Annotated in this window: 68 protein-coding genes, 1 tRNA gene and 1 riboswitch (2 of these 70 running past the window's edge); of the genes, 23 read left to right on the forward strand and 46 right to left on the reverse strand. The window is 45.3% G+C overall.

The window, feature by feature from the left end:
- Both ahcY and metK read right to left on the reverse strand, forming a co-directional pair.
- On the reverse strand, positions 1-476 hold the start of the coding sequence (ahcY, locus tag AOC06_RS08370) for an adenosylhomocysteinase (protein WP_215380167.1). The gene continues 976 nt to the left of window position 1, outside the view; 476 of the gene's 1,452 nt are visible here — the first part of the coding sequence; it begins with the start codon at positions 474-476; the stop codon falls past the left edge of the window.
- Between the two features lie 61 nt (positions 477-537).
- Positions 538-645, reverse strand: a riboswitch (S-adenosyl-L-homocysteine riboswitch).
- A 45-nt stretch (positions 646-690) separates the two neighbouring features.
- Positions 691-1,857: a methionine adenosyltransferase gene (gene metK / locus AOC06_RS08375; RefSeq protein ID WP_215380169.1), complete on the reverse strand. Its 1,167-nt coding sequence runs from the start codon at positions 1,855-1,857 to the stop codon at positions 691-693.
- Positions 1,858-2,062: 205 nt separating this feature from the next.
- Between metK and AOC06_RS08380 the strand changes: the two genes are divergently transcribed.
- The 3 genes from AOC06_RS08380 to dapF are packed head-to-tail and all read left to right on the forward strand — an operon-like array spanning position 2,063 to position 4,755.
- Positions 2,063-2,923, forward strand: a complete 861-nt coding sequence (locus tag AOC06_RS08380) for a lysophospholipid acyltransferase family protein (protein WP_215380171.1) — start codon at positions 2,063-2,065, stop codon at positions 2,921-2,923.
- Between the two features lie 18 nt (positions 2,924-2,941).
- The gene (locus tag AOC06_RS08385) at positions 2,942-3,841 is read left to right on the forward strand and encodes an LpxL/LpxP family acyltransferase (RefSeq protein WP_215380173.1); all 900 of its coding nucleotides are present in this window, start codon (positions 2,942-2,944) and stop codon (positions 3,839-3,841) included.
- Positions 3,842-3,894: 53 nt separating this feature from the next.
- Positions 3,895-4,755: a diaminopimelate epimerase gene (gene dapF / locus AOC06_RS08390; protein WP_215381907.1), complete on the forward strand. Its 861-nt coding sequence runs from the start codon at positions 3,895-3,897 to the stop codon at positions 4,753-4,755.
- A gap of 3 nt (positions 4,756-4,758) precedes the next feature.
- Here dapF and pyrE read toward each other — a convergent pair whose 3' ends face one another.
- Positions 4,759-5,427, reverse strand: coding sequence for an orotate phosphoribosyltransferase (gene pyrE / locus AOC06_RS08395; RefSeq protein ID WP_215380174.1), 669 nt, complete (start codon positions 5,425-5,427; stop codon positions 4,759-4,761).
- 8 nt (positions 5,428-5,435) lie between these two features.
- Between pyrE and AOC06_RS08400 the strand changes: the two genes are divergently transcribed.
- Positions 5,436-6,218, forward strand: coding sequence for an exodeoxyribonuclease III (locus AOC06_RS08400; protein ID WP_215352109.1), 783 nt, complete (start codon positions 5,436-5,438; stop codon positions 6,216-6,218).
- Here the strand turns inward: AOC06_RS08400 and AOC06_RS08405 are convergent.
- The 12 genes from AOC06_RS08405 to gatC form a co-directional block, all read right to left on the reverse strand.
- Entirely contained in the window at positions 6,215-7,480 is a 1,266-nt protein-coding gene (locus AOC06_RS08405; RefSeq protein ID WP_215380176.1) for an AmpG family muropeptide MFS transporter, read from the reverse strand. The two genes, AOC06_RS08400 and AOC06_RS08405, sit on opposite strands and share 4 nt — an antisense overlap.
- Positions 7,481-7,495: 15 nt before the next feature.
- The gene (metW, locus tag AOC06_RS08410) at positions 7,496-8,077 is read right to left on the reverse strand and encodes a methionine biosynthesis protein MetW (protein WP_215380179.1); all 582 of its coding nucleotides are present in this window, start codon (positions 8,075-8,077) and stop codon (positions 7,496-7,498) included.
- Positions 8,074-9,213 (reverse strand): homoserine O-succinyltransferase MetX, encoded by a 1,140-nt coding sequence (metX, locus tag AOC06_RS08415; RefSeq protein ID WP_215380182.1) that lies wholly within the window; start codon positions 9,211-9,213, stop codon positions 8,074-8,076. The genes metW and metX overlap by 4 nt, the downstream gene beginning before the upstream one ends.
- On the reverse strand, positions 9,210-9,848 hold the full coding sequence (gene slmA, locus AOC06_RS08420) for a nucleoid occlusion factor SlmA (RefSeq protein ID WP_215380185.1): 639 nt from the start codon (positions 9,846-9,848) through the stop codon (positions 9,210-9,212). Before slmA ends, metX begins: the two co-directional genes overlap by 4 nt.
- Before the next feature lie 21 nt (positions 9,849-9,869).
- Positions 9,870-10,772 (reverse strand): acetylglutamate kinase, encoded by a 903-nt coding sequence (gene argB / locus AOC06_RS08425; protein ID WP_215336529.1) that lies wholly within the window; start codon positions 10,770-10,772, stop codon positions 9,870-9,872.
- Between the two features lie 12 nt (positions 10,773-10,784).
- Positions 10,785-11,168: an RNA polymerase-binding protein DksA gene (gene dksA / locus AOC06_RS08430; RefSeq protein ID WP_371818451.1), complete on the reverse strand. Its 384-nt coding sequence runs from the start codon at positions 11,166-11,168 to the stop codon at positions 10,785-10,787.
- Between the two features lie 189 nt (positions 11,169-11,357).
- Positions 11,358-12,416 carry a CobW family GTP-binding protein gene (locus AOC06_RS08435; RefSeq protein WP_371818424.1) on the reverse strand — a complete coding sequence of 353 codons (1,059 nt, stop codon included), beginning with the start codon at positions 12,414-12,416 and terminating at the stop codon, positions 11,358-11,360.
- 60 nt (positions 12,417-12,476) lie between these two features.
- Positions 12,477-13,469 (reverse strand): tyrosine recombinase XerC, encoded by a 993-nt coding sequence (locus AOC06_RS08440; protein ID WP_215380187.1) that lies wholly within the window; start codon positions 13,467-13,469, stop codon positions 12,477-12,479.
- Positions 13,450-14,124: a DUF484 family protein gene (locus AOC06_RS08445; protein ID WP_215380189.1), complete on the reverse strand. Its 675-nt coding sequence runs from the start codon at positions 14,122-14,124 to the stop codon at positions 13,450-13,452. Before AOC06_RS08445 ends, AOC06_RS08440 begins: the two co-directional genes overlap by 20 nt.
- 23 nt (positions 14,125-14,147) lie before the next feature.
- Positions 14,148-15,617: an Asp-tRNA(Asn)/Glu-tRNA(Gln) amidotransferase subunit GatB gene (gene gatB, locus AOC06_RS08450; RefSeq protein ID WP_215381910.1), complete on the reverse strand. Its 1,470-nt coding sequence runs from the start codon at positions 15,615-15,617 to the stop codon at positions 14,148-14,150.
- Positions 15,617-17,134 carry an Asp-tRNA(Asn)/Glu-tRNA(Gln) amidotransferase subunit GatA gene (gene gatA / locus AOC06_RS08455; RefSeq protein WP_215380191.1) on the reverse strand — a complete coding sequence of 506 codons (1,518 nt, stop codon included), beginning with the start codon at positions 17,132-17,134 and terminating at the stop codon, positions 15,617-15,619. The genes gatB and gatA overlap by 1 nt, the downstream gene beginning before the upstream one ends.
- The gene (gene gatC / locus AOC06_RS08460; RefSeq protein ID WP_215380193.1) at positions 17,131-17,424 is read right to left on the reverse strand and encodes an Asp-tRNA(Asn)/Glu-tRNA(Gln) amidotransferase subunit GatC; all 294 of its coding nucleotides are present in this window, start codon (positions 17,422-17,424) and stop codon (positions 17,131-17,133) included. Before gatC ends, gatA begins: the two co-directional genes overlap by 4 nt.
- 61 nt (positions 17,425-17,485) lie before the next feature.
- Here gatC and AOC06_RS08465 point away from each other — a divergent pair, with 61 nt between their 5' ends.
- The 5 genes from AOC06_RS08465 to rodA are packed head-to-tail and all read left to right on the forward strand — an operon-like array spanning position 17,486 to position 23,062.
- The gene (locus AOC06_RS08465; protein ID WP_215336541.1) at positions 17,486-18,529 is read left to right on the forward strand and encodes a rod shape-determining protein; all 1,044 of its coding nucleotides are present in this window, start codon (positions 17,486-17,488) and stop codon (positions 18,527-18,529) included.
- A gap of 24 nt (positions 18,530-18,553) precedes the next feature.
- A complete protein-coding gene (gene mreC, locus AOC06_RS08470; protein WP_215380194.1) occupies positions 18,554-19,492 on the forward strand; it encodes a rod shape-determining protein MreC in 939 nt (312 codons plus the stop codon).
- On the forward strand, positions 19,489-20,013 hold the full coding sequence (mreD, locus tag AOC06_RS08475; protein WP_215380196.1) for a rod shape-determining protein MreD: 525 nt from the start codon (positions 19,489-19,491) through the stop codon (positions 20,011-20,013). The genes mreC and mreD overlap by 4 nt, the downstream gene beginning before the upstream one ends.
- Positions 20,014-20,021: 8 nt before the next feature.
- Positions 20,022-21,929: a penicillin-binding protein 2 gene (gene mrdA / locus AOC06_RS08480; RefSeq protein WP_215380198.1), complete on the forward strand. Its 1,908-nt coding sequence runs from the start codon at positions 20,022-20,024 to the stop codon at positions 21,927-21,929.
- Positions 21,911-23,062 (forward strand): rod shape-determining protein RodA, encoded by a 1,152-nt coding sequence (gene rodA / locus AOC06_RS08485; RefSeq protein ID WP_215380201.1) that lies wholly within the window; start codon positions 21,911-21,913, stop codon positions 23,060-23,062. The genes mrdA and rodA overlap by 19 nt, the downstream gene beginning before the upstream one ends.
- A 66-nt stretch (positions 23,063-23,128) precedes the next feature.
- Here rodA and AOC06_RS08490 read toward each other — a convergent pair whose 3' ends face one another.
- Both AOC06_RS08490 and AOC06_RS08495 read right to left on the reverse strand, forming a co-directional pair.
- A complete protein-coding gene (locus AOC06_RS08490) occupies positions 23,129-23,413 on the reverse strand; it encodes an HU family DNA-binding protein (protein WP_161951824.1) in 285 nt (94 codons plus the stop codon).
- 96 nt (positions 23,414-23,509) lie between these two features.
- On the reverse strand, positions 23,510-23,875 hold the full coding sequence (locus tag AOC06_RS08495; RefSeq protein ID WP_215380203.1) for a DUF8785 domain-containing protein: 366 nt from the start codon (positions 23,873-23,875) through the stop codon (positions 23,510-23,512).
- A 121-nt stretch (positions 23,876-23,996) separates the two neighbouring features.
- On the opposite strand from AOC06_RS08495, the gene AOC06_RS08500 reads away from it, so the two are divergent.
- A complete protein-coding gene (locus tag AOC06_RS08500; RefSeq protein ID WP_215380205.1) occupies positions 23,997-24,899 on the forward strand; it encodes an aspartyl/asparaginyl beta-hydroxylase domain-containing protein in 903 nt (300 codons plus the stop codon).
- Positions 24,900-24,913: 14 nt separating this feature from the next.
- Here the strand turns inward: AOC06_RS08500 and AOC06_RS08505 are convergent, their stop codons facing one another.
- Positions 24,914-25,213: a DUF167 domain-containing protein gene (locus tag AOC06_RS08505; RefSeq protein WP_215380207.1), complete on the reverse strand. Its 300-nt coding sequence runs from the start codon at positions 25,211-25,213 to the stop codon at positions 24,914-24,916.
- 22 nt (positions 25,214-25,235) lie between these two features.
- On the opposite strand from AOC06_RS08505, the gene can reads away from it, so the two are divergent.
- Genes can through AOC06_RS08525 form a run of 4 tightly spaced genes read left to right on the forward strand, consistent with a single transcriptional unit; the run spans position 25,236 to position 29,027 of the window.
- The gene (gene can / locus AOC06_RS08510; protein WP_215336556.1) at positions 25,236-25,907 is read left to right on the forward strand and encodes a carbonate dehydratase; all 672 of its coding nucleotides are present in this window, start codon (positions 25,236-25,238) and stop codon (positions 25,905-25,907) included.
- Complete coding sequence (locus AOC06_RS08515; protein ID WP_215380209.1) at positions 25,908-26,795, forward strand: LpxL/LpxP family acyltransferase; 888 nt, start codon at positions 25,908-25,910, stop codon at positions 26,793-26,795.
- Between the two features lie 57 nt (positions 26,796-26,852).
- The gene (locus tag AOC06_RS08520) at positions 26,853-27,605 is read left to right on the forward strand and encodes a metallophosphoesterase family protein (RefSeq protein WP_215380211.1); all 753 of its coding nucleotides are present in this window, start codon (positions 26,853-26,855) and stop codon (positions 27,603-27,605) included.
- 3 nt (positions 27,606-27,608) lie between these two features.
- A complete protein-coding gene (locus AOC06_RS08525) occupies positions 27,609-29,027 on the forward strand; it encodes a serine/threonine protein kinase (RefSeq protein ID WP_215380213.1) in 1,419 nt (472 codons plus the stop codon).
- A gap of 31 nt (positions 29,028-29,058) precedes the next feature.
- Here the strand turns inward: AOC06_RS08525 and AOC06_RS08530 are convergent, their stop codons facing one another.
- A complete protein-coding gene (locus AOC06_RS08530; protein WP_255879950.1) occupies positions 29,059-30,387 on the reverse strand; it encodes a dicarboxylate/amino acid:cation symporter in 1,329 nt (442 codons plus the stop codon).
- 103 nt (positions 30,388-30,490) lie between these two features.
- Between AOC06_RS08530 and AOC06_RS08535 the strand changes: the two genes are divergently transcribed.
- Both AOC06_RS08535 and AOC06_RS08540 read left to right on the forward strand, forming a co-directional pair.
- Entirely contained in the window at positions 30,491-31,234 is a 744-nt protein-coding gene (locus AOC06_RS08535; RefSeq protein ID WP_215380219.1) for a pseudouridine synthase, read from the forward strand.
- Between the two features lie 54 nt (positions 31,235-31,288).
- Positions 31,289-32,917, forward strand: coding sequence for a peptide chain release factor 3 (locus tag AOC06_RS08540; RefSeq protein WP_215381912.1), 1,629 nt, complete (start codon positions 31,289-31,291; stop codon positions 32,915-32,917).
- Positions 32,918-32,920: 3 nt separating this feature from the next.
- Here AOC06_RS08540 and AOC06_RS08545 read toward each other — a convergent pair whose 3' ends face one another.
- Positions 32,921-33,157, reverse strand: coding sequence for a hypothetical protein (locus tag AOC06_RS08545; RefSeq protein WP_215380220.1), 237 nt, complete (start codon positions 33,155-33,157; stop codon positions 32,921-32,923).
- A 72-nt stretch (positions 33,158-33,229) separates the two neighbouring features.
- Between AOC06_RS08545 and AOC06_RS08550 the strand changes: the two genes are divergently transcribed.
- Together AOC06_RS08550 and AOC06_RS08555 are read left to right on the forward strand one after the other, a co-directional pair.
- Positions 33,230-33,442 (forward strand): hypothetical protein, encoded by a 213-nt coding sequence (locus tag AOC06_RS08550; protein WP_215380222.1) that lies wholly within the window; start codon positions 33,230-33,232, stop codon positions 33,440-33,442.
- A gap of 44 nt (positions 33,443-33,486) precedes the next feature.
- Complete coding sequence (locus AOC06_RS08555; RefSeq protein ID WP_215380223.1) at positions 33,487-34,245, forward strand: MipA/OmpV family protein; 759 nt, start codon at positions 33,487-33,489, stop codon at positions 34,243-34,245.
- Positions 34,246-34,251: 6 nt separating this feature from the next.
- On the opposite strand, the gene AOC06_RS08560 is transcribed toward AOC06_RS08555, so the two are convergent.
- Genes AOC06_RS08560 through AOC06_RS08570 form a run of 3 tightly spaced genes read right to left on the reverse strand, consistent with a single transcriptional unit; the run spans position 34,252 to position 36,541 of the window.
- Entirely contained in the window at positions 34,252-34,491 is a 240-nt protein-coding gene (locus AOC06_RS08560; protein WP_215380225.1) for a CDGSH iron-sulfur domain-containing protein, read from the reverse strand.
- A gap of 3 nt (positions 34,492-34,494) precedes the next feature.
- On the reverse strand, positions 34,495-35,769 hold the full coding sequence (locus tag AOC06_RS08565) for an MFS transporter (RefSeq protein ID WP_215380227.1): 1,275 nt from the start codon (positions 35,767-35,769) through the stop codon (positions 34,495-34,497).
- On the reverse strand, positions 35,753-36,541 hold the full coding sequence (locus tag AOC06_RS08570) for a YoaK family protein (protein ID WP_215380229.1): 789 nt from the start codon (positions 36,539-36,541) through the stop codon (positions 35,753-35,755). The genes AOC06_RS08565 and AOC06_RS08570 overlap by 17 nt, the downstream gene beginning before the upstream one ends.
- Before the next feature lie 57 nt (positions 36,542-36,598).
- On the opposite strand from AOC06_RS08570, the gene AOC06_RS08575 reads away from it, so the two are divergent.
- Positions 36,599-37,171, forward strand: a complete 573-nt coding sequence (locus tag AOC06_RS08575) for a hypothetical protein (RefSeq protein ID WP_255879951.1) — start codon at positions 36,599-36,601, stop codon at positions 37,169-37,171.
- A 9-nt stretch (positions 37,172-37,180) separates the two neighbouring features.
- On the opposite strand, the gene AOC06_RS08580 is transcribed toward AOC06_RS08575, so the two are convergent.
- The 7 genes from AOC06_RS08580 to AOC06_RS08610 all read right to left on the reverse strand — a co-directional run bounded on the left by AOC06_RS08580 (position 37,181) and on the right by AOC06_RS08610 (position 41,113).
- Entirely contained in the window at positions 37,181-37,432 is a 252-nt protein-coding gene (locus tag AOC06_RS08580) for a hypothetical protein (RefSeq protein ID WP_215380231.1), read from the reverse strand.
- 73 nt (positions 37,433-37,505) lie between these two features.
- Complete coding sequence (locus tag AOC06_RS08585; protein ID WP_112205669.1) at positions 37,506-37,787, reverse strand: HU family DNA-binding protein; 282 nt, start codon at positions 37,785-37,787, stop codon at positions 37,506-37,508.
- A 266-nt stretch (positions 37,788-38,053) separates the two neighbouring features.
- Positions 38,054-38,581: a TlpA disulfide reductase family protein gene (locus tag AOC06_RS08590; RefSeq protein WP_215380232.1), complete on the reverse strand. Its 528-nt coding sequence runs from the start codon at positions 38,579-38,581 to the stop codon at positions 38,054-38,056.
- A 3-nt stretch (positions 38,582-38,584) separates the two neighbouring features.
- Complete coding sequence (locus AOC06_RS08595; protein WP_215380234.1) at positions 38,585-39,682, reverse strand: transglutaminase-like domain-containing protein; 1,098 nt, start codon at positions 39,680-39,682, stop codon at positions 38,585-38,587.
- Positions 39,683-39,792: 110 nt separating this feature from the next.
- Positions 39,793-39,945 carry a hypothetical protein gene (locus AOC06_RS08600; RefSeq protein WP_215336577.1) on the reverse strand — a complete coding sequence of 51 codons (153 nt, stop codon included), beginning with the start codon at positions 39,943-39,945 and terminating at the stop codon, positions 39,793-39,795.
- 108 nt (positions 39,946-40,053) lie between these two features.
- On the reverse strand, positions 40,054-40,443 hold the full coding sequence (locus tag AOC06_RS08605; RefSeq protein ID WP_215380236.1) for a tautomerase family protein: 390 nt from the start codon (positions 40,441-40,443) through the stop codon (positions 40,054-40,056).
- A gap of 34 nt (positions 40,444-40,477) precedes the next feature.
- Positions 40,478-41,113: a CPBP family intramembrane glutamic endopeptidase gene (locus AOC06_RS08610; protein WP_215380237.1), complete on the reverse strand. Its 636-nt coding sequence runs from the start codon at positions 41,111-41,113 to the stop codon at positions 40,478-40,480.
- Positions 41,114-41,220: 107 nt separating this feature from the next.
- On the opposite strand from AOC06_RS08610, the gene AOC06_RS08615 reads away from it, so the two are divergent.
- A complete protein-coding gene (locus AOC06_RS08615) occupies positions 41,221-41,571 on the forward strand; it encodes a DUF3147 family protein (protein WP_215380239.1) in 351 nt (116 codons plus the stop codon).
- A 90-nt stretch (positions 41,572-41,661) separates the two neighbouring features.
- On the opposite strand, the gene AOC06_RS08620 is transcribed toward AOC06_RS08615, so the two are convergent.
- The 6 genes from AOC06_RS08620 to AOC06_RS08645 all read right to left on the reverse strand — a co-directional run bounded on the left by AOC06_RS08620 (position 41,662) and on the right by AOC06_RS08645 (position 45,657).
- Positions 41,662-42,474 carry a carotenoid biosynthesis protein gene (locus AOC06_RS08620; protein WP_215285600.1) on the reverse strand — a complete coding sequence of 271 codons (813 nt, stop codon included), beginning with the start codon at positions 42,472-42,474 and terminating at the stop codon, positions 41,662-41,664.
- 139 nt (positions 42,475-42,613) lie between these two features.
- The gene (locus AOC06_RS08625; protein WP_215278087.1) at positions 42,614-43,045 is read right to left on the reverse strand and encodes a DUF3106 domain-containing protein; all 432 of its coding nucleotides are present in this window, start codon (positions 43,043-43,045) and stop codon (positions 42,614-42,616) included.
- A 577-nt stretch (positions 43,046-43,622) separates the two neighbouring features.
- Positions 43,623-43,856, reverse strand: coding sequence for a DUF2789 family protein (locus AOC06_RS08630; RefSeq protein ID WP_112205697.1), 234 nt, complete (start codon positions 43,854-43,856; stop codon positions 43,623-43,625).
- 333 nt (positions 43,857-44,189) lie between these two features.
- Positions 44,190-44,711 (reverse strand): hypothetical protein, encoded by a 522-nt coding sequence (locus AOC06_RS08635; RefSeq protein ID WP_215380242.1) that lies wholly within the window; start codon positions 44,709-44,711, stop codon positions 44,190-44,192.
- A 17-nt stretch (positions 44,712-44,728) separates the two neighbouring features.
- Positions 44,729-45,220, reverse strand: coding sequence for a peptidoglycan-associated lipoprotein Pal (gene pal / locus AOC06_RS08640; RefSeq protein WP_215374476.1), 492 nt, complete (start codon positions 45,218-45,220; stop codon positions 44,729-44,731).
- An 83-nt stretch (positions 45,221-45,303) separates the two neighbouring features.
- Positions 45,304-45,657 carry a hypothetical protein gene (locus tag AOC06_RS08645; protein ID WP_215380244.1) on the reverse strand — a complete coding sequence of 118 codons (354 nt, stop codon included), beginning with the start codon at positions 45,655-45,657 and terminating at the stop codon, positions 45,304-45,306.
- 336 nt (positions 45,658-45,993) lie between these two features.
- Here AOC06_RS08645 and AOC06_RS08650 point away from each other — a divergent pair, with 336 nt between their 5' ends.
- On the forward strand, positions 45,994-46,344 hold the full coding sequence (locus tag AOC06_RS08650; protein WP_215380246.1) for a DUF3147 family protein: 351 nt from the start codon (positions 45,994-45,996) through the stop codon (positions 46,342-46,344).
- Positions 46,345-46,460: 116 nt separating this feature from the next.
- Here AOC06_RS08650 and AOC06_RS08655 read toward each other — a convergent pair whose 3' ends face one another.
- Together AOC06_RS08655 and AOC06_RS08660 are read right to left on the reverse strand one after the other, a co-directional pair.
- A complete protein-coding gene (locus AOC06_RS08655) occupies positions 46,461-46,820 on the reverse strand; it encodes a hypothetical protein (RefSeq protein ID WP_215380247.1) in 360 nt (119 codons plus the stop codon).
- Between the two features lie 22 nt (positions 46,821-46,842).
- A complete protein-coding gene (locus AOC06_RS08660; protein WP_096673119.1) occupies positions 46,843-47,121 on the reverse strand; it encodes a heavy-metal-associated domain-containing protein in 279 nt (92 codons plus the stop codon).
- A 65-nt stretch (positions 47,122-47,186) separates the two neighbouring features.
- On the opposite strand from AOC06_RS08660, the gene AOC06_RS08665 reads away from it, so the two are divergent.
- Entirely contained in the window at positions 47,187-47,792 is a 606-nt protein-coding gene (locus tag AOC06_RS08665) for a Crp/Fnr family transcriptional regulator (RefSeq protein WP_215307312.1), read from the forward strand.
- A 258-nt stretch (positions 47,793-48,050) separates the two neighbouring features.
- Here AOC06_RS08665 and AOC06_RS08670 read toward each other — a convergent pair whose 3' ends face one another.
- The 7 genes from AOC06_RS08670 to AOC06_RS08700 form a co-directional block, all read right to left on the reverse strand.
- Positions 48,051-48,449: a DUF1398 family protein gene (locus AOC06_RS08670; RefSeq protein WP_215380249.1), complete on the reverse strand. Its 399-nt coding sequence runs from the start codon at positions 48,447-48,449 to the stop codon at positions 48,051-48,053.
- Positions 48,450-48,584: 135 nt separating this feature from the next.
- Positions 48,585-48,794, reverse strand: a complete 210-nt coding sequence (locus AOC06_RS08675; RefSeq protein ID WP_215380250.1) for a BrnA antitoxin family protein — start codon at positions 48,792-48,794, stop codon at positions 48,585-48,587.
- Between the two features lie 11 nt (positions 48,795-48,805).
- A complete protein-coding gene (locus AOC06_RS08680) occupies positions 48,806-49,084 on the reverse strand; it encodes a BrnT family toxin (protein ID WP_068949842.1) in 279 nt (92 codons plus the stop codon).
- Positions 49,085-49,502: 418 nt separating this feature from the next.
- Positions 49,503-51,518, reverse strand: a complete 2,016-nt coding sequence (locus tag AOC06_RS08685; RefSeq protein ID WP_215380253.1) for a glycosyltransferase — start codon at positions 51,516-51,518, stop codon at positions 49,503-49,505.
- A gap of 557 nt (positions 51,519-52,075) precedes the next feature.
- Complete coding sequence (locus AOC06_RS08690) at positions 52,076-52,747, reverse strand: aquaporin (RefSeq protein ID WP_215380255.1); 672 nt, start codon at positions 52,745-52,747, stop codon at positions 52,076-52,078.
- On the reverse strand, positions 52,744-53,223 hold the full coding sequence (locus AOC06_RS08695) for an arsenate reductase ArsC (RefSeq protein WP_215284966.1): 480 nt from the start codon (positions 53,221-53,223) through the stop codon (positions 52,744-52,746). The genes AOC06_RS08690 and AOC06_RS08695 overlap by 4 nt, the downstream gene beginning before the upstream one ends.
- Positions 53,220-53,549, reverse strand: a complete 330-nt coding sequence (locus AOC06_RS08700) for an ArsR/SmtB family transcription factor (protein ID WP_215380258.1) — start codon at positions 53,547-53,549, stop codon at positions 53,220-53,222. The genes AOC06_RS08695 and AOC06_RS08700 overlap by 4 nt, the downstream gene beginning before the upstream one ends.
- A gap of 94 nt (positions 53,550-53,643) precedes the next feature.
- Between AOC06_RS08700 and arsH the strand changes: the two genes are divergently transcribed.
- Positions 53,644-54,354 (forward strand): arsenical resistance protein ArsH, encoded by a 711-nt coding sequence (gene arsH, locus AOC06_RS08705; RefSeq protein WP_215380260.1) that lies wholly within the window; start codon positions 53,644-53,646, stop codon positions 54,352-54,354.
- A 158-nt stretch (positions 54,355-54,512) separates the two neighbouring features.
- Here arsH and AOC06_RS08710 read toward each other — a convergent pair.
- A tRNA-Phe gene (locus AOC06_RS08710) sits at positions 54,513-54,522 on the reverse strand; it runs 66 nt beyond the window's last position.

A 54,522-nucleotide genomic window follows, 5' to 3' on the forward strand; every position in this document is an offset into this window, starting at 1 on the left:
TCTTTTTCAGCGCGTGCACCAAGGTGCAATAACAAAGTAGCATCACCACCATCATCCAAAATCATATTGGTGAATCCACCGTCGGCCCACTCAAAAATACGGTGTGTGAAATCCCAATACTGCTCGAGGGTCTCGCCTTTAATCGCAAACACAGGTGTACCGTTTGCTGCAATCGCTGCAGCAGCATGATCTTGAGTCGAGAAAATATTACAAGAGGCCCACTGTACTTCGGCACCAAGCGCCTCTAGGGTTTCAATCAACACGGCTGTTTGAATGGTCATATGCAAAGAGCCAGTAATACGGGCTCCACGCAAAGGTTGTTGCGCAGAAAATTCATCGCGAATCGCGATGAGTCCAGGCATCTCGGTCTCAGCAATGGCAATTTCTTTACGGCCAAAGTCAGATAAAGAAATATCAGCAATCGCGCAACGAGTAGCTACGAAATCCTGTAGATTGAAATCAGAAACGGTATTCATGAATGCTCCAGCTAAATACGACCCAATGCCGGAGTAGATACTCGCTAGCCATTGAATCATGGGTTAGCGAGCGCGGTTGCAATAAGTAAATTCGGGATAGAAAAATTTACTCCCTCCAAGCCTGGGGATTGGCTGGTTCACAGCAATCCTTGCAACGCTCCTTGAAGGTATGGGGAAATTGTAAACAATTTCCCCGCTCTTAACTCAATACTGCTTACAAACCTGCTGCAGCCCTTAATGCAGGGGCTTTATCACATTGCTCCCAAGTAAATTCAGGCTCTTCACGACCAAAGTGGCCATAAGCAGCTGTTTTACGATAGATCGGACGCAGTAGATTGAGCATCTGTACGATACCCTTGGGACGCAGATCAAAGTGCTCTGAAACCAACTGAGCAATCTTTTCATCAGAAATCTTGCCAGTGCCAAAGGTGCTGACCATCACTGAAGTAGGCTTAGCTACACCAATCGCATAGGAGATCTGGATCAAGCATTTGGTAGCCAATCCAGCAGCAACAACGTTCTTAGCAACATATCGACCTGCATAAGCAGCTGAGCGGTCAACCTTAGAAGGGTCTTTTCCTGAGAAAGCACCGCCACCGTGGGGAGCTGCACCGCCGTAGGTATCGACAATAATCTTGCGGCCTGTTAAACCGCAATCACCCTGTGGACCACCAATCACAAAGCGGCCGGTAGGATTAACGAGATACTTAATAGCCCCTTTGACTAAATGCTTTGGCAATACCGGCTTGATGATTTCTTCGATGACTGCTTCGCGCAATTTCTCCAAAGAGATGTCTTCAGCATGCTGGGTAGAAAGCACTACCGTGTCGATCGAATCCGGCTTGCCGTCTACATAACGCAGGGTCACTTGGGATTTCGCATCTGGGCGCAACCAATTTAAACGACCATCACGACGCAGTTGAGATTGACGCTCGACCAAACGATGCGACAAGTGAATTGGCAAAGGCATTAACTCAGCAGTTTCATCGCAAGCGTATCCAAACATCAAGCCTTGGTCGCCGGCACCCTGATCGAGACCATCGTCATGGGCCTTATCAACACCTTGAGCAATATCTGGGCTTTGCTTGTCATAGGCCACTAAGACTGCGCAGCCTTTGTAATCAATACCATAAGCGGTATTGTCGTAACCAATTTCACGCAAGGTATTACGGGCTACTTGAATGTAATCTACGTTGGCATTGGTTGTAATTTCTCCAGCCAATACCACTAAACCGGTATTACAGAGTGTCTCAGCCGCAACACGGGCAGTTGGATCTTGGGTCAGGATGGCATCGAGGATGGCATCAGAGATCTGATCAGAGACTTTATCGGGGTGACCTTCAGAAACCGATTCTGAGGTAAAGAAGTAATCGCTAGCCATTGCATATTCCTTTAAAAAAATTAACACGATCATTAGGACAACTCGACGTGCCAGGAACCACAACGGCGACGCTTTAGCAGATTTTTTGAATCGCCCTGCAAGTTGTCTTAACTCGGCGATGGATCAATTTTATCCCAAAAATAAGAAATATTTCAAGATCGTCCAGAAATTTGGTTCTATACCAATGATTGAATATCATTGATAGGTGCAAAAACTCCTACTAAAGCCCGTTCTTGTTTTGATTGCTGTGCTGCCCTTATGCATTGTGCAAATGATCGGCGCTGGCTTGGGTCTCTTGGCTTATCTTGGCTCGGCAAGCTATCGACAACTTTTTCGCTCTCAATATCTTGCTGTCCTCAAGGCTCATCAATTGCCCTCGCGTCTCTGGACCGCAGTAATGGCCTCAGGCCAGCTCTTTTCAGATAGCTTCTGGATTTGGCGTAACCCCAAACAGGCACTGAAATTAGTCGAGATCCAAAATTGGAATTTGGTAGAGGCTGCGATTAATGAAGGACATGGGCTTGTGATGTTGACACCGCACTTGGGTGGCTTTGAAATCATTCCACGCGTGCTGGCTCAACATTTTCCTGCAACCATCCTCTATCGCCCTTCGCGTCAGAATTGGCTCAATAGTATTGTGGAAGAAGGTCGTGCTTATCCTAATATGCATTTTGTGCCAACCAATTTAAATGGGGTGAGACAAATGACGCGCGCCTTAAGCAAAGGTGAAGCGATTGGAATATTGCCTGATCAAGTTCCCAGTGGTGGCGATGGAGTTTGGGTGCCTTTCTTTGGTCGTCCCGCCTACACTACACCCCTGCCAGCCCGCCTTGCCAATCGCAACAAGACTCCCGTCATCATGTTTACTGCTAAGCGTAAAAATCTAGGGCAAGGCTGGTTAATGCAAGCAACGCGCCTTGCTCCATTTTCAGAGGATGCAAATCTAGCCGCCACTGAGATGAATCAGGCAATTGAACATGCGATTCTCAAAGCGCCAGAGCAATTTATCTGGGCGTATAACCGCTATAAACATCCTGCTGGCGCAGAGTTGCCTCCGAGCAATTAATTCATATCGATACCCGACATGATTTGGCTCCAAAACTTCTTTAATTTTTTAGCGCTCAATCTGCTCCGCTTATTTGCATTCTTGCCTTATCAACTCACGATTTGGATTGGTTACGGTCTTGGCTGGCTTGCAGCGTATATTCCAAATGAGCGTGCAAAAGTTGTCAAAACCAATTTGCGTTTATGTTTTCCAAATCTGAGCGAGTCTGAAATTGATGCATTAGCGATCGAGCATTGGAAATTATTTGGTCGAAGTGTGCTGGAGCGCAGTCGTATTTGGCTGGGAAGTGATAAACAAATCACAGACATCGTTTCGATTGAGTCTCAAATTACCCTGGGTGATCGCAAGCCTCGTCTATTAATTAACCCGCACTTTGTTGGTCTGGAGGGCGGCTTCATGGCACTGTCTGCTCTAGCGAGCAAGCATGACTGGCCTCGGGGGGCTGGTCTTTATCAAAATATGAAGAATCCCCTCTTCAACCAAAAGATGATTGAATGGCGCAATCGCTTTGGCGGCAAGTCGATTGAGCGACAAAGTCGTCTACGCGATCTCATTCGGGAAATTCAAACGGGCAATTTCATATTTATTGCACCCGATATCGACCTTGGTCCTAAAGATTCCGTGTTCGTTCCCTTCTTCGGCATTCCAACGAATACGATCACCTCCGTGTCTCGTCTAGCTAAATTAAGCGGAGCTGAGGTCTGTCTGATGACTACCACTTTGAATGCAGATCGAAATGGCTATACCTGTCATATCAGCGCTCCACTGCCGAACTTCCCATCTGATGATGTGGAAAAAGATACAGCAAGACTAAATCAATACATTGAGGAGCTTGTGAGAGAAAGGCCGGCAGAGTACTATTGGGTTCATAAGCGGTTCAAACATCGGCCGCCAGGCGAACCAAGCCTCTACTCTTAATTGAAGGACTTTGTACTTTGAATACCTCATCACGCAAACTGCGCTTCACCAAAATGCATGGTGCTGGTAATGATTTCATTGTCGTGAATGGCATCGACCAAGACCTGAGCAAGATCACATCTGATCAATGGCGTTCATTATCAAATCGTCAATTCGGAATTGGCGCAGACCAAATCTTATTAATCGAAAAACCCACTCGCCCTGATGCGGATTTTCGTTATCGCATCTTCAATTCAGATGGTGGCGAAGTGGAACAATGCGGCAATGGCTCGCGCTGTTTTGTCCGCTATGTTCACGAGCAGGGTCTCTCGAAAAAAAATCCGCTGCAAGTAGAGGTGGCTCATACTGTCATTAGTCTTAGGGCTCTCGACAATGGGGATGTCGAGGTAGATATGGGCGCCCCTATTTTTGAGCCTGCCTTAGTTCCATTTAATCCTGAAGGCATTGCTAGTAAGCAAGAGTTTCATGAAACGCTCTACGCACTACCCATTGGGAAAAATCCCGGCGCTCACGATGATTGGGTTGCTGTTTTATCGATGGGCAATCCCCATGCGGTTCAGGCTGTACTGGATGTCGACAGTGCTCCAGTTCGTATTGAAGGCCCCTCGATCGAAATGCATCCCGCATTCCCAAAGCGGGTGAATGCAGGCTATATGCAGATTCTCAATCGCCATGAAATCAAATTACGGGTCTTTGAACGTGGCGCAGGCGAAACGCTAGCCTGTGGCACTGGTGCATGTGCTGCGGTGGTATCCGGAATTCGCCGCGCCCTTTTAGATTCGCCAGTGAAGGTTCACACCCGTGGCGGTGATCTCGAAATTTCCTGGAAGGGAATCGTCGATGGCGTGGCTCAGTCCGTCATGATGACTGGACCTGCCACCACTGTCTTTGAAGGCGAACTAGAGCTTAGTTAAGCCCTACACGCCGTACTGATCGCGATAGGCTTTAACAGCAGGCAGATAGTTAGCGAGCTCGGTATTACTGGAAGCAGCTAAGAAACTCATCAAGTCTGCCAAGTTCGCAATGGCAATTACTGGCAAACCAAACTCTTGCTCAACAGCCTGCACCGCAGACTGCTTTCCAATTTCAGTAGCAGTGCCTGATTTTTCCATTCGATCCAGGGCAATTAATACTGCCACTGGCTCGGCACCAGCAGCGCGAATCAAGTCAACAGACTCACGAACAGAAGTTCCTGCTGAAATCACGTCATCCACAATCACAACCCTGCCCTGAACTGGTGCGCCCACTAGTGATCCGCCCTCGCCATGATCTTTGGCTTCTTTACGGTTGTATGCGTAAGGCACATTGCGTCCTTGATCAGCCAGTGCAATCGCAGTAGCTGCAGCCAAGGTGATCCCTTTATAAGCTGGGCCATACAACATATCAAACTGAATTTGAGAGTTGCTGAGGGCTTGAGCATAGTAATGACCCAGGCTGCTTAAGCGCTTTCCATCATTGAAGCCACCCGCATTAAAAAAATAAGGGGATAGACGTCCCGCTTTAGTTTTAAACTCGCCAAAGGACAAAACCTTTGCCTCTAAGGCAAAACGAATAAAGTTATCTTGATTAGAATTTTCTGAGCTCATAGGCCTCCATGTTACGCATCATTTCCGCTAACCTCAACGGTATTCGTTCCGCAAGCAAAAAAGGCTTTCTGCCATGGATGCTTGCTCAAAAGGCAGACTTTGTCTGCATGCAAGAACTCAAAGCCCAACGAGACGATCTCGAAGAAGACATTCTCAATCCCGGGGGACTAAACGGCTTCTTCCACCATGCTGAAAAAAAGGGTTACAGTGGCTGCGGTATTTATACCCCCCACCAACCTGATGATGTTCTTTATGGCTTTGGTAATCCTGAGTTTGATGCTGAAGGTCGCTATGTCGAAGCCCGCTTTAAAAAACTGTCGATCATCTCGGTATATATGCCCTCTGGCTCAAGCTCAGAGGATAGGCAGGTAGCCAAGTTTCGCTATCTTGAGGCTTTTTTGCCCCACCTCGTTAAGCTGAAAAAGTCTGGTCGTGAAATTGTGCTCTGTGGCGACGTCAATATTGCCCATCAAGAAATCGATCTTAAAAACTGGAAGGGCAATCTCAAGAACTCAGGTTTCTTGCCTGAGGAGCGCGCCTGGCTCACCAATTTATTTGATCAAGTGGGCTATGTGGATGTCTATCGTCAGCTTGAACCAAGTGCTAGTGAAGAGTGCTATACCTGGTGGAGCCAGCGTGGGCAGGCCTATGCGAAGAATGTTGGGTGGCGGATTGACTATCAAATTGCTACGCCTGAAATTGCCAGCAGCGCTCTGAAAACGTCGATTTATAAGGCAGAACGTTTCTCAGATCATGCGCCCCTCATTGTTGATTACGATTGGTCGATCTAGGGCTCGTATGAGGGATGGACTTCCGTAGTGTCATTCCATGGAGCAATCTTCATTAATAAAAGCATTCCTGGAATGGCTAGAGCAAAACACAATACAAAGAAATCAAACCAGCCTAGGGCCTCAACAATATAGCCCGTGATGGCATTGATGAAGGTGCGAGGTACTGCAGCCAGGCTTGTAAACAACGCAAATTGGGTGGCGGTGTAGCGAGGGTCAGTAACCTGTGCAATGAATGAGGTAAACGCAGCAGTTCCAAGCCCCACAGCAAATGCCTCAAACCCAATCACCCAAGCCAAAACCCATGGGCTTAGACCTACCTTCGCCAAGATCGCAAAACCCAGAATAGCCATGGCCTGCAAAACCCCAAAGATCCATAAACCGCGGGCAATCGTCATTTTTTGTAACCAGTACGCACCTAAAAACCCACCTGCTAAGCTGGCCCATAGGCCTGCGTTCTTTGCCACCAAGCCAATTTGGGTTCTCGTAAATCCCAAGTCCATATAGAAGGGAGTTGCTAGTGCGGTTGCCATCGAATCGCCGAGCTTATATAAAAAAATAAACGCCAGAATAGTCAGAGCAAAACCCCAGCCTTTGCGAGAAATAAATTCTTTGAAGGGCTCTAGTACTGCCTCACGCAAAGTGTGTGGTGGTGTGCCGCGCAAGCTGGGCTCAGGAAGCATTAGCGTGACGATTGGCCCGATTGCGATGAATGCGCCGGTAATCATGAAGACGGTAGACCAAGGCAAGTAATCAGAAAGAATTAACGATAGCGATCCCGGCACTAGGGTAGATAACTTGTAGGCATTTACAAAGAGCGCAGTACCCGACCCCAATTGCTCATCGCTTAACCACTCACGACGATAGGCATCGACCACAATATCTTGACTAGCCGAAAAGAAAGCCACTACTGCTGCCAAGCCTACGACGATCCAGATCTCAGAAACGGGATTGAAGAAACCCATTCCCATGACTGCGAGCATCGTAATAATTTGGGTGACCAACATCCAACCCCGTCGCCTTCCGAGAAATGGCAAGGGGAAGCGATCTAAAAAAGGCGACCACAAAAATTTCCAAGTGTATGGAAAACCAACTAGGGCAAATAAGCCAATGGCTTTGAGATCGACGCCCTCTGACTTAAGCCAAGCTGAGAGCAAGTTATAGAGAATGAATAAAGGTAAGCCGCTGGCAAAGCCCAGAAAAGCACAGGCAATGAATGCTCTGGTATTGCTGGGTGCACTAGAGGCTGTCTGGCTATTACTCAACAGATTCTGAAATGGTTAAGCGCGAGAAATCCGAAACAGCGCGAGGCTACCGAAGAGATTAGGAAGTAGCGTGACCTCCCGCCCTTCATGCAAGATGCATTGATCAATCACTTTCAAACCGAGATTGGATGCCAGCTTCTCAAAGTCCGCTACTGTCAGCACTCGGACATTGGGGGTGTTGTACCACTGGTAAGGCAGACTCTTCGATACCGGCATGCGCCCCAAACCTACAGCTAGGCGATGTGACCAGTGTCCAAAATTCGGAAAGGAAATAATTGACTCCTTGCCCACCCTGACTACTTCACGCAAAATCTTCTCAGTTTGATGAATGGTTTGCAGCGTTTGTGAGAGTACAACGGTATCAAAACTATCGTTCTCAAATAAGGCTAAGCCACCCTCAAGATTTTGCTGAATGACATTCAACCCTTTATGCACGCATGAGAGGACTCTTGAATCATCTATCTCCACACCATAGGCATGTACTGGTTTTTGCTCTTGTAGATACTTCAAAAAGCTACCGTCGCCACAACCCAAGTCAAGTACCTGACTATTAGGGGCTATCCACTTCGCAATCGCTTGAAAGTCATTCCGTATCATCTGCGTGCCTCATGCATTTGATCAAAATACGCCCGAATTAAATGGTGATAACGAGGATCATCTAGCAAGAAGGCATCATGACCATGCGGCGCATCGATTTCCGCGTAACTGACTTCACTCTTATTACCAAGCAGAGCCTGAACAATCTCTCGGCTGCGATTCGGTGGAAAACGCCAATCCGTTGTAAAACTCACTACTAAAAACTTCGCCTGTACCTCAGCTAAGGCACGCTGTAGGCTGCCCTCATAGCGGCGGGCTGGATCGAAATAATCTAAAGCGCGTGTAATCAGCAAATACGTATTTGCGTCAAAGTATTTAGAGAACTTCTCACCTTGGTGGCGTAAATAACTCTCTACTTCAAATTCCACATCAAAACTAAAGCGGTAATCGTTTGATTCTCCGTCGGGACGTTGCAGCTCTCGGCCAAACTTCTCTGCCATATCGTCATCAGACAAATAGGTGATGTGACCAACCATACGCGCAAGCTTCAGACCAGACTTGGGGATGACATTGTGCACGTAGTAATTGCCACCATGAAAATCAGGATCTGACAAAATCGCATTTCGTGCTACTTCATTAAATGCAATATTTTGTGCACTCAGTTTAGGTGTTGAAGCAATGACGATGCAATGATCGATACGCTTCGGAAATTGAATGGCCCAGGCCATCGCTTGCATACCGCCTAAACTTCCGCCCATCACTGCTGCAAATTTACGAATACCTAATTTATCGGCAAGTCTAGCCTGAGTGTTTACCCAGTCTTCTACCGTAATGACTGGAAAATCAGCGCCATAAGGTTTGCCTGTTGCAGGATTAGTACTCATTGGTCCAGTTGAACCAAAACAAGAGCCCAAATTATTTACGCCAATGACAAAAAAATGATCTGTATCTATTGGCTTACCTGGACCAATCATGTTGTCCCACCAGCCAATATCTTGAGGGTCATCAGGATTTGGCCCTGCAACATGATGCGATGCATTTAAGGCATGACAGACTAATACAGCATTACTTTTACCGGGATTGAGTCGACCGTAAGTTTCAATAACTAAATCGTAACCCGCCAATATGGCGCCACTCTGCAAAGGCAAGGGCTCGGCAAAATGGATAGTATTTCTAGAGAGATGTAACTCGCTCATTCGGACAGAAGAATGCGCAGACTGATGTCAGATGCATCGGTTGGTAGTTTTTTGAAACCACTTCGTGCAAATCGATGCCAGCGCCCTAAAACAAAGCTCATCAACATCGCCGCCCGAATGCTTACCTCGTCCTGACTCACCTGAGACCAAGCCCCGCCCTGAGTCTGGGCAATTCGCAAGGCTTGCTTCAAGGAGGCCTCTACACGATCAAGCACTTGGGTAATGCGTTCTTGCAAACGATCATCCTCTTGCAATAAAGCATCTCCTAAAAGCACACGTGTCATACCAGGATTTTTTTCAGCAAAGAATAAAAGCATTTGCAAAATGCCGCGAGCCTGAGCAAGGCCAGACTCTTCTTTTTGGTTAATTTGATTAATCAGCCCAAAGACAGTTTGCTCAATAAAAGCAATTAAGCCTTCAAACATTTGCGCCTTGCTGGCGAAATGACGATAGAGTGCAGCCTCTGAAACTTGAATCTTCGCCGCCAAAGCTGCAGTAGTGACTCGCTCACCTTTGGGGTTTTGCAACATCTCAGCCAGAACCTGCAATATTTGTAAGCGACGCTCGCCAGGACGCGGACGTTTGCGCGTCTTATCAGCATCCATATTGCTCGCTGGATTCAAAGAATCTGGCATCTCTTATCGCTTATTCAATGTCTATCGAGAACGAATCATCGTTCCGAAAGCTTGCTCAGTCAAAATTTCTAGCAATAGGGAGTGTTCAATTCTGCCATCAATAATATGAACTGAATTCACACCACTTTTAGCTGCATCTAGCGCAGAGGAAATCTTAGGCAACATGCCCCCAGAAATCGTTCCGTCTGCAAATAATTCATCAATCTCGCGGGCTGTTAAATCCGTCAAGAGCTTGCCATTCTTATCGAGTACGCCAGGAATATTGGTCATCATCACTAATTTCTCGGCATGCAAAATTTCAGCCATCTTGCCAGCCACCAAATCTGCATTAATGTTGTAGGCTTGACCCTCTTCGCTAAATCCAATTGGGGAAATGACTGGAATAAAAGCATCGTCTTGGAGGGCCTTCACTACCGCAGGATTAATGGCTTCAATCTCACCTACAAAGCCAATATCAATATTCTCACCGCGCTTATTTTCATCAGGTACTAATAGTTTTCTAGCATGAATTAAGCCACCATCTTTTCCAGTTAAGCCAACTGCTTGACCGCCAAAATGATTAATCAACATCACGATATCTTGTTGCACTTCACCACCTAGAACCCACTCAACCACTTCCATGGTTTCTTCATCGGTGACGCGCATACCTTGAATAAAGGTGCCAACTTTGCCAATCTTTTTGAGTGCTTCATCAATCTGTGGTCCGCCTCCATGAACCACTACCGGGTTCATGCCAACGAGTTTGAGCAAAATCACATCACGTGCAAAACTTTCTTTCAGGCGCTCTTCAACCATCGCATTGCCGCCGTACTTAATCACAATAGTCTTGCCGTGATATTGGCGAATGTATGGCAATGCTTCGGCCAGAATCTCCGCCTTCAAAATTGGCGGAATATCGGCGAGCGTAGGCAAGGAATTGGTCATCAGAAAAGCGATTTATTCGCCAAATAGTTTTTGACGCAGCTCGCGACGCTCTTGCGCCTCAAGCGATAAGTTCGCGGTAGGTCTCGCGATTAAGCGCGATAGGCCAATAGGTTCGCCAGTCTCTTCACACCAGCCGTAGTCTCCTGACTCAATACGGGCCAGGGCTTGCTCAACTTTTTTCAAGAGTTTGCGTTCGCGATCACGGGTCCGCAATTCAAGCGCATGCTCTTCTTCAATCGTTGCCCGATCAGCTGGATCAGGAACCAAAATGTTTTCACGAAGATGCTCGGTAGTCTCCGAAGCATTCTTCAAGATATCGTCTTTGAGGGTTAAAAGCTTTTGACGGAAAAAATCCAATTGAGCGGCATTCATGTACTCCTTCTCGGACATCTTCATTAAAGTGTCCTCAGTGAGTGGGGCACCTTTAACTGCTTTGCTGGCTGTTTTAGCTGCTGCAGGTTTTGTTGCTGTTTTTACCGTCATTTCATTCTTTCCTGGGTTTGAAGCATTATTGCCTCATTCTGCCAAAGTTTTGCGACCTTTTATCAATATTTACTGTGGCGGTGGATTGTATCGGAATCCGGCTCAGACCAAGCAGCCTTCTAGGCCAGCCAGCAATGTGTCCTTCGGCAGATCAATCCCAATGAAGACCATGCGGGTTTGTTTAGGCTCAGAGCCCCAAGGGCCGGCTAAATCGCTGCCCATCATCTGATGAACCCCCTGAAAAACCACCTTGCGGGGGCTCCCCTTGACATATAAGACCCCCTTATAGCGCAGCATCTTCTCACCAAATACCTCCAAAATGCCGCCCAGGAAGTCTTCTAGCTTTTGATGATCAAAGGGTTTATCACTACGAAATACGAAAGACTGGATGCGATCTGTGTGTCCTGCGTGCCCATGATGATCGTGTGCATGGTCGTGGTCATGATGATGGTGCTCATGATCATGACTGTGGTCATGCCCACAAGTACTGTGATCATGATCTTCTTGCTCCAGAAAATGAGGATCAATGTCTAATTTGGCATTGAGATTGAAGCCTTTGAGGTCCAGCACCGCATTTAAAGGAACAATCCCTTTGGCAATCCCCTGAATTGGTGCACGGGGATTCATATGCATTAAGCGATTCTTCAGAGCCTCCACTTCAGCCTGGCTAACCAGATCCGTTTTGGTGATGAAGATTTGATCGGCAAAGCCTACCTGTCGCTGAGCCTCTTCATGCTCAGAAAGCTGTTGTTGGCCATGCTTGGCATCCACCAGCGTCACCACTGCGTCTAAGACATAGTGATCCGCAACATCATCATCCATAAAGAAGGTCTGGGCTACAGGTCCTGGGTTGGCAACCCCCGTAGTTTCAATGACGACCCGATCAAAGCTGATTTTTTTGTCTTTACGCTCTTGCCAGAGCGCATTGAGGGCCTCAACTAAGTCCCCGCGGATTGTGCAGCAAATGCAGCCATTGCTCATTTGCACAATATTTTCTTGATGATCTTGAACCAAAATATCGTTATCGATATTTTCCTCACCAAATTCGTTTTCAATCACGGCAATTTTCTTGCCGTGTTGCTCGGTCAAAATATGTTTGAGGAGAGTAGTTTTACCGCTGCCTAAAAAGCCGGTCAGGATTGTTACAGGAATTAATGCCATCACAGGTCCATTCAAAATTCAGATTTCCCACAAAGGGAAACTCATATATTACCGAGTTGCTTAGCCTTTGCCTACTTTTGCACGTGGGTGGGCTTTGTCATAGGCCTGAGCTAAATGCTGGAAATCCAAAGAGGTATAAATTTGGGTACTGGCGATACTGGCATGACCCAACATCTCCTGCACCGCCCTTAAATCTTGGGATGATTGCAAAACGTGACTAGCGAAGCTGTGCCGCATCATATGAGGATGCACATGGGTTGGAAGCCCCGCCCTCATCGCCAGGCTTTTCAGGCGTGATTGAACTGTTCTAGGTGATAGGCGAACCCCATTAGCTGAGATAAACAAGGCGATTGATTGAGTGGCATGAGGTGATGCATCACGCAGATCTCTCCAGGCCTTCAAGGAGCTCATGGCAGGGACGCCCACCGGGACAGAGCGTCGCTTACCACCCTTTCCTAATACTGTCACCTCAGCAGCATTCCAGTCCAGCCAGCCAGCCGACTCCTGTTGGCGATCCTTGCTCTGCAATACATCAATCCCCAACAACTCTGAAAGACGCAATCCCGATGAATACAGAAGATCGATTAGCGCTGCATCACGAACGGTTTCCAAATCGTTTTTCTCTTGAGCCTCACGCACTGCCTGATTAACCAAAGCCAAAGCCTGCTCAACGGAGAGCGCTTTGGGTAATGACTTCAATCGCTTGGGGGCTTTGACATCGTCTACAGGATTGACAAGCAAACTGTGCTTTGCTGAACGCGCATCCTTCTCAGTTATCCAGTCGAACCATCCTCGCCATGCAGAAAGCGCCCTAGCAATAGTTCTGGATGATTTGCCTTTGGCATGTAACTTACCCGCCCAGCGTCGAATATGCGCATTGCTGACTTTCAGTAATTCAACAGCATCCTCAACAGCAAAATTTTGCAGAGTAGAAAGATCTTGGCCATACGCCTTTAGCGTATGTGGTGAAAGTTGACGTAATACATGTAGCTCATGCAAATACTCTTGCATCAGCGGATGAAGCGGCTGAGTTTCAGCTGCCGCTGTCTTCATATGCTTTAACACGGTCCAAAGCTGCAGCAGTGAGTTCTGCAATCTGCTTTAAATAGAAGGCGCCCATATCTGCCGTAAAACGGGTTTCATCCTTGCTAGCCAACAGCAGGACAGCTGGAGAGTGAGGAGTTGACGCGTGTTTCGCAATTGGTAGGCCAATGGCAACCATACTTTGCCATGCTGGATCAATTGCTGTTTGCGTTGCCAACAAATCTACGCTTGCCGCTGCCAATTCTTTTGCAGATCCGCACAAGGGCGTGTCGATCCAAGGACCGAATGCAGAATGGGGTGAGAGCAGTTGGGCGCTGTCGACCTCAAAGACTTCTGCCAATCCAATCGTTACTGCACTCTCGACCTCAGCCTTAGTATTAGCACGCATCAATTGCAACAACCAAGCAACGAGTGCCTGCTGGGTTTTGTCATTACGGCTACCAAAATAAAGCATCTCACTTAAGCGACGATTCAATTCTTGGTTTTGTGTGCGCAGCAGAGTCATCTGCCGCTCTTGTAAAGAAATCGCGCGATCTTCGTGCGGATGCTTGAGGCGAATCTCATTTAATAGATTGGCGTAGCGCTCAAAGAAACCAGGGGTTGCTCGTAACCACTCTGCTACTAATTCTTCTTGCTCGGCTTGTTTGCTATCAATTACGCTCATCTATCTATCTCTCTGTTTTCTCTTTAGCTTAACTTCTTACGTAACAGCTCATTGACTTGGCCTGGATTCGCTTTACCTTGGGAGACTTTCATGATTTGTCCGACCAAAGCATTAAAAGCCTTTTCTTTTCCAGAGCGGAACTCTTCAACCGATTTTTGATTGGCTGCCAATACCGCATCAATGATTGCCTCTAAGGCACCGCTATCGCTAATTTGTTTTAAGCCTTTAGCTTCAATAATTTGATCAACTGAGCTAACGGGTTTTCCAGAGAGCGCTTCCTCCCAAAGGATTGCAAATATATCTTTAGCAATCTTGTTAGAGATGGTGCCATCAGCAACCCGTTGTAATAAGGGAGCAAGGTGAGTCGCCTGCAGCGGTGAAGCGGCGGCAGAGATGCCAGCGCGATTGAGTGAAGAAGCAAATTCACCAGCAATTAAATTGGCAGCGGCCTTAGCTAATGGCTTGCCAACAATTGCTAGTAAGGCTTCAAATAAGTTAGCTGTGTCGCGATCTTGTGTGAGTAGCTGCGCATCGTAAGCACTCAAGCCGAACTCGCTTTGCCATTGCTGGCGTAGCTGAGCAGGCAATGCTGGCATCGTTTCACGGACTGCTGCAATCCAAGCATCATCAATGATGACTGGCAATAAATCGGGGTCAGGAAAGTAGCGATAATCATTGGCATCTTCTTTGCTGCGCATGCTGCGAGTCTCACCGCGATCAGGATCATAGAGACGCGTCTCTTGCACCACCGTGCCGCCATCTTCAATCAACTCGATTTGACGCCGAATCTCATACTGAATAGCTTCTTCTAAAAAACGGAAGGAGTTGAGATTTTTAATCTCACAGCGTGTACCAAATTCTTTTTGTCCCACTGGTCGAACTGAAACGTTGGCGTCACAACGGAAAGAACCTTCTTGCATATTGCCGTCACATACTCCTAGCCACACCACCAAACCATGCAAAGTTTTAGCATACGCAACCGCTTCTGCAGCACTGCGCATCACTGGCTCAGTGACGATTTCCAATAAAGGAGTACCAGCACGATTCAGATCGATGCCGCTAGAAGCTTCGCCATGGGGGCCAATAAAGCCCTCCTCATGCACAGACTTGCCTGCGTCTTCTTCAAGATGAGCGCGGGTCAATTCAATTACTTTGACTTCATCGCCAACTAAGATTTCTAAGTGACCGCCCAAGACTACCGGAATTTCATACTGACTAATTTGGTAGCCTTTCGGTAAGTCAGGATAGAAATAATTCTTGCGGGCAAAAATACTAGCCGGCGCAATCTTGGCTCCAATTGATAAGCCAAATCGAATGGCATGCTCGACAGCAGCGCGGTTCAGTACCGGCAAGACACCAGGCAAGGCCAAATCAACTGGACAGGCTTGTGTGTTTGGTCCAGCACCAAAGCGTGTGCTCGCGCCACTAAAAATTTTGGATTGGGTTTGTAACTGCGTGTGGGTCTCTAGCCCGATAACAACTTCCCATTGCATCATGCCACCTCGCTTGCTTGACGCAAATGCCAATCACTGGCTTGCTGGTAGTGGTGAGCAACTTGCAATAAGCGAGCTTCAGAAAAATAATTACCAATCAACTGCATGCCAATTGGTAAATTCTGTGAATTAAATCCGCAAGGAGCGCTCATTGCTGGGAGTCCCGCTAGATTTGCCGACAAGGTATAGATATCTTCTAAATACATCTGCAAGGGGTCTTTTGACTTTGCGCCTAGACGCCAAGCAACATCCGGCGCGACTGGACCCAGAATCACATCGCAACTCTGAAATGCGGTTTGGAAATCAGCGGCAATAATCCGCCGAATTTTTTGAGCCTGTAAATAATAAGCATCGTAATAACCATGAGACAACACATAGGCACCAATCAAAATACGGCGCTTAACCTCAGCACCAAAACCTTCAGTGCGAGATTTTTTATACATGTCATTGAGATCGCGATACTCACTGGCGCGATAGCCATAACGCACACCATCAAAGCGGCTTAGGTTGCTTGAAGCTTCCGCAGGCGCCAAAACGTAATAGACCGGGATAGACAACTTGGTCTTTGGCAGGCTGACTTCGATTATCTGGGCGCCCAAACTTTCTAATAATTTTGCTGCCGCCTGGACAGACTTGGCGACCTCTTCGGATAGCCCTGCTGCAAAAAATTCTGCCGGCATGCCAATCCGCAAACCTTCTAAGGGTTTTGCAGGGTTTGCATTTCCTGCGCGCCAATCCTGCTGGAGATAACGGCTGTAATCCTCGCCAGAATCTGCCAAAGAAGTCGAGTCGCGCGGATCGTGCGACGACATCGCTGAAAGCAATAATGCGCAGTCTTCGGCACTTTTTCCCATTGGCCCAGCTTGATCGAGGGAAGAGGCGTAAGCAATCATCCCGTAACGGGATACACGCCCATAACTTGGTTTAATGCCGGTCAATCCACAAAAAGCTGCAGGCTGACGAATGGATCCACCAGTATCGGTACCGGTCGCAATCGGCGCCAGACCAGCGGCTACAGCTGCAGCCGAACCGCCTGATGAGCCTCCCGCCACACATTCTGTATTCCAGGGGTTCAAAACTGGGCCGTAAGCGGAGTTTTCATTGGATGAGCCCATGGCGAACTCATCCATATTGGTCTTGCCCAGGCAAACCATTCCAGCCCCATGACCATTGGCCTGGTCTGGAATGCCCAGATTAGCAACCACAGTGGCATCAAACGGACTTTGGTAGTTTTCCAGCATTTTTGAGGCTGCAGTGGACTTCCAGCCCCTCGTTACAAAGACATCTTTGTGGGCAATAGGAATACCCGTTAATTTACTGGCCTTACCTGCGGCCCTTAAGGAGTCGGCCTGGGCAGCTTGCGCAAGGCTAAGCTCGGGATTCACGTCTAAATAAGCGTTGAATGCCTTACCCGCTGAAATGCGACTTAAAAAGTACTGCGTTAGCTCGGCACTAGAAACCTCTTTGGCTTCCAGAGCCTTTGCCATCAGGGTGATCGGGGTTTTATGCCAACTCATTCAATCACCTTGGGAACTAAGAAATAGCCGTCTTGTTGCGCTGGCGCAGAAAGCATATTTTCCGCACGATGGTCGGATTCGGTGACCCGATCCACCCTCAAAGCCTGGGCTAACTCACGCAAAAAGAGGATAGGGTGCGCCAAAGGCTCTAGCCCCGCAGTATCTACGGCCTGCATCTCCTCCACTAGAGAAAAAACAGCTTGTAGCTGGGGCAAAATTCCCTCAGCTTCTGTAGGATTTAATTCCAGTCTAGATAAGTGCGCAATGCGCTGAACATCGTCAAGTTTCATGAGGCGCTAGAGTATCATTCCTATATATATTTATTAACACTTCTTATTTTCCCACTACATCATGTTTGGTTTTTTCCGTAACTACTTTGCCAATGACCTAGCCATCGACCTGGGTACCGCCAACACCTTAATTTATATGCGTGAGCGGGGTATTGTGCTGGATGAGCCCTCCGTTGTGGCAATCCGCCAAGAGGGTGGCCCAAATGGCAAAAAGACCATTTTGGCAGTAGGAAAAGAGGCTAAGGCCATGCTGGGCCGCGTTCCCGGCAATATTGAGGCCATTCGCCCAATGAAAGATGGCGTGATCGCCGATTTCACGATCACCGAGCAAATGCTCAAGCAATTTATCAAAATGGTTCATGAGAGCAAGCTTCTCAAACCTAGTCCTCGCATCATTATTTGCGTTCCTTGTGGATCTACTCAAGTTGAGCGCCGTGCTATTCGCGAATCGGCTCTCGGCGCCGGCGCCTCACAAGTCTTCTTAATTGAAGAACCTATGGCTGCAGCGATTGGTGCGGGCTTGCCAGTTTCGGAAGCGGCAGGTTCAATGGTGGTGGATATTGGCGGCGGTACCACTGAAGTCGGTGTGATGTCTTTGGGTGGCATGGTTTACAAAGGCTCGGTTCGTGTTGGTGGTGACAAGTTTGATGAAGCCATTACCAACTACATTCGTCGTAACTACGGCATGTTGATCGGCGAGCAAACTGCTGAGCTGATTAAAAAGACGGTTGGCTCTGCATTCCCTGGCACTGAAGTGCGTGAGATGGAAGTCAAGGGTCGGAATCTTTCAGAAGGTATTCCTCGCAGCTTTACTGTTACCAGCAATGAAATCCTGGAAGCATTGACCGATCCACTCAATCAAATTGTGACCGCAGTTAAAGCAGCGCTCGAGCAAACACCTCCTGAGTTGGCATCGGACATTGCCGAACGCGGCATGATGTTGACAGGTGGTGGTGCACTATTGCGCGATCTTGATCGCCTGTTGCTTGAAGAGACAGGGCTGCCCATTCATGTTGCGGAAGATCCTTTGACCTGCGTAGCGCGTGGCTCTGGTATTGCTCTAGAGCGCATGGACAAGCTAGGCGGAGTATTCTCGCAAGAGTAAACACTTCTCACATCGATCAGGGCATTGCAATATAGCGCTCCACCTCTTTTTAGACAAGGCATTCCGGCCTTAGTCAAATTGATCGTCTGTCTTTCAATCAGCATTGCACTGATGCTGATTGACTATCGATTCAAGACACTGGATCCGATTCGCAATAAAGTGAATTGGGTTTTGCGTCCCCTCGAGTACATCATGCTCACGCCCCGCAATGTGTATCAAGCCAGCACCGATTACTTCACTACGCGCGGTACGCTAGAGCAAGAAAATCAAGTTTTCAAAGCACGTCAAGCTGAACTTGCGTTGCTGGCAAATCAATCTGAGTTTTTATTGATTGAGAATCAAAATCTTCGCCAGCTCATGGATTTACAAAAGCAGCTTGCGTTCAAAACACTTCCCGTAGAAATTCTCTTTAATCCACCCAATCCAATTTCTCAACGCGTAGTAATTAATCGTGGAAGTGACGATGAATTGAAGCTCGGCAATCCAATTGCAAATGATGCCGGCATACTGGGTCAAGTAGTGCGTTTATATGATCACTCAGCTGAAGTTTCGCTCCTAGAGGACCGCGACTTTGCGGTGCCAGTCCAAGTGGCTCGCAATGGCTTACGCGCTGCTGTTTTTGGTGCTGGTCGCGGCAATCCACTAGAACTTCGTTACCTCCCTGTTGCCAGCGATTTAGAAGTGGGTGACATCTTGATTACTTCTGGTATCGATGGGGTATATCCTCCCGGCTTTGCCGTTGCTGTCATTAGCCGTATCGAGCGCAATACCGAGAAGAACTCATCGAATGTATTTTGTGTGCCCATAGCTGCTGTTAATCGCTACCGTCAGGCACTAGCCTTCCTTTACGACCCTCAGTGGGATGCTAAGGCGCCCAATCTCAATAGTAAGTTTGGTGGAAATGCAGCAACGACGAACACCGCACCAGGGCGTCGCCAAACCCGCTCCAGGGGGATGCCATGATCGATCTTGAAAGCGGATACATTCTGCGGCCGGTTAATCCGGTATTTATTTACTTTAGTTTGTTTTGTGCCCTGTTACTCAACCTACTTCCGATTGGCAACTATGGATGGGTGCCAGACTGGCTAATCGTATGCATTATTTTTTGGAATATTCATCAACACCGCTACATCGGCGTGACTTGGGCATTTATTTTCGGCCTTCTCATGGATGTCCACAACTCGGATTTGCTGGGCTTACATGCCTTTAGTTATGCACTAGTCGCGTATATCGCAATTGCTTGGCAAAAGCGGATCGTAGCCCTGAGTGTGGCATCTCAAGCGCTCCATCTCTTGCCGATCTTTTTACTAGTAGCGTTATTTCCTTTGATCATGCATTGGATCTTGAGCGGAGAAATCATTTGGTGGGCACTTACTGGTGCAATTCAAGCCTTTATTGAGACCCTGCTGTGGCCGCTCGCAACACGTATTCTGCTCGCACCTCAGCGCAGACCGATAGACATAGATCACACTCGGCCACTTTAAGAAGCTGCATGGTTTCTTTCAAAAAACCCAATCTCGATTCATTTCAAAAGCGCATTCACATTGCGACTTTGTTCGTTACAGTTTGTTTTGCATTGCTGGGTGTTCGGCTAGTCTGGCTGCAGCTAATTCAACACGGTAGATACTCGCTGCTTGCTGAAAATAATCGCATTGCATTGGTACCCGCCCCAGCTAATCGCGGTCTTCTGATTGATCGCTCAGGAATTGTGATTGGCCGAAACTACTCTGCACTAACGCTTGAGGTTAATGCCGAAGAAGTTAAAGGCAATATTGATGACTTGATTAATCAGCTATCGGAAGTCATACAAATTTCTCCGCGCGATCGTCGTAACTTTAAACGCTCGCTTGAAGACTCTCGCAATATGGGTACCTTTCCCTTGCGATCGATGCTCAATGAAACTGAAACGGCTCGCTTCATGGCAAACCGCTATCGCTTTCCTGGAGTAGATATTCGGGCCCGCAGTTTTCGTGAGTACCCCTACAACGAATTAGCCTCACATTTAATTGGATACATTGGGCGCGTCTCGCAAAAAGATAAGGAGCGGATGCAAGCAGAGATCGGTGATGCAAAAGCAGATGATCCTGATGCACTACAGACCTCTTTCTTGCCCGGCATTCAATATGTTGGGAAGATTGGCTTAGAACAAAAATATGAAAGCGTTTTGCGCGGGGTTCCCGGTTACGATCAAGTGGAAATTACCGCTGGTGGTAGGCCAGTAAGAACCTTGTCAAGCTCCCCCTCTATCCCGGGCAAAAATATTGTCCTATCCGTGGATATCAAGTTGCAATACTTGGTTGAACAGCTGTATGGAAATTTTCGTGGTGCATTTGTAGCGATTGAACCCCAAACTGGAGATATCTTAGCCTTTGTTTCAAAGCCCAACTTCAACCCGAATGACTTTGTTGAAGGTATTGATGCAGTCACTTGGAAAGAGCTCAATGACTCTCCATCCAAACCCCTCTATAACCGCCCCTTAAAAGGAATTTATCCGCCCGGATCGACTTACAAGCCCTTCATGGCTTTAGCAGCCCTGGAGAATAAAAAACGCACCCCTTCACAAACCATTTTTGATCCAGGCTATTTTGATTTTGGTAACCATACCTTTCGCGATGATAAAAAGGGTGGTCACGGTACAGTAGACATGCAAAAGTCGATTGTTGAATCTTGCGACACTTACTACTACATGCTTGCGCGCGATATGGGCGTAGATATGATTGCGAAGTTTATGAAACCTTTTGGCTTTGGCCAAATCACTGGAATTGATTTAGAGGGTGAAGCGAAAGGTGTTTTACCGTCTACGGATTGGAAAAAAAATACCTTCAAAAAACCTGAGCAACAAAAATGGTACGAAGGTGAAACGATTTCTTTAGGCATTGGTCAGGGATACAACGCCTTCACGATTTTGCAATTAGCCCATGCGATGGCCAATATGGCCAATAATGGGGTGGTTATGAAACCTCACCTTGTAAAGGCGATTGAAGATCCCTTTACTCGTCGTCGCGAGCTCACAACGCCAAAGGAGAGCTACCGCATTGATCTCAATCCAGAAAATATTGCAGTGATTAAAAATGCCATGATTGAAGTAAATCGCTCAGGCACCTCTGCAGCAGCCTTTCAGGGGGCAGACTATGTAGCTGGCGGCAAAACGGGTACAGCACAGGTGTTTAGCTTAAATTCGAAAGAATATAAACATGGCGCTACCGCTGAATTCTTGAGAGATCATGCTTTGTTTATTGCTTTTGCCCCAGCTGATAAGCCCACTATCGTGATTGCAATGGTGGTAGAAAATGCTGGCTTTGGCGCACAATATGCCGCACCGATTGCACGCAAAGCACTGGATTACTACATAGACGGCAAATGGCCTAAAGAGATTCCCGAATGGAAAAGAGCCCCTTAAAAAAAATTCGGTCCCTCTTATTAAGATTTTCTTCAGGGCTAGATCAACGTCTAGGCTTGATATTGCTTTGTCTGGCAGTCATGGGTTTTTGTACATTCCTCTCGGCTAGCCAAGGAACGCCTGTCAGCATTGAAGATGAATTGCGAAATCTTGCACTCTCATTTGTAGTGATGTGGATCGTTTCACGCATTCCACCAAAATGGCTAGAACTAGCAGCAGTTTGGATATATGGCCTAGGAGTTGCGCTCTTAGTCGCAGTAGCTGCCTTTGGCTTAATTAAAAAGGGTGCAAGGCGCTGGCTCAATATTGGCGTAGTCATTCAGCCCTCAGAAATTATGAAAATTGCAATGCCACTGATGCTCGCTTGGTACTTTCAAAAAAGAGAGGGTATTCAAAAGGGTTGGGATTATGGGATTGCCGGAGTGATCTTAGCGATCCCTGTTTTTTTGATTGCCCGTCAACCCGACCTAGGCACCGCGCTCTTAGTTTTTGCTGCTGGAATGTATGTGATTATTTTGGCAGGACTCCCTTGGAAATGGATTCTGCCATTTATAGGTGTAGGCTTTTTTGGAATTGTCTTGATCGTCATTTTCGGCAATACGATTTGCGCTCCAGATATTACATGGCCATTTGTACATGACTATCAAAAACATCGCATTTGTACTTTGCTTGATCCTAGCAGCGACCCCCTGGGCAAAGGATTTCATACGATTCAATCGATGATTGCGATTGGCTCCGGAGGGCTCCTTGGCAAAGGTTGGTTTCAGGGCACCCAGGCTCATCTGGAATTTATTCCCGAGAAACATACTGACTTTGTATTTGCCGTCTTCTCTGAAGAATTTGGTTTAGTCGGTAACTTAATCCTGTTGGCTCTTTTCTTTGCCCTCATTAAAAGAGGGTTGGCAATTTCTGCGGGGGCGCCCAATCTATTCACTCGATTATTGGGGGCCTCAGTAACAATGATTTTCTTTACCTATGCCTTTGTCAACATTGGCATGGTCAGCGGTTTATTGCCAGTAGTTGGTGTACCACTTCCCTTTATTAGCTATGGCGGTACAGCCTTAGTAACGCTTGGATTTGGGGCGGGCATCCTGATGAGCATTCATCGACATCGCCGCTTAGTCCAGAGCTAAGCTCTAACAGGGTCAGTAGATAATAAAAAAGCCCGGAGAACCGGGCTTTTTTCACATAAGTGCAAATTACTTCTTACGCTTATTTACAGAATCTTTAAATGCTTTACCAGCAGAGAACTTAACAGTCTTAGCAGCAGCAATTTTGAGTGGCTCACCAGTTTTTGGATTACGGCCCATACGTGCAGCACGTTTGCCAGATGAGAAAGTACCGAAACCAATCAACTGAACTGAGTCAGCCTTAGTAACAGCTTTAATAATGTGCTCAATAGCAGAATTTAATGCAAATTCAGCCTTGGCTTTTGAGATCTCAGCATCGTCAGCAATCGCTGCGATTAGTTCTGCTTTATTCAAGTGAAGCTCCTTATTAATATTGATGTCGGCGCAGATTGCGCTCAGGTGATTTTAACCACAAAAAATTACAAAAATAAAGTGAAAGCGAAATAGTTTTTACTCTTGAACGGCTTCCACACCAGAAACAAAGTATTCTGTTTCGCCAAAACAGCTGGTGGGCAAACCGATGTGTTGCTCATACTTCACAGCCACTTTATTGCCAAGATTAGCATTCAGTTTTTGGGCGACTGCATCATCGCGCACCGTAAAGAAGAATTTTTCTGCAATCGTTCCTGGCATCGATACCATTGCCAGCTCTCCCTCCCAGGTTTTACAAATAAAGCCTTTTTTAGAGAATTTCTGTACATATCCGGCTCTCTCGCCAGTGGCATAGGACCAATTGAGCATAGCCCAGGTGTAGGCAAAAAAGCCTACTAATCCAATTAAAACAAGGCTTAAGAGCCATTTAAGAAATCGATTCATTTGCCATTTCCTTTGCCAGTTCTAATAAACCCCAATTTGAGCATACTCAATGAAGAAATAGATGAATAGTTTAGATTAGGCAACTTAAAATGAATAAATCCATATAAATCAGCCCAATCTCATGCAAACACGTCACATCATCTTTTTCATTTTTGTGGTCTCTGCGCTCTACGTTTATTTTCGGGGCAAAGTCCGTTTTGGACTTGTCCGCTCTCTGATGGATTACCAGGTGCTACTGGCCCCAATCAATTGCATGCTCTATCTTTTTTCAAAGATTAAGCCCACAGCCTATATTCCAGTGGACCAGTTTCCAGACTTAGCGCCCCTCAAAGAGCATTGGGAAACCATTCGGCAAGAAGCACTTTCTTTAAATGCCGATGGGGCCATTGCTGCAGCAACTGGCTATAACGATCTAGGCTTCAACTCTTTTTTCCGAACGGGCTGGAAGCGCTTTCATCTCTGTTGGTATGGCAAAGAAATGCCTTCCGCTATTGCGGCGTGCCCAAAAACCCTGGCGTTACTGAAATCGATTCCCTCGATTAAGGCAGCGATGTTTGCTTCTCTCCCCCCGGGCGCTACTTTAGTGCGCCATCGCGACCCCTATGCGGGCTCCTTACGCTACCACTTGGGCTTAGTAACGCCCAATGACCCTAAGTGCTTTATTGACGTAGATGGGCAACCCTACTACTGGAAAGAGGGGGAGGCGGTCATGTTCGATGAAACCTTTATTCACTTTGCGGCCAATCAAACCGATCATCAGCGTATCGTCTTGTTCTGTGATGTTGAAAGGCCTTTATATACCCCGTTCATGCGCATCTTTAATCGCTTGTTTGGCAAGTACGTCATGAGTGCGGCATCCTCGCAGAATGTTGAGGGTGAAAAGGTTGGCTTTGTAAATGTCCTTTTCAAATATTTCTACCATCTGAGAAGTTTGGCAAAGCAGCTTAAAGCCAAACATCGACCGGTTTATTACATCGGCAAATGGGTCTTAATTCTGGGTATTTTGTGGGCCCTATTTTGGTGAGTAAGTCCTAAACATTACTTGGGCATTAGGGCTCGGTTAATCTGCTCAGGGGTGATAGAGCCCCAAATTTCAATCCGTTTTTTTCGACTGTTCTGACCAGAAATAAACTGAATTTGCTTTTGAGGAATTTTTAATTGCTTGGACAGCCAAGCTAGCAGCATTTCATTGGCTTGGTTTTCAGCTGCTGGAGCTTGTAACGAGATTTTCAAGCAAGTATCAAAAAGCCCCACTACCTTTGTGAGCTTAGCTCCAGGCTGGCAATAAATACTAAGCACAATCCCAGTGGGGGCTTGTTTAATCCAAGGTGGCGTCATCAAAGTACTTTAAACTTAAATTATGCCAATCAAAAACTCTGAATCCCTAAACAGTCTTTTTGCCAATAATCGCGCCTGGGCCGAGGCGATGGTGAAAGAAGATCCTGAATTTTTTAAGCGCCTAGTCTCTCAGCAAGCCCCTGAGTATCTTTGGATTGGTTGTGCTGATAGCCGCGTTCCTGCCAATGAAATTGTTGATCTACTACCTGGCGAACTATTTGTTCATCGCAATGTAGCGAACGTCGTTGTGCACACTGATTTAAATTGCTTATCGGTGATTCAATTTGCCATTGACTTGCTAAAAGTAAAACATATTCTCGTTGTTGGTCATTATGGCTGCGCCGGCGTCCACGCCGCATTGAGTGATCGCCGTGTTGGCCTAGCGGACAATTGGTTGCGTCATGTTAAAGACGTTCACCAAAAACACGAACGTTATTTAGGTGAAGTACTGCCTACGCCAAAACGCCAAGACCGTTTATGCGAGCTCAATGTCATTGAACAAGTGATCAATGTTTGCGAAACAACCATCGTCAAAGATGCATGGTTAAGGGGTCAAGACCTCACTGTTCATGGTTGGACTTACCGCCTAGAGACTGGCTTAGTAAATGATTTAGGAATGTCAATTAGCTCTCCAGAGGAAATGAAAGTGCGTTACGAAAAAACTCTGCTGCGTTATGAGAATGAGTCTAGCTAGTTGCTGAAAAATCTTTCAAATCAGCTTGCAGTTGGTTTTTTAAAGCTTCTTTCAATTCTCCCCTACAGGCTGCTAGTCAATCTTGGATATCTGCTCGGTAGCATTGCCGCCTTGCTACCAAGCGAACGCAATCGTGTGGTGAAGACCAACTTGAGTTTGTGTTTCCCCGAGTTAAGCCCCAATGAAATAAATCAGTTAAGTCGAAAACATTGGCGCCTGCTCGGTCGCAGCCTGGTGGAGAAAAGTATCATTTGGCTCGGTAGCGCTAAGCAAGTGAGCGACATGATTGAAGTGCAATCCGAAGTAAACCTTGCCAGTCGTAAACCACGTATCTTGGTAAACATGCACTTCACCGGCATAGAGGGCAGCATTGTATTGAGTGCTCTTTCCAAAACCCATGATTGGCCCCGCACTTCCGGATTCTTTCAGAAAATGAAGAGCCCCTTCTTCAATCAAAAAATTATTGAATGGCGCAATCGCTTTGGTGGCAATTCGATTGACCGACAAGGCAACTCGATGGAATTGATTCGCGAGATTCGTAAAGGTAGTTTTATTATCATTGCCCCCGATATTGATTTGGGGATTAAAGACTCTACTTTTGTACCCTTCTTTAATATTCAAACCAATACGATTACCGCAGTGTCGCGCCTCGCCAAAATTACGGGGGCTGATGTCTGCACCATGATCACCACCCTCAAAGAAGATGGCTCCGGTTACATCTGCTCGATCAGTAAACCCCTAGAAAACTTCCCTAGCGATGATCCCGAGGCTGATACGGCTCGATTAAACCAAATCTTTGAAAAAGAAATTCGGCTCAGACCTGCAGAGTATTACTGGGTCCATAAGCGCTTCAAAAATCGCCCCAATCAAGAAGCCGGTCCTTATTAAGACGCAAGGCAGCAAGCAAGTCTTTAGTTGCCGCTACTTTTATCCTATCATTCAAGGATGAGCGAACGTATTGGGCTTTTTGCCGACCTTCATAGTAATTTAGAAGCCTTTGAGGCCTGCATGACTAGGGCTAAAGAGCTGGGCGTCACACGCATGGCTTTTCTGGGTGATCTGGTTGGATATAACGCCGATCCCAGTGCCTTAATCGATAGGATTGCTGCACTGGTAGATGCTAAGCAAGCGATCGCAGTCCGCGGCAATCATGATGAAGCCATCTTTAAAGACTACACACAGCAAATGAATATCAATGCTAGCGCTGCGATTGAGTGGACCAAAACCCAACTCAATTCGGCTCAAGTGCAGTTTTTGAAAGACTTGCCATTGATCATTCATGAAGAACAAATTTGCTATACCCATGCCTCCGCACATCATCCTGAAGCCTGGAATTACGTCACCGACAGTATGAGTGCCTGGCAATGTGCACAAAGTTCTGGCAAGCCTTATACCTTTGTTGGCCATGCTCATGAGCAAGCACTCTTCTATCAAAGTGCCGTGGGTAAGCTAATTCGTTTTGCACCACATCCGGGTGATGATGTGCCGGTCATGAATCATCGCAAGTGGGTCAGCGTGGTTGGCTCTTTAGGGCAGCCTCGTGATGGCAATCCAGCAGCATGCTTTGCAGTATTTGAGCCTGACTCTCAGTCGCTTACCTTTCATCGCACGCCTTACGACCACTTCACAGCAGCAGAAAAAGTCAGGCGGGCAGGCCTCCCTGAAGAGCTTGCAAATCGTCTGCTGACAGGCAAATAAGCGATGCCACTTTCCTCAGATATCGAAGCGGTCGATGATATTTTTCAAGAGGGCAAGGTTGTTGATGGCTTCTTATTGGGCAAAGAAGTTCATCGTGGCGGTATGGCCAGCCTCTTCTCGGCCACAAAAGCAGGCATTGGCGTTCCAATTCTTCTGAAGATTCCTCGGGTTGGCAAAGATCAGCCCGTTGAAAGCTTAATTGGATTTGAGACTGAGCTTACTATTTTGCGCGCCCTCAACAGCCCCTATGTTCCTAAATATTTGGGGGCTGGCAGTATGGCGACCCAACCGTATATCGCCATGGAAAGAGTGAATGGTAGGCCCCTGGAAGACTTCATCAAAGAAGGAAAAAAGTTCAGTGTTGAAGAGGTAATTCAGATTGGCGCTGACTTAGCCCAAGCAGTCCAATCACTTCACTCGCAAGATGCAATTCATCTGGATATCAAGCCAGAAAATATTTTGCTTGATGAACATGGCAAGCTCACTCTGATTGATTTTGGCCTATCACACCATGCCCGCTTTCCAGATCTACTGGCTGAAGAAATGCGCAAAGGTGTTGGGTCTGCACCCTACGTCTCACCAGAGCAAATCGTGGGTATCCGCGAAGACTATCGCAGTGATATTTTTTCGATTGGCGTCATCATGTATGAACTCCTTACGGGAGAGCTTCCGTTTGGCAACCCTCAAACCATGGGCGGTCTTCGAAAACGTTTATGGGCTGAGCCATTTCCCCCGCGAGGGATTCGTAAAGAGATTCCCCGTTGGCTTCAAGAGGTCATTCTTCGTTGTCTCGAACCTCGTGCAGCCAGTCGAATTCAAAGTGCCGCTCGCTTACGACAAATCTTGTTAGATCATGAGTCTCTTAAACTCACTGAGCGTGCCGATAGAGTTGAGCCGCCAAGCTTTTGGGAAAACCTTACCCGCTGGTTACGGGCTGCTGGTTATGAGCCCTCACCAAGCCCTCTTCCCAGTGCTGGCAACCAAGATTCACCTCTGATGATTGCGGCGATTGATACACGCCAATCTGATGGAGCGCTTCATCTAAAGATGCAAGTCGCCGCTCAAAATTTATTGCAAGCTTACTCTGAGGGTCGTTTGATTTGTGTCAGCACGATTGCAAGCACACCAACCTATGAAGGCAACCAAGAAAGTGAAACAGCCAGCGGAATTGTGCGCAGCCACTTAGTCCAACTGATGGAATGGGCTAAGCCACTGAAGCTTCCTCCTGAAAGAATTTCTTATCATGTATTGGAAGCGCTCGATCCGGCCAGCAGAATTGTGGAATTCGCTAAGGACAATGATGCCGCATTAATCTTAATTGGCGCAACGCATAAACTGCCCAACAAAGTCACGCCTTGGAGAACCTCGATGACAAAGATAGTCGAAGAGGCTTCCTGCAGCGTTCATATTGTGCGTACTTAGCTTAGCTCCGCCAAGCTAAGTACCACACTCATTACTTCATCTTATCCTGCTGACGATCTAGAATGACTTCAGGCTCTTGCGCTTCAATCCAGCTATCGCGATTGAGCACTGCATTGAGTCGCTTGTGATCGAGCTCACCAGTCCAATTGGCGACCACGATTGTTGCCACACCGTTACCAACCAAATTAGTTAAGGCGCGGGCTTCGGACATGAAGCGATCAATACCCAAAATGATGGCCAGACCTTCTACCGGCACATTACCTACGGCAGAGAGAGTTGCAGCCAAAACAATGAAGCCGCTGCCTGTAACGCCAGCAGCGCCCTTGGAGGTCAAAAGTAGGACCAACAGCAAGGTGATCTCTTGCAACAAGGTCATTTGGGTATTAGTAGCCTGCGCGATGAAGATGGCTGCCATCGTTAAATAAATCGAGGTGCCGTCTAAATTAAAGGAATAGCCCGTAGGAATAACTAAGCCGACACAACTCTTCTTGGCTCCTAAGACTTCCATTTTTTCAATCATTCGCGGCAGGACCGACTCCGAAGAAGAGGTGCCTAAAACAATCAGCAACTCTTCTTTGATATAGCGCACGAACTTGAAAATACTAAAGCCATTAAAGCGTGCGATCAGACCGAGCACAATGAAGATAAATAGTAGGCAAGTGATATAGAAACTACCCATAAGCTTGCCCAATGAGAACAAAGAGACAATCCCGTACTTACCAATAGTGAAAGCCATTGCACCAAAAGCGCCAACAGGGGCAAACTTCATGATGATGCCGATGATGTCGAAAAGAACGTGGGATAGCTTTTCTGTTAAGTCAAATACTAAAGTGCCACGGCCGCCAAACTTATGCAACGCAAAACCAAATAAGATGGCGAAGAAAAGCACTTGCAAAATATCGCCCTTAGCAAATGCATCAATTGCAGTGCTAGGAATGATATTCATTAAGAAGTCGACAACGGTACCGATTTTTCCAGGGCCGGTATAGGCTGCGATGCCTTTGGTATCCAAAGAGGCAGGATCAATATTCATGCCAGAACCTGGCTGGAATACATTAACAACAACTAAGCCAATAATGAGGGCTAGAGAGCTCACAACTTCAAAGTAAAGAAGTGCTAAACCACCAGTTTTGCCCACCTTCTTCATATCTTCCATGCCCGCAATACCCAGCACGACGGTACAGAAAATAATTGGGGCAATCAGCATCTTAATGCCCTTAATAAATGCATCTCCGAAGGGCTTCATGGCAACGGCCGCTTCAGGGTAAAAATGGCCCATGAAAACACCGATTGCAACAGCTACGAGCACTTGAAAGTACAGAATTTTATAAATTGGGGGTTTTTTGAGAGTCGCGGTCAATTTAGTCTCGCTTATAAGAGGGGTTTTAATAACGGTTAAACGTGTGATTTTATAACTTAATGGATACTTTGCCCACAAGTCCCCAGTGCTTGATAATGCTCTCATGGAAGATCAGGAAAAAGTTCGCGTTTCAAAACTGCTCTCAGAGCTAGGTCTCTGCTCTCGGCGCGAGGCTGATGGCTATATTGAGCAAGGTCTAGTGACGGTAGATGGGGAGGTTGTGAGCGAACTCGGGGTTCGAGCCTTTCGCCATCAAAAAATTGAATTGCAGTCTAGCGCCCAAAAACAGCAGGCCTCCAGGGTTACCGTCATTCTGAATAAGCCCGTGGGCTTTATTTCCCATTTTGATGATGAACAAGAGTATCAACCAGCCGCATCCCTGATTACGCCGGAGAATTACTTTCCCAGCCCCTTGGATAAAGGCCGCAGCACAAAATTCAATACCCGTGGTTTAGCCCCTGCCGGCCGGCTTGATATTGACTCTACTGGCATGCTAGTTCTGACTCAAGATGGACGAATTGCCAAACTGTTGATTGGGGAAAACAGCCCTATAGAGAAAGAATATCTCGTCAGAGTAGAAGGCAAGCTCTCATTTGCCGATTTGGATCTTCTAAAACATGGCCTCAGCCTAGACGGCGTTGTCCTCAAGCCAGCCCAAGTCAGCTGGCAAAACGAGGATCAATTGCGATTTGTTTTAAGAGAAGGCCGCAAGCGCCAGATCCGAAGAATGTGTGAGATGGTTGGGCTAAAAGTATTAGGTCTTAAGCGGGTGCGCATGGGGCGAATTTCTTTGGGTCCACTACCACCAGGACAGTGGCGTTTTTTACGGCCGGAAGAACAGTTCTAGCAAGGGGTGCCCGCTTATAATCAGGGTCATTCCCAGAATAAGCGCAGATTTACCATCGAAACGAATCCATCCAGCAATACCGCCGCAGAGGTATCTCGTCGCCGCAGTTTTGCAATCATCTCCCACCCAGACGCTGGCAAGACTACGCTTACAGAAAAATTACTTCTGTACGCGGGAGCGATTCAGATTGCGGGTAGCGTAAAGGCAAGAAAAGCCAGTAGGCACGCCACCTCAGACTGGATGGAAATTGAAAAGCAGCGTGGCATCTCTGTTGCAAGCTCTGTGATGCAAATGGAATATCGCGATTGCATTATTAATTTGCTGGACACTCCAGGTCACCAAGATTTTTCTGAGGACACTTACCGAGTTTTAACTGCGGTGGACTCTGCACTCATGGTAATTGATGCTGCCAATGGTGTTGAGTCCCAGACCTTGCGGTTATTAGAAGTTTGTCGCGCACGCAACACACCAATTGTTACCTTCATCAATAAAATGGATCGGGAAGTAAAACCACCGATGGAGTTGATGGATGAGATTGAGACTGCTCTCGGAATTGAAGTAGTTCCCTTCACTTGGCCCGTCGGTATGGGCAAATCTTTTGCAGGTGTGATCGATATTGCTCACTCGCAAATGCGGATGTTCAAGGCAGGTGAAGATCGTGTTACCGAAGACTCTCACACCATCATTGATGTGAACGACGCACAACTGAAAGATCGTCTCGGGTCGAGTCTTGATGAAGCGCTTACAGAAGTTGATTTAATTCAGAATGCTATGCCAGCCTTTGATCGTGAGGCTTTTTTAGCGGGGCGGCAGTCGCCAGTATTTTTTGGTTCAGCAATTAATAACTTCGGTGTTAGAGAAATTCTTAACACTCTGGTTGAATTAGCACCAGCGCCAGGGTCTCGCAAAGCACTGCAACGCGAAGTAAGTCCTGCTGAGAATAAATTCTCGGCAGTGGTATTCAAGATTCAGGCCAATATGGATCCCGCCCATCGCGACCGCGTGGCCTTCTTACGGATTTGCTCTGGTCACTTTGAGCGCGGCATGAAGCTCAAGATCTGTCGCAACGGCAAAGAGGTGCGCACCAATAATGCCCTCTCCTTTTTATCCCAGCGGCGCGATATTCTTGATGAGGCATTTCCTGGTGACATCATTGGCTTACCAAATCATGGCCTACTTCGTCTAGGAGACACGCTTACCGAAGGCGAGCAATTGCAATTTACGGGCTTACCTTTTTTTGCCCCAGAAATTTTTCGTATGGTTGAATCTGCCGATCCCCTGCGCACCAAACAATTACGAACCGGACTCATGCAACTTGGTGAAGAAGGTGCCATTCAGGTCTTCCGCCCAATGTCAGGCGGAACAATGCTCTTAGGAGCGTTTGGTCAACTCCAGTTTGAGGTAGTCAGTCACCGATTACAAACCGAATATGGCGCTGAGGTTAGACTCCTTCCAGCTCGGTTTAGTCTGGCACGTTGGGTAAGCTCTGATGACGCAGTCGCTTTAAAGAAATTCATTCAAGAAAATATTCACCGCATGGCGGAAGATGTTGTAGGGGCGCCAGTATTTCTGGTCACCCATAAATCAGAGCTCGATGTTGCTAGCCAGCGCTGGGAAGCCATTCAATTTCATGCTCTTCGGGAGCATGCCGGTCTCATTTTTCAATCTGACCTAGCCGGCTAAGCTTCAACGAGGTAATTTACAGTCGAACACTGCTACTAATGCAGTGTCACTGTTTCTGTAGGAGGCTACTTTTCCATATTGCTCGCAGTAGGCCTGTGCTTTTTTAGTCAACTCCGCCATGGAGGAGTCATTGCTATTTAGATATGTCACATGATTGGCGTCAGAGCCATCAGTGAACTCTGCAGCACAAGCAGCCAGACCTAGACACAGAATGAGTGCGAAATAGGATGGTTTTGTCATGGGTGCTTTCAGGTTTTAACGGGATATTGCTCGATTTAATCATGAATTAGCCAGGTTTGGCATACTATTAACATGCCTAACTGGAGCTACCTGATTGCACGTCTGATTAGCGCGATTGGCTCGTGGTTAGATGCGAGCAATCTGCGTAATCGGGTTTACCAACTTGAAGAAGAGAATGAGCTTTTGCGAACCGCTTTAGAAGATGTTCAACGCATGGATCCAGAAGGGCGCATTGGGTGGTATGCCAAAGAAACCTTAGATCACCTTAGTACACCAAAGAAATAGCGCAATTCTCGGATAAACGCTTACTAATCTTTTATTATTTGCCCATGAAATCGATTCTATTTGCCGTCCTTTTAGTGATTGCTCTACCTAGCTTTGCGATGGATGATCTTCCTGATGGCTTGCCTGATCATATTGTGGGCGATATTGGTGCAGCAGTGTACACGTCTAATTTGCATATCGGTAGCGAGGGCACTCAATCCTTAGCCCTGCCTTACGCCTTCTTTGACTATGAGCGCTTCTTTGCTCGGATCGATGAAGTTGGTATTAAAACTTTCAAGATGGGCTATGGTTATTTCGAGCTTGGTGGAAAAATTAATCTCGATACTTATACGGTCAAATCTACGATCAATGGAACCTCAATCAATCGTAGTGATCCTATTCCATTAGGTGTGGGCACTTTTCAAGAAACGCCCATCGGGGCTTTCTTTATCAATGCATATCATGACTTTGGCAAATCAAAGGGTGCCCTTTATGAGCTTTCTTATTTTGGTGAAATAGAAACGCTTGCGCATGTCGTTGTTTATCCCCAGGTGGGCATTGAGAGGCAGTCTTCCCAATATGCGAACTACTACTATGGCATTACTCCAGGAGAATCTACTGCTACCGGCTACTCAGCTTATACCGCACCAGCCACTAGTAATTTAATGGCAGGGTTAATGGTAGAAATTCCAGTAGTAGATAGTTGGTACGTTAATTTATATGGCAAGCGCAAATGGCTCGGTAACGGAATTAACAATAGCCCTGTCCTAAACCGTTCATTTCAAGACAACATCTTTGTAGCCTTAGCGTATCGATTTAAATAAGATTCGCTAGAGCTTGGTGTGTGAGCCATCACAATACGGTGGCGTAATAGTTTGTTTGCAAGCACATAGGTATACCGTTTTGGCTTCAGCTTCTGCAACCCGCAAAGGATTGAATCCTGATGCAGTGTGTGAGCCATCACAATACGGCTGGCGCTTACTTTTTCCACAAGCACACCAAAAATAGACCTGCCCTGCCTCGACCTCTAATGGACATGGCGACTTTTGCGCAATGATGGGCTTAGGCATTCCCTATTTCGCTTTGATAATGCCGCGATAAATCAAAAACGTTGCGAGCAGGCCCATGCCACCGGCCATCGCCATCCAGTAACCAGGGGATGCCTTATCACCAGTGTTCTCAATTAGCCAGGTGGATACCAAGGGGGTAAATCCGCCAAATAATGCTGTTGCTAAGCTATAGGCCAGTGAGAAGCCTGTGGTTCTGATTCTCGCGGGAATAATTTCAGTCAAGGCGGCAACTGTTGCGCCGTTATAGCTGCCATATAGAAATGATAGCCAGAGCTCAACTGCAAGCATATGTTCATAGCTCGGATTGGCAACCAGCCAGCTGAGCGCTGGATATGCCGTAAATAAAGCTAAGCCAGAAAATAAACCCATAATTGGCCAACGACCAATCCGATCCGATAAGGCGCCCATGACAGGAAGCCAAATGAAATTCGAGAGCCCAACAAAAAAGGTAATTAATAAACTATCCACTATCGATAATTTCATTACGCTCTTGCCAAAGGTTGGCGTATATACCGTGATGAGATAAAACGAAACCGTAGTCATCACAATGAGCATCATGCCAGCAAATACAATCTGCCAATTGATGGCCAGGGTTTGCAAAATTTCTTTAAAAGTAGGATGGTGTTTTTCAGCAAGGAATGCTTCGGTCTCTTGTAAAGAGCGCCGAATTTGAAAAACAACCGGAATAATCATGCAGCCAATAAAGAATGGGATGCGCCAGCCCCAATCTGACATGACTTCTTTGCTGATGGTTTCATTCAAAAAATATCCCAAAGCTGCAGAAAAGATAATGGCTGCCTGTTGGCTAGCGGATTGCCAGCTAACATAAAGGCCCTTATGTCCAGGCGTAGCCATCTCTGATAGATAAACAGAAACACCACCCAACTCCACTCCCGCAGAAAAACCTTGTAACAAGCGCCCAAGCAAAACCAAAAGAGGGGCCAGCAAGCCAATACTGGCATATGAGGGAATGAATGCAACCAAGGCAGTGCCCGTAGCCATAATCGAGAGCGTCAATACCAGACCCTTGCGACGACCAATTCTGTCGATATATCCACCTAAAAAAATGGCGCCCAGCGGTCGCATTAAAAACCCAGCACCAAAGGTAGCAAAGGTCAGCATTAATGAGGCGTATTCACTGGCTGCGGGAAAAAAAGCCTTAGAAATATAAGTAGCGTAAAAGCCAAATAAGAAAAAATCATACATTTCAATAAAGTTACCGCTCGTCACTCGAATAACGGTAGATAACTTTGATTGAGGTTTAGCGATTGCTGTCATCAGAAACTTTCTTTTCTTTTAATCTTCTAAATATATTTTTGATATCTTGCAAAACCTGCAATGCCGCAATGATCATTAGCGACAGAGAAAGCGGTACAACTGCAATGAAACCAAACTTTTTAAAACTCATTGCCCCAATAATGCCACCCAACAGAAACATTAAAAAGAGGGCAAGATGCATTTTGAGTCTGTTGCGGTTGGCTTCAACAAAATATTGTTGATTAGCTGCTTGAGACTTATTCCAATAAAGTAACTTACCAAGCTCAATTCCTATATCCGTGATTACCCCTGTCATATGGGTAGTGCGAATTTCTGCTGAAGATGCTTTGGTCACAATAGCATTTTGTAATCCCATCACAAAACACAGCAATAAGGCAATTGCAGGGACTGTGAGAGGCACATAAAAGCTGAGATGATCTCCTACAAATCCAAATATCAGCAATAAGAATGCCTCCACTAAAAGCGGGAGTGCGAATTGACTATGAATGGCTTGTCTACGGCCCCAGCTCACAATGATTGCCGTTGTCATTGCACCCAATACAAATGCCACCAGAAGCGCAAGCCCTCCCAAAACTGGCAATAGCCTACTTAAGGCGAGATCATCCCCAATTCCAGCAACGATGCCACTCATATGGGATGTATAACGTGCAATCGCCAAAAACCCGCCGGCATTCACTGCACCAGCGACAAATGCCATGTAAACACCCAGATGAAAATCTGAGCGCATGGATCGATGCGGGCTAGTGAGGGCCTGTAGAAATTGAACCGGCATGATGCATTCTAAGTCTGGATTGGATTTGCTGGACCAATATTTACTTATAATATTTTGATGAATTTTCTCAAGCCCTCAATACGCAGTCTATTAGAGTGCCTTCTCAGCGTTGCCCTATACATGGGCTTCTTCTATTTCAACGGCTATATCACCACCTCAATTGAAGATGCACAAGGGGTCAGCTGGATTTTCATTCCCGCCGGCCTGAGAATCTTCTTGACTCTGATTTTTGATTACGCTGGGGCTGCTGGTTTAATGTTAGCCACCCTACTCATTAACTATATTGGCTTTTACCAAACTGACCTGGTGACTAATTTGGGCATTGGCATCATTTGCGGTCTAGCGCCCCTACTCGGCCGACACTTTGTGATACACAATCTCAAAGTGTCCCCCGATCTGAGCAACATCAGCATTCAACAATTGCTGGGCAGCATTACAGCTTATTCTCTTCTAAGCTCGGGGCTGCATCAACTTTGGTTTATTACGCGCGGACTTGACTCTGGCGGAGCAGATCATTTCATCGCAATGTTTACCGGAGACATGGTGGGCTCAATACTCTTTATTGCCATCATTAAATATGGCATTGACTTTATTAAACAGAAAAGCAATAAAACAAACCTCTTAGATTAGGACGATGTTTTATTTTTTGGAGTTTTGATCTTCGGCTTGCGGTTTTACCGGGGAATTCTGATTGGGTGCCGACTTTAAAGTGGTTGGCGGTTTTGCCTGAGCACCTGGGATAGGATTACTAGTCGCTGGGCCTTTGGTGCTGCCTGTTTTGGTGGGGCTTTTGCCGTTAAATAGCTCGCCAAGTCCTGCCGCATATACAAAGCCGAATCCCAAAGTTACCAATACAACTAAGCTCTGCAGTGCTTTTGATTTTTTATTCACAGTGAATTGTCAAACAGCAATATAAAAGTGCATGAAAAAACCACCCGAAGGTGGCTTTTCTTATCAGCGAGGATTACTTGCGTTTATTCACTGCATCCTTGAATGCTTTACCAGCAGAAAACTTTGCTGTTTTAGCGGCTGGGATCTTAATTTCTGCACCAGTTGCAGGATTACGGCCAACACGGGCTGCGCGCTTACCTGATTTGAATGTTCCAAAACCGATTAATTGCACATCATCACCTTTGGTAACTGCTTTGATGATTTGCTCAATGGTTGCGCTCAATACGCGATCTGCTGTTGCTTTAGAGATATCTGCATCGTTTGCAATTTTTTCTACTAATTCTGCTTTATTCATTTTGTCTCCTGGAGAGTATGCAATTTAATGTGGGGATTTTTAACAGTCATTTTGTCTAGTGACGAAATTATTGTATGTGCTTATTTAGACTAAAACAATCAGGAAATCACATAAATGTTAAATATTTTATATCCCCATAATGCTTCTAAATCAGTCCCCATCAGGGTTTCCGAGCAGTCTAATATCGACTTTTGGTCTGCAATGCTGTTTTTTAGTGTGCAGCAAAGGGGGAATGAAGGCCCCAATTTGGGACATTGATTGGAGATCTACTTCAAAACCTGATGAAGCAGCTTCAGAAAACTACCATCTTCTGCATCAATTGGCCCCATCCAATAGGCCTGCGCAATGCCCTGACGATCGACCAGATAGGTAGTTGGAATGCCCCTCACTTTCCAAGCACGATAGGTCAGACTGCTGTTGTCTAAAACAATAGGCAATGCGGCTTCTGAAAATAAGTTTGATTGAAGAAACGTTTTAATCCGTGGCCTGGATTCAGCAAGATTTACTGCTAGTACTACCAAGCCTTGGGATTCATATTTTTCTTGCAGATAGATGAGTTCCCCAAACTCTTCCTTACAGGGCTCACACCAGCTCGCCCAAAAGTTCACCAAAACTACCTTCCCTTTGTATTGCTTGAGGTTAATTGTCTGTCGCGCAAGATTATTCAGCTCCAGGGAAAGAGGTTCTTTTAACCTCAAGCCCGAAACCGGAGCCCATTCAGCATGGGCGCAAGCGGGGATCGCCAGAAGCACAAGCGCACAATAACGCACCAGCGCATTTCTGATATTCAGCATGGACTAGTCAATGCGCTTGCTGGTGATTTTGTATTTAAAATTGACTGGATCTAAAGAATCTAAGCGGCCCTCTTTAGTTTCCCCTTGGGGATACATTAAGAAGGGAATCCTCCCCTTGCCGCCTAATTTGGATCCTGGCAAAGCAATGTCATGACCATAGTTATAAGGCATCCAATTCATTTCCCAATTACCAAACAAATAATCACGTATTGCAATCACCTTAGGGTCATTCAAAGTAAGATTTCCTGGCTCCTCGAGAATCACCTTACGTACGTCAGCAGGATCTACCGCAACCCAACCAAAGCCTTTAGCAAAGAACTCGGCACGACAATGTTGCGCCTTACTAATGTCTGCAGATCTCCCCAAGCTTTTATAGCCTCTTGCAGAATCATCCACCCGAATACCGTATACATCTCTTGCAGGGATGCCTGCAGATCTAGCAAGAGCAACATAAACAGCATTAATGTCAGCACACTTCCCACCAAGATTATTCGTTTCTAGCATGAGCTTGACATCACCCACTCCGCAGCCTTTAGTGGCAGGATCGCGATAGGTGTTCTCAACCACCCAGTTATATATCGCTTTTGCTTTTTCAATGTCACTTGCATTTTTAGGTAGCGGCTTGAGAATCTGATTGGCTTTTTCCTTAACAATTCCATCGGTTGGCAAAAACTCTGTGGCTTGCGTCCAATAAGCATGCTCCTCTTTACTCAACATCAACGCCTGATTGAATTGTCCAGATAAGGTATTGCGTTCACGAGTGGTAATTAAAAACGTGCTGACTAAATTACGGCTGCTGCTTGAAGCATCCCACTGGCCCCACAGCATGCGGGTATCACCTATTGGTGTTTTGAACACACTTGCCTGTTTTGCATCACCGTCCGTTGCAATAGAGATGGTCTTGAAATAATCTGTATCTTTACTTAAGGGCAAAGGTATCCAAGCCTGAACAATCTGATTGGGGGCATCAATGCTCAACTCAGTGGTGATCTCATAGCGCTTCCAGTTATCACCTGCAGCAAAGCTGCTAAATGGGTAAAGGGATGGCAGAGCTAGGGCTCCCAAAGTGTTTTGAATAAATGCGCGGCGAGAGATCTTCATAAGGCCTTCAGTGATCGAGTCTGCCCAAATTATAGGCTCGGTCCTTTATCCCATGAGATGAAAAATAAAAACCGCCCGAAGGCGGCTTTAGCAAACAGAAGAATGCCTAATTAATGAGCCTGCCATTGCAAATGACCGGCTTCGATGTAAGAGAGCACTTTATTCTTGGAAGGCGCAATATCGTCGCCGTTTAAAACCGATGCACTGACAGCTCCAGCAAAGAAAGCAATTACCGCAACCAATAAGTAAGCAAATTTATTCATTGTTATCTCCCATAGTAATTAATCAAGTATCCCTGTTGGAAACTCTAGGCTTGATTTATGTCAGATTGATGAGACATTTATGACAAGTTAGTAAAGACTACCGCTTAATTAGTCTTTAGGTGCGTATTGCATTTCCCCATTGCCGAATGACCAGTTTTCTTTGTTGACCTCAACTAAGTTAATCACAATATCTTGAGGTCTTAACTCAAGCTTGGCCACCAAACCCTCATTAATCGCTTTATAAAACCGCTTCTTCATCTCAGTGGTTCTGCCTTCATTGAGCGTCACCTGAATAAAGATGATGCTTTCTGAATACTCAATTCCTAAATAGCTTTTAGGAATTACTAATTCATTTGTGTCGTGTCTGGTAATCACCTGAAATTTATCGTCTTCGGGCACATTGATATGCTCGCGCATCGCCTGAAAAATAATGTCGCCCACCTGTTTAGCAACTCCATCGGGATGTTTTTTACTTAAGTCAATTCTGACAAATGGCATGAGAGACTCCTTTTCATTTTTTTCAAATCTTACTTTATGAATGCATTACCGTGCCATGATAAAAATACTGTCCCAGCCCAAGTGTAAAAATAAAATTTCCGTAGAGAGCATGCTCTATGCAAACTAAAGCTAAAGACCGGGATCGCGAGTAGGTATTGGCAAACAAGAGACCGCCAATCAATGACATGGCTGGGGCAAGTAAATTATGTAAAAAAAGGTGGGCCATTCCAAACGCGACGGCGCTGGCGATTACCCAATTCTGTCCATTCGAAAACAATAGCCGATAGCGCTCATACATAAACGCGCGATACATGATTTCTTGGGGCACAACCGATAGAACGGGATACAGAATCATTACCAGCAACCACAAGCCAGCATCGCGTCGATACAGACTAAATAGTGACTCAGGCATAAAGCTCACCATGACTGCGGTAATCATGATGGCCAATGGTACAAATCGATACAAAATCTTTAGCAAAGATGATTTATTCACCGCATGCCAGCCCCAGAGTATTTTCAAGCTGATATTTTGATGATGCAGATACCAGAAGCAAAGGAGCCCTGCTGCCCATAACAAGGGAATGAACCAAATTGCGGAGTGCAAGAGCATCAAAGAAAAAGGAGAAACTAGAGAAAAAAGTGCTAGCTCGCACCACAACCAAAAAGTCATATGCATCCGAAAATAGAATTAGGTTTCTTTATATACCCAATTAGACTGGGCTGCTTATGAAAGACTATCTTGGCTTAAACTAAGTCCTACTATTCAGCGGGGTTCAAATGGCTTGGATTATTACGAAGTACCTGCTAACGGCCGGGATGGTGGTGCTGGCCTCTGAAGTAGCTAAGCGGAGTGATAGGTTAGGCGGTTTTATTGCGGCATTGCCATTAATGACTCTTCTAACACTTGTATGGCTGTATGTAGAAAACCAACCCGAAGAGAAAATAGCTAATCACGCTTATTACACCTTCTGGTATGTGATTCCAACATTGCCTATGTTTCTATTATTTCCATACCTACTTCCCAGGCTAGGATTCTGGATAACCATGGGAGCTTGCGTGGTGATAACTGTTATCTGCTTTGGCTTATTTGCTTTGCTGATGAAAGGTTTTGGAATTAATCTTCTGTAAATGAAAAAACCACCCGAAGGTGGTTTGGGTGTTTCTTGGTGGCCCGGGGCGGAATCGACCAGGGCCTAGGATGAGAGATCCTTAAGGCTACTAATGGCTATCCTGGCTTGAATGTTGCCCATATAAAACAAGTAAAGCCGCTACGACTGGAATGGTAGTGGCAAACATAGCTATTCCGGATCCGGACAAATTGAGTGGCGTTGGTTCAATCAAAATAGGCCGCAACATCTGGGGTATCTCAAATACCAAATAGAGCAAGATTGGTGGCAAAAAGAAATTGGGTGGTTTAGGAATGGATATGCTCTTCATAGCTTGAGTGCTATTGGCTATCAATCCAACGATAGATGTAAAGAAGCTGGTCAACACAAACCATCCAACAAAATTTTGAAGAGGGACGCCAAAGTAAGCGCCACCATTAGGCCAGACCCATAGTCCCCTCACAGTTGATTGGAAGGGGTCATTTGAAAAATCATGAGTGGTCATGGCAAGAGCGGCAAAAATAGCAACGCCAATTAATCCAAGCCCAGTTACCCTGGTTGATAAACCACCAATAACTGCCCTACCCATAATGAAGCAGGTATAGCCCAGAGGAAAATAAATCAACATAGCCATAGGCGGCACACCAAGAACTAAAGGTCCACTGAGCCCCTCTGGGTAGTAATACAGTCCATACAAAAATTGGAAATTAACACCAAGCACTTCAGTAAAGTAGCCGGTCAACCAGGTGACAAGAAATATCTTGAGGGTGGTTGGCCATCCCGCCCACATGCTACAGTGAATTAAGCATAAAACAACTGCCATATTTGAAACGGCGTATGTGATTAGCGGAGAGTGATGTGAGAACGGGTAAAGACCTACGATCAAGCAAAGTAATAGCAAGATCCAGCATGTGATTAGCTTCATTTGAGACTCCCCATTGATTAGTTACATTTTTAGCATAGATATATTTCCTAGGGGTTCAAATGAAAAAACCACCCGAAGGTGGTTTTGGTGTTTCTTGGTCGCCCGGGGCGGAATCGACCAGGGCCGAGGATGTCTGATCCTAGCTAGCTTGCTTGTGCCACTTCTGCTTTTCCTCGGGACTCATATTTTCCCATTTGGCTTTACGGGCTTTCATCTCAGCCTGCTCTTCAGGCGTTAATCCATCAAAGAAAGCCTTTCTCTCGGCTTTCATTCTTTCTTTTTGCTCAGGAGTAATTGATTGCCATTGAGCCTTCATTTTCTCGTGAACCAACTTGCGATCTTCAGGGCTTAAAGCCTTCATTTGATCGCGCATCTTATGCCAATATTCTTTACGCTCTTCTGGAGTTGCCTTAAGTAATGCGGCATCAGTTTGTTTCATTTGCTCAAGGCGTTGATCAAATGTCAGGTTGCTGTTTGCCAATGGATTTGGTGGTTCAGGCATTGCCGCACCAGCCAAGGAAAATACAGATATGCCAAATAGCAGTCCAACTACAAATTTCTTAGAACTCATAACACCCCCTCTTGTTGGTTATGGTTCATTCTAATCCCAGCCAATGAAAGCTCATTAGCCACAAATGAAAAAACCACCCGAAGGTGGTTTTGGTGTTTCTTGGTGGCCCGGGGCGGAATCGAACCACCGACACAAGGATTTTCAACTCTGTCCCCCAGACTAAACTCCCGCTAAATCTCAAAAGGTTCACCCCACCTTAGACAAACTTTGTGCACAAAACTTTCTTGGGTGTTTGTATGAGATTGATTTGGTTGAGTTATTTTGACCCACGCAAGGAGTACGAGTGAGTTTGGTGGCGTGATGGGGATTTGACTGACACAGGGATGACGACTCCTTGTTGTGATCGGGGTACCCCACGCATGAAGTGTCCTTTTAAAGGACGTTGCTCATTAATACTGTAAGTGAATGATAGATTCCTTACATACGCATATACGTATGTATACATGCATCAGCCAATAAGTAGGCATGGCTTTTAGTTCGAGTAACTATATATGCATATATACGTATATATGAGAAGTCTTTTTAAAGGACATCTTAGTGAACGTCTATTAACGCGACGCTTACCGTAATAAAAGTTTTATTTTTGTATTAATAAATTAGCCAATTGATCTACAACTTCTGACCACTCTGAGTCGTCGGCCTTAGCTTCAATCAAAAATGCTTTTTGATCTGGCGCCCAGTAAATGGCATCGGGCAGATTAGACCCAGGCTTAAGTTGATGTCTTTCGATGTATCTCTCCATATGAATCTTTTGGGATGACAATCCTAACTGCTCAAAAAGCTCTTCCAAAGTTCTATTGTTCATGCTCATCAGAATTCTCCTTCACCAGTATTTGAAACGGGATCTCTCAACATCAACATCCCCACCTATAGCTCGCATCTTCATCTGACAATGTGGGCAAGTAAGCCCATCCCACTCTGCCAAATGTTTGGTAGAGAGGCAACTTGTACAAGCAGGTGCAATACTAATTTCAGTATTAATACTTCCTGGATGAGCCACCGTATAAGCATCAATTGTTGAGCAAGATTTGCAAACCATTACCACCCTAGAAGAGTGAAGCCCAACCTCTCTACCCATGCCACTAATACATTCAAACTTACAAGAACCACAAATAAATTTATATCTAGCCATAAATCAATCTCACTAATTCTTTTTAGATTGGAGCGCCAATTTCTTCATATGGGCATCTTGAGTGAGTAGTTGCCTTTCTTGATTGGCAACGCCAATAGTGATCTTTTTAGCAATGAGGTCTGCATAAACGCCATCAATTTTTTTAAAGAAATCCTCATAGACCACTTTCTTTTCGGGGCTTAAACCCTCCAAAGCAATTGGCCGACACGAATTAGCTTCAGCCAAATAATTCTTCAATGCCACAGCTTGCTGATCCGTCAATTTATCTGGCGAACTAAAGAGGGCTTTGGCATGAGGATTATTTCTTGTAACAGCGATAATTTGACTGTCTACCAACATTGCATCAGCACTTTGATTACTTCGGATGATGCAATCATTAAGTCGTTTAGCTACAGAACCCGAGTGATCAGGAGCCGGAGCTGTCATTGGTGATGGGACTTTAGCAACTTGCACTGGGTTATTGGGTGCAACGTTTGTCGCGCATCCACTTAGGAAAGCAATCCCCATCAAACTGAGTTTGAATATGTTTTTCATTGAGTAGCCTTTAATGTTTAGCGATACACAAAATCAGCGCGGCGGTTTTCTTTAAATGCCGCTTCTGTCTGAGCTGGGTCAGCTGGCTTTTCTTTTCCAAAGCTCACCGCCTCCAACTGAGATTCGCTAACACCTTGTGCAACTAGAGCTTTCTTAACAGCTTCGGATCGCTTTTGACCTAAGGCTAGGTTGTACTCTGCAGTTCCGCGATCATCGGTATTGCCTTGAATGATCACAGAGGCTTTTTGCTTTTGAAACGATTTTAAGTAAGAGGCATGGGCAGAGATGGTTGAAACATACTTTGGATCTACGGTATAGCTATCAAACTCAAAATAGATCGAACGTTTGCCATATACGCTAGACTTGGGATCGCTAATTGGATCGTAAGTCATTGAGCCGCCAGCATTAACTTCAGCCACACCATTAGCGTCATCTAACTTAACGCTACTACACGCGGATACAAATAAAACTAATAATGCCAAAGGCAATATTTTTACAAATTTAAACATGATGATATTTCCCAAATATGGCTACACGTCGGTAGCCAAATAGCAAAGAGGCATGCCGCTAAAGCACGTCCCGCCCAAGAAGATTAGGCTGTAACTTTGGGTGGCTTAAAGGCTGAGTCGGGGAAGTTTTGCGAAAACAAAACTTCATTTGCAATAGAAAACGTAGCAACTGAAATCGGTGGAGAAAAAACAGTAATCCCAATTTCGGTAATGTTTGCAGTTACATGACTCATGAGGTACATGGTGTGAACCGGCTCTTTGTCATCTACTGATTCTGCAATGTTCTGTACTTGCATCACTATTGAACCGTTGGCGTAACTATAAGCAAGCTCTGCCCGCTCAATTGCGGCTTGAATAAAAATACTTCCAGCGGCCGCCTTGAATGCGATCATGAAGAGGCAAATGAATAAAACGAGTGTTTTACTACGAGGCAACATGGTTCAAATTCTATACCTGATTACCAAATTTGTCCTTTAAAAGGACATTACATGAAAAGGGTACCCCGAGCAATGCCACCCCTATAGTTGAAACGGTCAAACAGGATTACTCATCCTGACGTTTAGATTGTCAGCTCTAAGCAATGACATAAGGCGCTGGAACTAAGGTGAGCTCACCATTGCTTAACTTAGACTCAAATAACTAGGGTAGAAATGAAAAAAGAGAGCTAGAAGCTCTCTTTTTGAATCTTGGTGGCCCGGGGCGGAATCGACCAGGGCCGAGGATGTTTAATCCTGCTTTAGACTATCCAATAACCACTTCTTCATAAGGCTCAAATGGCTTGGATCATCGCAAAGTATCTATTAACAGCAGGGATGGTTGTATTCATATCTGAGGTTGCCAAACGCAGTGATCGATTAGGTGGCTTTATTGCGGCATTGCCCGTAATGACTCTTCTAACACTTGTATGGCTGTATGTAGAAAACCAACCCGAAGAGAAAATAGCTAATCACGCTTATTACACCTTCTGGTATGTGATTCCAACATTGCCTATGTTTTTACTATTTCCATACTTGCTTCCTAAGCTAGGCTTTTGGTTAACCCTGGGAGCCTGTGTAGTGGCAACAGTAATTTGTTTTGGATTATTTACGTTGATAATGAAAAACTTTGGGATTCAGCTGTTGTAATGTTTTGTCGTTTTAAACGACATCGACTGACGCAGAAATATCTAATTGCTCTTTACCCTACTAAGCCAGAAATATAAAAACCACCCGAAGGTGGCTTCTACCCACGCTCAACTGATTTATCCGCAGTTTCTGCCTGACATCATTTGCGGACCATATCCTGCAGGCAAAGTAATGCCTTTTTCTTTGGCGCGCTTTTCCATCTCGGTATGCGTAGCTGTCATGATTGCTTGACGCTCTTCTACTGTTTTGGCATCCATCATCTTGTCCATCATGGCAAGTCTTTCGGCTGGCGTCATTAACTCGCGCATGATTTTCATGTTGGCGTTTTGCTCCATCATCTGACCTTGCATCATTTGGCCGCGCATCATGCCTGGGCCTATGCCATTACCCATTGGACCTGGCTGAGCATAGGCTACAGCCAATCCAAGACCCATGACAGTGGCAACGCTAATTGCAATTTTGTTTACAGTTTTCATTTTGAATTTCCTATTCATTTAGTTAGTTACAGCAACAACTTGTGCCACTCTTACAAGAACCACTCTTAGCCTTTGCTTGAGGCGATGCATCAGAACTGATCTTTGCGGGATAACCATCCTCTTCTAATGCCGCAATAATCTCTTTTACCTGTTGCGAGATATTGCCTTCAACCTTGACTGCGCCAGAGGCAAGATCTACCTCAACCTTTTGCACCCCAGCAATTGAATTAATGGCTTTTTCAACATGCTTTACGCAAGCACCACAAGTCATTCCACTTACCGTTAAATTGATTGTTTCCATACCAACCTCCTTTGTATGAATTGATTATTCGCTCAATCATCCAAAGAGCGTATGATTTAAATCATATGGACATCTATATTCCTGAACTGCTAAAGGAGCTCCTGCCCAAAGGACTATTGGGGCAATGTCATGCCCATCACTTTGAAAAAGGTGATTACCTTTTCCATCAGGGCAAAAAACCTGAATACATGTTCTTTATTGTTTCGGGCGAAGCTGTTCTTACGAGAATCAGTAGCCATGGAGAGCCCACTACATTACAAAGATGTAAGGGTGGCTTTGTCAGTGAAGCCAGTTTGTTAGTAGATGCTTATCACTGTGATGCTATTGCGACTCACAATGGACAAGCGATCACGCTACCCATTAAATCTTTAAGAGAAGCACTCGCCGATAGCAAGTTCTCAATGAAATGGGTGCAGTTGCTAAGCAAAGAGATCATGCGCCTTCGAACACAATCTGAACGATTGGGACTCAAAGACATTCGCAGTAAATTAATTCATCTGATTGAGACCGAAGGCAAACAAGGCGTATTGACACTTCAGTCTGATTTCAAATCCATGGCTTCAGAGATCGGCGTTACGCATGAGGCGTTATATAGGGCTATCGCCACATTAGAAAAAGAAGGTCTACTAGAAAAACATCCTGATTCCTTGGAATTGCTAAAGAAAAAATAATACTCAAGAGGTAATGTCGTTTAAAACGACATCTCAAGCACCGACCCTAGATGAGTGTCGCTTAAATCGACACTTGACCACTACAGGGATGTCAAATCCCCCGTTCATTAAGCGTCCTTTAAAAGGACGATTCAATATGGAGATATCTGGGAGAAATGGTGACTGACCGCGGCTGACACTAGAGATTCTATGGGCCAACTCTAATGCTTCAAGAATTCTTGGTGGCCCGGGGCGGAATCGATTAGGACGTAGGAGTTCTCATCCTTGCGGAAAGTGCTCGATATGAACCTCACCTTGCCGCCCGAAATAGTTGACATACTTTCCAGCTATCCAAACGATGTATCCAATACAGCCGGCAGACATCGTTAGCTTAATAAACTCAGGGTATCTAACCGCATCACTTTGAGCACCACGAATGGCTGAAACAACATCTTCTTTATTAAATGAACTTGGAATCTCAATTGAAGGTATTGCCATGGGAATAGTAAATGCCCCATTGCCTGACAAATAATAAGTCGTAGATTGATTCCGATAGTCAGCGAAGTAGGACTCAACGCCAACCTCAATTAAGCGGCCCAATGCCTCTGGGAACGTTAACAAGCCAGCATGAGATTCACGAGCGCATTTTTCAATAACTTCTTTTGTATTCGGATTCATAAGCAACCTTAAATTGATAGCTTGAATTATCTCGCCTCATAAATGAAAAAACCACCCGAAGGTGGTTTTGGTATTTCTTGGTGGCCCGGAGTGGAATCGACCAGGGCCTCTGGAAATTCTCATCCTACCCCTAGACTAATTCCAGCTAAGGTTCAATTTCTTATGCGAAGCGGCACAATCTCTCAAATAGAGATTAATGAGGCTTTGATAAGGAATTCCAACTTCTTCTGATACAGATTTGAAGTAACTCACTGAATCCTCATCCAATCTAATCGTAATAGGCTTCTTGAGCATAGAAGCATATGGATTTTTACGAGCTTTTGAGAAATCATACTCTTTACGCATCTTCATCACCTTTAATAAGCTTTTGACTCTTTAGGGGTTGCCTTACGAGCCGAAATAATACGAACGACATTACCCTCGCTTCGATAACAATGGCAAACCAAAATCACACGAAGAGAATGGCTTACTCCCAGCAAGATAAATCTGTCTTCGTCCTCCGAATGATCGGGGTCGGAAATTAACTTAGCACTTTCATCATAAAACACAGATTTCGCCTCTTCAAATGAAATACCGTGTTTCTTCAGATTGGCTGAAGCTTTTCTAGGCTCCCATTCAAATCGTAACGAAGTCATATGTACATTGTACATACATCATCTGGGATAAGCAACCAGGGTTAAAAATCCTGAATCACGCAACCTTTCCGAAAGACCAAATGAAAAAACCACCCGAAGGTGGTTTTGGTGTTTCTTGGTGGCCCGGGGCGGAATCGAACCACCGACACAAGGATTTTCAACCCGTTCAGCTAGACCGATTTCGCTTTTTAAGCATCTGGTTCTCCCACCATGTGAAAACTTTGTTCACAAAATCAACATGCCCTTTGTATGAGATTGATTTGGAAGAAGTATTTGACCGACATAAGCAGTACGGTAGTTAATGCGTCGGACATGAGGCTTGACTGGCGCAGGGATGGAGCATCCTTGGGGTGCTCACCACCGCAACATGAAGTATCTTTTTAACCTAAGCTTGTACAAAAGCTTTAGTGCACCAACTCTAGAATCCTGTCCTTGCCTTTGCATTCATCATTGAATGTAAAAATAATGGATCATCAAAAAAACTAAAAGAGTCTTTACCAATAAAATTAGTTAAATTCTTAGAAAACAAATAAGGCTTACCAAACGGAAGGGTATTCACATCCTCAAACTTAAAAAAGGGGGCCGCCAGAACTGGTAAAGTCGATGCAAATTTTTCATTAAGGTACAGATGAGTTGGCCATCGGTCATAAATGCCATCAAAACACTCAGAAATAAATAATAGCCCACCAGGCTTTAAATTGTCACTGATATATTTCAAAAAGTTTCGAGGATCTGAGACATGTTCAATAACCTCCAGCGAGATAATTGCATCATATGGGGAATCTGGAGCTGTCAAAATTGAAAGTCTTAATTCTTCATTTTGACTTTCCATGGCATTTTTTAAATTTAGCTCAGCACATCTACTCATTAAAGATTGATCAAAATCAATATAGTCGACATTAAATCCACTAGAAGCCAGGATTATTGAATCAACGCCCAAACCGTCGCCCAAGCACAATATTTTAGGGTTTGGAATGCTTAATTTCAGCTCTTGAAGCCTCAAAACAATGTAAGCAATCATATTTTGCTTGGCCGCATCTTTTATGTTTGCCAAAAGCTCAATGGCTAAGCCTATTCCACTCTTGTATAAATGATTCATATTTTCAGACTGCCCAAAAGGAACCACGTCAAATTCACTTATATCTCTCAAAACTGAAAATCCAGGAGATTTAATTTCCTTCTTAACTAGATCATGAATCTGTGTAGCTGAAACCGGCTGAGACGAGCTTTTAGAAATATCTGAAATATTTTTAATGATCTGTTCGGTAGTGATTACAGGGTTAAGAATTTTTTCAAAGGCCTCTAAATCTAATGGGATATCTTTTTTTGACGCATTATTAAAATCAAGAATAGCGAGCTCTATTGCTTTAGAGGCTTTGGCCATTCTTGATTGAAGGCTATTTTTTTCTAAAACTTTTAAATACTGCATCTTAGATAGCGAAGAATACTCTTCATAGTTATCAATGATTTTCTCTATAACCCTAACGCACTGATCAACATCATCAACCGCATAAATAAATTTAGCTGGAAGGATCTCATTGGGGCCCCCAGATCCGGATGCGGCAATTGGTATACCCATAGCGAGGGATTCAGAAATTGTTAATCCGAATGGCTCGCTATACGAGCAAACTAAGTTAATTTTTTTACCTGGGATTTTGAATGGCTCTGATAGATGAGGATGAATGAAAACATTTTTTTCCCCCCTGATTGAGTATTGCTGAGCCAGCTTATAGGATCCAGAATTATCTGATCCTATGATATGTAAACTTACATTCTTCCCCCTTAACCTTAGAGCCTTAAGAACAGTAATTGCAAAATGGGTATTTTTTCTCCTAGATTTAGTACCAACAACTAAAAGGGAGAATGGCGCTAAATTTACATCTGAGGCTTGAGGTTCGCTGAATTCTAGATAGGGTGCAAAAGGATATAGAACGCTACATTTATCCTGATCTAAAAAAGAGCTTGTTACATACTCGGAGGCGCAGAGTATATGATTAGAAAGGTGGCTGATTAACCCTAAATAAAATTTATCAGTGCATCCATGAGGCGCTAAATCTTTTTCATCAAATAAATATTCGTGTGCATAAGTCATGCATGGAATATTCAACCCTCTACCGATAAGCATGCCAAGGAGAGTAACTATAGTATTGGATATCACTAGATCATAGTTGAGATTTTTAAGTTGCCCAATCAATTCCTTAATTTTGGGGTCGCAAAAATGTAGCAGGGTGCTTGCTGGATTTGGTAAAGAGAAACCCGTTGGTAGAACCCCACATTTAACACCCATACTCTTTAGCCTGTCTGCCAACTCACCATCCTGGGAAGGGAGCAATACAGATACTCGATGCTCTCCAATTAAGAGGCTTACAAAATCAACTAGCGCCCTTTCGGCGCCCCCAAGGCTCGACGAGTGGGAAAAGATCAAAATATTCATAATTACTATTCTGCCATCCTTTTAAATACCCACAGAAATGTAAAGCCCTCCAATCACTATCGATTGAATAGGCGCCCTATCAAGAGAATTCTCAGTTTATGTAGCCTTTTACACATGAAGTTCTTTTAATCAACACAAGGATATCAAATTAGTTTGTCGTTTTAAACGACATCTTGAGTCATGGGGAAAGATGGAGGACTTAGAGAAAGTGGCGATTACCTGCCAAGCCATGAAAGAAAATAGCCCAACAAGGGGCTATTGAGATTCTTGGTGGCCCGGGGCGGAATCGAACCACCGACACAAGGATTTTCAACTCTCCGATAGACCGTACTTTCGCTTTCTGCCCTACAAGGTTAACCCCACCACGGTCTAACTTTGTGCACAAAACTTTCTTGGGTGTTTGTATGAGACTGATTTGGTTGAGTTATTTTGACCCACGCAAGGAGTGCATGTGAGTTTGGTGGCGTAGTGGGGATTTGACTGACACAGCAAGTGAGATATCCCTGTGTCGGTCAGGATACCCCACGCATGAAGTGTCCTTTAAAAGGACATTACCTCTATAAACCCCTTGTATAGCTCTTGTTATCTTTTGGCTCAACCACAGCAAGAATTCCTAAAATTAACAATGCCGCGATAACTTCAGCCATAACAAATCCTAAGACATCATTAGGGGCGATCCCCACAAAGGTATTGGTGAAGCTCCTAGCTACTGCTACTGCTGGGTTACTAAAGAAGGTAGAGGAAGTAAACCAGTAGCCTGCTGTCACTGTTAGAGCAACTAACATTGGAACCTTATCTTTAGCTTCCTTGTCCCCAATATGAATGACTGAGAGCAATACAAGAGTAGATATAAGCTCACTTACCCAAATACCCAATCCAGTTCTAACCTTCGTTGACTCTTGAATAATAGGTAAGCTAAACATTAAATGTGTGAGCCAGATACCAGCAATAGCGCCTGTGAACTGGCAAACCCAATAGCCCAACATCTTTTTCAAATCGAGATGCCCTAGCTTCCAAAACATCAAAGTGACTACTGGATTAAAGTGAGCTCCAGAAATAGGTCCTAGTAAAACAATTAAAGCGAAGAGTCCTGCCCCAGTAGCAATGCTATTTCCAAGTAAAGCTACTGCGGCATTACCAGAGCCCAATGTCTCGCCCATGAAGCCGGACCCTGCCACTATTGCTAATAGCAGGGCTGTGCCCACAAACTCACTTACATAACTTTTCATGCTTTTGTATGAATCTCTTTTAGGCTCATTGAATCTAATTTGTCTAAGGGCATAGATGCCAAGATATCGATACGCTTTTTCAAACCAATCATCACATCCTTAAATGCTTTGCGTTTTTCTTCATCACCACCTTGAACTTGTGATGGATCAGGAAAGCCCCAGTGAGCTGTAGAAGGTTTGCCAGGCCAGAATGGGCATACTTCACCCGCGGCATTGTCACAAACAGTAATAATGAAATCCATTTGTGGAGCATCAGGCAAGCCATACTCATCCCATGACTTAGAGCGCAACTTATTCTCGTCGTAGCCCATCTCTAAGGCTAACTCTCTAGCAAAAGGATTAACAGATGTACCTGGGGTAGAGCCAGCTGAGTAACCAACAAACTTACCACTTAGATGGGTTGATGCCAATGCTTCACCCAATACAGAACGGGCGGAGTTGTGAGTACACAAAAAGAGAATGTTGTATTGCTTCATTTGGCTTTGGCTTTCTTAAGGGGTTTGATGGGAAGGCAAGACTTACCGCCACAGCAGTTCTCTAATAAAAATTCACTTAGCTTTTGAACTTGCTCAGCATTAGGTCGATAGATTAAGTTGCGACTTTGACGCTCTACTAAAAGTAGCTCAGCATCAACTAAATCTTTTAAGTGAAAACTCAGAGTGGCATTCGGAATACCCAGCTTTTCAATAATCTGACTGGGAGTTAGTCCCTCATCGCCACGCTGAACAATGAGGCGAAATACATTAAGCCGAGTTTCTTGCCCAAGAGCTAGGAAAGCAGAGATAGCGTTATCATTGTTCATATTTCGAATTATATGGAAATATATGACAGTTTTATGAAAGCTTATTCTTCATAGTCGCCTCCCAGTAATAGCACCCTGTAACTAATAATCATCTATGTCTGACCTTTCTAATATCGATAAAGCACTATTTCATAAGCCTACCCTTGATGAATTAACTGTTAAATCTTCTCAAAGTCATCCACCGAGAATCTTGCTTTTATACGGCTCACTTAGGGAGCGGTCATTTAGTCGCCTTCTGGCAGAAGAAGCGGAAAGAATATTAAAAGCGATGGGATGTGAAACGCGGTTCTTTAATCCTCATGGATTGCCGCAAGTAGATGACGCTCCTGAAACACATCCCAAAGTAGTAGAACTCAGAGAACTTGTAGAGTGGTCAGAGGGAATGGTTTGGAGTAGTCCAGAGCGCCATGGCGCTATGACAGGGCTGATGAAATCTCAAATCGATTGGATACCACTTAGCGTTGGCGCTGTCAGACCCTCTCAAGGTAAGACTTTAGCTTTATTACAAGTGAGCGGTGGTTCGCAATCATTTAATGCGCTCAATCAAATGCGAATTCTAGGCAGATGGATGCGGATGATCACGATTCCCAATCAATCATCCGTACCCAAAGCATTTCTAGAGTTTGATGACAACAATCGTATGAAGCCATCGGCTAATTACGATCGGGTGATTGATGTCATGGAGGAGCTGGTTAAGTTCACTTTATTAACTAGAGCAGTTTCAGGCTATTTGACTGATCGCTACAGCGAGCGAAAAGAAAGTGCTGAGGAATTATCAAAGCGGGTTAATCAAAGAGCTATTTGATTGAATTGTCGTTTTAAATGACATTGACCGACGCAGGGATGTCTACTTGGTTTGTCCTTTTAAAGGACGGTTCACGCTGGGGCTATCCAAGGTAAATGCCTTCTAACCATGCCAAGCCATAAAAGAAAATAGCCCAACAAGTGAGCTATTGTGTTTCTTGGTGGCCCG

Origin of the sequence: Polynucleobacter paludilacus, assembly GCF_018687595.1 — a bacterium.
GTDB classification, from domain to species: domain Bacteria; phylum Pseudomonadota; class Gammaproteobacteria; order Burkholderiales; family Burkholderiaceae; genus Polynucleobacter; species Polynucleobacter paludilacus.

Coding starts and splice junctions, on each gene's coding strand:
- metK (WP_215380169.1), bottom strand. CDS start 1,857: ATGGCTAGCGATTACTTCTTTACCTCAGAATCGGTTTCTGAAGGTCAC.
- AOC06_RS08385 (WP_215380173.1), top strand. CDS start 2,942: ATGATTTGGCTCCAAAACTTCTTTAATTTTTTAGCGCTCAATCTGCTC.
- dapF (WP_215381907.1), top strand. CDS start 3,895: ATGCATGGTGCTGGTAATGATTTCATTGTCGTGAATGGCATCGACCAA.
- pyrE (WP_215380174.1), bottom strand. CDS start 5,427: ATGAGCTCAGAAAATTCTAATCAAGATAACTTTATTCGTTTTGCCTTA.
- AOC06_RS08400 (WP_215352109.1), top strand. CDS start 5,436: ATGTTACGCATCATTTCCGCTAACCTCAACGGTATTCGTTCCGCAAGC.
- metW (WP_215380179.1), bottom strand. CDS start 8,077: ATGATACGGAATGACTTTCAAGCGATTGCGAAGTGGATAGCCCCTAAT.
- metX (WP_215380182.1), bottom strand. CDS start 9,213: ATGAGCGAGTTACATCTCTCTAGAAATACTATCCATTTTGCCGAGCCC.
- slmA (WP_215380185.1), bottom strand. CDS start 9,848: ATGCCAGATTCTTTGAATCCAGCGAGCAATATGGATGCTGATAAGACG.
- argB (WP_215336529.1), bottom strand. CDS start 10,772: ATGACCAATTCCTTGCCTACGCTCGCCGATATTCCGCCAATTTTGAAG.
- dksA (WP_371818451.1), bottom strand. CDS start 11,168: ATGAAGATGTCCGAGAAGGAGTACATGAATGCCGCTCAATTGGATTTT.
- AOC06_RS08435 (WP_371818424.1), bottom strand. CDS start 12,416: ATGGCATTAATTCCTGTAACAATCCTGACCGGCTTTTTAGGCAGCGGT.
- AOC06_RS08440 (WP_215380187.1), bottom strand. CDS start 13,469: ATGAAGACAGCGGCAGCTGAAACTCAGCCGCTTCATCCGCTGATGCAA.
- AOC06_RS08445 (WP_215380189.1), bottom strand. CDS start 14,124: ATGAGCGTAATTGATAGCAAACAAGCCGAGCAAGAAGAATTAGTAGCA.
- gatB (WP_215381910.1), bottom strand. CDS start 15,617: ATGCAATGGGAAGTTGTTATCGGGCTAGAGACCCACACGCAGTTACAA.
- gatA (WP_215380191.1), bottom strand. CDS start 17,134: ATGAGTTGGCATAAAACCCCGATCACCCTGATGGCAAAGGCTCTGGAA.
- gatC (WP_215380193.1), bottom strand. CDS start 17,424: ATGAAACTTGACGATGTTCAGCGCATTGCGCACTTATCTAGACTGGAA.
- AOC06_RS08465 (WP_215336541.1), top strand. CDS start 17,486: ATGTTTGGTTTTTTCCGTAACTACTTTGCCAATGACCTAGCCATCGAC.
- mreD (WP_215380196.1), top strand. CDS start 19,489: ATGATCGATCTTGAAAGCGGATACATTCTGCGGCCGGTTAATCCGGTA.
- mrdA (WP_215380198.1), top strand. CDS start 20,022: ATGGTTTCTTTCAAAAAACCCAATCTCGATTCATTTCAAAAGCGCATT.
- rodA (WP_215380201.1), top strand. CDS start 21,911: ATGGAAAAGAGCCCCTTAAAAAAAATTCGGTCCCTCTTATTAAGATTT.
- AOC06_RS08495 (WP_215380203.1), bottom strand. CDS start 23,875: ATGAATCGATTTCTTAAATGGCTCTTAAGCCTTGTTTTAATTGGATTA.
- AOC06_RS08500 (WP_215380205.1), top strand. CDS start 23,997: ATGCAAACACGTCACATCATCTTTTTCATTTTTGTGGTCTCTGCGCTC.
- AOC06_RS08505 (WP_215380207.1), bottom strand. CDS start 25,213: ATGACGCCACCTTGGATTAAACAAGCCCCCACTGGGATTGTGCTTAGT.
- can (WP_215336556.1), top strand. CDS start 25,236: ATGCCAATCAAAAACTCTGAATCCCTAAACAGTCTTTTTGCCAATAAT.
- AOC06_RS08520 (WP_215380211.1), top strand. CDS start 26,853: ATGAGCGAACGTATTGGGCTTTTTGCCGACCTTCATAGTAATTTAGAA.
- AOC06_RS08525 (WP_215380213.1), top strand. CDS start 27,609: ATGCCACTTTCCTCAGATATCGAAGCGGTCGATGATATTTTTCAAGAG.
- AOC06_RS08535 (WP_215380219.1), top strand. CDS start 30,491: ATGGAAGATCAGGAAAAAGTTCGCGTTTCAAAACTGCTCTCAGAGCTA.
- AOC06_RS08545 (WP_215380220.1), bottom strand. CDS start 33,157: ATGACAAAACCATCCTATTTCGCACTCATTCTGTGTCTAGGTCTGGCT.
- AOC06_RS08550 (WP_215380222.1), top strand. CDS start 33,230: ATGCCTAACTGGAGCTACCTGATTGCACGTCTGATTAGCGCGATTGGC.
- AOC06_RS08555 (WP_215380223.1), top strand. CDS start 33,487: ATGAAATCGATTCTATTTGCCGTCCTTTTAGTGATTGCTCTACCTAGC.
- AOC06_RS08560 (WP_215380225.1), bottom strand. CDS start 34,491: ATGCCTAAGCCCATCATTGCGCAAAAGTCGCCATGTCCATTAGAGGTC.
- AOC06_RS08565 (WP_215380227.1), bottom strand. CDS start 35,769: ATGACAGCAATCGCTAAACCTCAATCAAAGTTATCTACCGTTATTCGA.
- AOC06_RS08570 (WP_215380229.1), bottom strand. CDS start 36,541: ATGCCGGTTCAATTTCTACAGGCCCTCACTAGCCCGCATCGATCCATG.
- AOC06_RS08575 (WP_255879951.1), top strand. CDS start 36,599: ATGAATTTTCTCAAGCCCTCAATACGCAGTCTATTAGAGTGCCTTCTC.
- AOC06_RS08585 (WP_112205669.1), bottom strand. CDS start 37,787: ATGAATAAAGCAGAATTAGTAGAAAAAATTGCAAACGATGCAGATATC.
- AOC06_RS08590 (WP_215380232.1), bottom strand. CDS start 38,581: ATGCTGAATATCAGAAATGCGCTGGTGCGTTATTGTGCGCTTGTGCTT.
- AOC06_RS08595 (WP_215380234.1), bottom strand. CDS start 39,682: ATGAAGATCTCTCGCCGCGCATTTATTCAAAACACTTTGGGAGCCCTA.
- AOC06_RS08600 (WP_215336577.1), bottom strand. CDS start 39,945: ATGAATAAATTTGCTTACTTATTGGTTGCGGTAATTGCTTTCTTTGCT.
- AOC06_RS08605 (WP_215380236.1), bottom strand. CDS start 40,443: ATGCCATTTGTCAGAATTGACTTAAGTAAAAAACATCCCGATGGAGTT.
- AOC06_RS08610 (WP_215380237.1), bottom strand. CDS start 41,113: ATGACTTTTTGGTTGTGGTGCGAGCTAGCACTTTTTTCTCTAGTTTCT.
- AOC06_RS08615 (WP_215380239.1), top strand. CDS start 41,221: ATGGCTTGGATTATTACGAAGTACCTGCTAACGGCCGGGATGGTGGTG.
- AOC06_RS08620 (WP_215285600.1), bottom strand. CDS start 42,474: ATGAAGCTAATCACATGCTGGATCTTGCTATTACTTTGCTTGATCGTA.
- AOC06_RS08625 (WP_215278087.1), bottom strand. CDS start 43,045: ATGAGTTCTAAGAAATTTGTAGTTGGACTGCTATTTGGCATATCTGTA.
- AOC06_RS08630 (WP_112205697.1), bottom strand. CDS start 43,856: ATGAGCATGAACAATAGAACTTTGGAAGAGCTTTTTGAGCAGTTAGGA.
- AOC06_RS08635 (WP_215380242.1), bottom strand. CDS start 44,711: ATGAAAAACATATTCAAACTCAGTTTGATGGGGATTGCTTTCCTAAGT.
- pal (WP_215374476.1), bottom strand. CDS start 45,220: ATGTTTAAATTTGTAAAAATATTGCCTTTGGCATTATTAGTTTTATTT.
- AOC06_RS08645 (WP_215380244.1), bottom strand. CDS start 45,657: ATGTTGCCTCGTAGTAAAACACTCGTTTTATTCATTTGCCTCTTCATG.
- AOC06_RS08650 (WP_215380246.1), top strand. CDS start 45,994: ATGGCTTGGATCATCGCAAAGTATCTATTAACAGCAGGGATGGTTGTA.
- AOC06_RS08655 (WP_215380247.1), bottom strand. CDS start 46,820: ATGAAAACTGTAAACAAAATTGCAATTAGCGTTGCCACTGTCATGGGT.
- AOC06_RS08660 (WP_096673119.1), bottom strand. CDS start 47,121: ATGGAAACAATCAATTTAACGGTAAGTGGAATGACTTGTGGTGCTTGC.
- AOC06_RS08665 (WP_215307312.1), top strand. CDS start 47,187: ATGGACATCTATATTCCTGAACTGCTAAAGGAGCTCCTGCCCAAAGGA.
- AOC06_RS08670 (WP_215380249.1), bottom strand. CDS start 48,449: ATGAATCCGAATACAAAAGAAGTTATTGAAAAATGCGCTCGTGAATCT.
- AOC06_RS08675 (WP_215380250.1), bottom strand. CDS start 48,794: ATGCGTAAAGAGTATGATTTCTCAAAAGCTCGTAAAAATCCATATGCT.
- AOC06_RS08680 (WP_068949842.1), bottom strand. CDS start 49,084: ATGACTTCGTTACGATTTGAATGGGAGCCTAGAAAAGCTTCAGCCAAT.
- AOC06_RS08685 (WP_215380253.1), bottom strand. CDS start 51,518: ATGAATATTTTGATCTTTTCCCACTCGTCGAGCCTTGGGGGCGCCGAA.
- AOC06_RS08690 (WP_215380255.1), bottom strand. CDS start 52,747: ATGAAAAGTTATGTAAGTGAGTTTGTGGGCACAGCCCTGCTATTAGCA.
- AOC06_RS08695 (WP_215284966.1), bottom strand. CDS start 53,223: ATGAAGCAATACAACATTCTCTTTTTGTGTACTCACAACTCCGCCCGT.
- AOC06_RS08700 (WP_215380258.1), bottom strand. CDS start 53,549: ATGAACAATGATAACGCTATCTCTGCTTTCCTAGCTCTTGGGCAAGAA.
- arsH (WP_215380260.1), top strand. CDS start 53,644: ATGTCTGACCTTTCTAATATCGATAAAGCACTATTTCATAAGCCTACC.